We start from the raw sequence: 57671 nt of genomic DNA on the forward strand, positions 1-57671 counted from the left end.
TGAAATTGCAGCGGGTATGGCTTTAGCATAATTTCTCTCCTCCATAATGAGTAATGAGTGCGACCTAACAGAATAGGGAAATCAATAACGTGCCGCTGGGGCAATAAACTGGGATGAATAGCGCCCAAACGAGCTAAAAAAATGATATATGTAAGGCGGCTTAAAAAGTCGCTCATAACCTGAGTTTAAAATCCAACATTATTTCTTCTCAACCGCCACTACGTAAGGCGAAGCGGCTCGTTGTAATTGACGATAAATAATGCTTTGACCGCTGGAGACCGGGAGAGCAGAAGCCCATTGAAGAACGGCATCTGCTTCTTCACTGCCTCCGGCGTGTCCTGGATATAACACGGCAGTCAGAATGCCGCGTGGTCGCAGCAATTGTAAGGCAGCATCAAGTGCGACGAGCGTGCTGTCTGTATGGGTGATGACCGTAGGATCGGCGCCTTCGGAAGGCAAGTAGCCGAGGTTAAACATGACCGCAGCGACTTTGCCATGCAGCATGTCCGGAACGGCCTCCCGCATTTGCTCATGACCTTGTAGCAGTAGCGATACTTCTGCTAATGAAGGAGAAGCGTTTTCTTCCAGTCGACGACGGGCGCAATGCAGTGCTTCTTGTTGGATGTCGAAGCCATAGACACGGCCCCGTTTACCAGCAGCTTTTGCCAGAAACAACGTATCTGCTCCTGTGCCGACGGTGGCGTCTATAGCAGTATCGCCTGGCTGCACCCGCGCAGCCACCAATTGATGAGCGTAGCTCAGGACGGATAGGAAGCCCATTTAAGGTTGCCTCCAGTATTTTCCCTGCCACGTTTCACGTGACTTCAGTTCATGATCAATGGCATTAAGCACTTCCCATTTTTTAAGCGACCACATGGGTCCCATTAGCAAATCGCGTGGGGCATCTCCGGTTAACCGATGAACGATCATTTCGGGAGGTAAAAACTCCAGCGTATCAACTATCAGCTTAACGTATTCGTCCTTTTCCAGAAAGCGTAGCAATCCCGCTTCATACTGCTTGACCATGGGCGTTTTGCGCATGAGATGCAGCAGGTGGATTTTGATGCCCTGCACATCCATAGCGGCTACTGCCCGTCCCGTATCGAGCATCATTTCATGCGTCTCTTGGGGCAGACCATAAATGATGTGGGCGCACACGCGGATATTCCGCTTGCGCAGCTTTTCCACCGCATCCAGATAGCATTGAGTATCATGAGCGCGGTTAATCAGCTCTGAGGTCGATTCATGGACAGTTTGCAGACCCATTTCGACCCATAGGTACGTGCGTTCGTTTAGCTCGGCAAGGTAATCCACTACATCGTCAGGCAGGCAATCAGGACGTGTAGCGATGGACAGACCGACAACACCGGGCTGCTCCAGAATAACTTCGAAGTATTCTCGCAGTTCCTCAACCGGGGCATACGTATTCGTGTAGGCTTGGAAATAGCCAATATATTTGGCGTTTGGCCATTTTAGATGCTGCCGATCCCGAATCGTATTGAACTGGGTGACCAGATCATCACGACGACGCCCGGCAAAATCACCCGATCCGCGTGCGCTACAAAAGGTGCAACCCCCTTTAGCGATGGAGCCATCGCGATTCGGACAGGTAAAACCCGCATCCAGCATGACTTTGAACACTTTATTTTGAAATTGCTCACGCATTTCGTAATTCCAAGTATGGAACCGTTTATCTCCCCACAGGAGAGGAGCAGGCAATAAATCTGTTTTCATGGGTGTACTCCTTTTTTTACGATCACCCTATTGTAACAAAAATCAGTCTTCATTGGGAATCATTTGACCGAACAAGTCAATAAAATGTGCGGATTTTATGGCGTTGCGGATTGAAAAAGGTTACACAATGTGTTATATTGTAAGCGATACCAGACATACAATAAAAGGACTGTTTTCGATCCTGAAGATAAAAGTTATCCGTTGCTAATGATTATTCTTCAGGGAGGCAGCTATGCTGTTTCTATCGCCTGTTTTAGGGTAAGTGCACGTCGGTTCCATCACAAATAACCCGTGAGGTGATCTTTTATGAATGCGCAGGATAAGACGCGTATGGATAAAGTTACTGTTGAGTTAACCTTTGATGAGGCGTTGGCATTGACTGGTGTCCGTTTTGGGCAGGATCGTCAGATTGGAACGACCGCACGTCAAAAAATCAGAGCGGCTTGCCAAAAGACAATTGATTTTTCACCTGCTGATGGGGTAGACTATGAACAATTAAATTAGTTGGACCCCAATCCAAATATATTGAAAAAGGAATTTCATTTCCGTATCTTCAAGCGGGGGTGGAATTCCTTTTTCCTTGATAACAGAGTATATGGAGGAGTAACATGCGTTTACGCGGAAGAAAAGGAATTCGGGAAAGTCTGGAAGAACAGCAGGACCTAGTCATCTTGGAGCCAGCACAGTATAAGGGGAAATGGCAGCAGCTTTTTGGTAATGATCGTCCCATTCATGTAGAGTTCGGTATGGGTAAAGGGCAATTTATAAGCCAAATGAGCTTCCGGAATCCGGAGGTTAATTATATTGGCTTTGATATGTATGATGAGCTGGTTCGCCGTGCAACAGAAAAGTCTCGTCTGGCCTGGAGTAATTCAGAGGTTGATACGCCGCCTAATATCAAATTGGCACTGGCAAACATCGAACAGATCGAAAATGTTTTTGAACCAGGAGAGATTGAACGCATTTATCTGAATTTTAGTGATCCCTGGCCTAAAGCCAAACATGCACGTCGTCGTTTGACGCATCCGCGTTTTTTGGACAAGTACCGTCAGCTTTTGAACAGCAAAGGACAAATTCATTTTAAGACCGATTCGGAGACACTGTTTGAGTTTTCTCTGAATTCGTTTGCCGATAGCGGTTTGCAGATGACGAATATTTCGTTAAACCTTCATCGTGAGGGGATTAACGAGGAGCATGTCATGACGGAATATGAACAAAAGTTTATGGGCAAAGGTATGAATATTCATCGAGTCGAGGTGCTGATCGGCAAAGATGCTTTGGAAGAGTACGAAAAAACACGCCTTGAAAAGTACGGGAAATAAAAACAGATCAAATGGATAAAATAAGACAGGGTGCTTCCTTATTAGGAAAGCACCCTGTTCGGTTCCAGTATATCCAAAATACTCTGTGCGCTCTGAAGAGGATAATATCGCGCTACATTATGGACGTGCTCCTGTCGCTTGCGGACGATTTCTGGAAAATCGTGTAGCAGTCGGTTCATCCATTTAACGACAACATCCAGCGAAGTAATCGGTTCTCCGAAGCCTTGAGCCGTAAAGTATTGACAATTTTCCTCCTCCTGTCCAGGGAGAGGTTTGTGAAACAGCATCGGAATCCCTTTGGCCAATCCCTCGGTACATGTCATTCCGCCGGGTTTGGTGATGAGCAGATTCGATACCTCCATTAATTTGTCGATTTCCCGTGTAAATCCGAAGATATGAATATTTGGATGATTAAACCTGGGATCCAACTGCATTTTACGACGAATTTTATCATTATGCCCCAAACAAAAAATAAATTGAATGTTATCTCTCCACTGAGTAAGCGAACGATGTATGACTTCGTCATTCATAAGTCCCCAGCCGCCACCCATAACGAGTACGGTCGGGATGGGTTTAAGTCCAAATTGTTCTCTAATTTCATCGTGCCCAGGATGTTCCCAAAAATTTGGATGAACGGGAATACCGGTCACCTGGATTTTCGAGACGGATACTCCGCGTGCGCGCAGCTTACGCATGACTTCAGGCGTAGATACAAAGTACCGGTCAACCTCGGGACTAATCCATGTTCCATGTGCATCGTAGTCTGTAATGACAGTACAAAGCGGAACATGTAAGCCTAAGCGCTTCAAACGTGAAATTACCGCGCTTGGGATGGGATGAGTACATACCACCAAATCGGGACGAAGCTGCCGGAGAATGTTTCGGGTCTGCGTGTAGAACAGACGGTGCAAAGCGAGCGTTGTAAGACGGTTTAATGATTTTTTGTACTGATGACGGTAAACCAATCCGACTAGACGAGGCTGCGATACAACAGTCTTCTTGTATGCTGTAATAATAAGCGGGGCCATTCTTGGATTCAAAAAACTCCCCAGCTCCAGCACTCTGGTCTGCACATTCGGAGAAAGCTTCCGCAAACTGCTTGAGAGCGCGTAGGCAGCTTGAGTATGTCCGGCACCGAAACCTTCCGATAATAATAACACTCGTTTTTTAGCCACTCTCATTTCACCTGTTCCTGCTGGGATGTTCTCAATCATACCATATCGGCTTTAAGGCCAGAATGCAACCGTTCCTATTGCTGCAGACGTTCCGATGACCGCTCCTGCGAGTACATCCGTTGGGTAGTGAAGACCCAGATAAATTCGAGAAAAACCAACAATTGTCGCTACAGGCAACAGCAGCAATGTTAGCATCGGTGACTGTAGCATGAAAGGCACGGTAGCTGAAAAAATAGCGGTCGTGTGCCCTGAGGGAAAAGAATGGTCCGACAAGGGGTTGCGGAATGTATTTGTACCTGGTAACGCCAAATACGGGCGAATCCGCGGGTACAGCTTTTTAACGATAGCTACGGGGATGTGACTGACCCCGAGAGCGATGGCTCCCTTCATACCGGTATCTTTCCACGGATTCGGAGCGAGCCACCAAATAAGGAGTGTGGAGGCTATAGTAAAGGTAGCCCCGCCTAAATGTGTGAGATAATAAAGCCAGAAGTTCAAAAAACGGTTGTGTAAGCGTCCGTTGATCCATTTGAACAACTGCTGCTCCAGATTTATAAGTTTTACGACTAAACGTTGCATTTGGTTTCCTCCGGTTGCCGGTTCAGGTCAGTCGGCAATATTTTGAGTCATTTTGACATAATCAGACCATAAGTAATTATTCTCTTGCTCTCATCATATTTTTAAACGCTGTTCATTTCAAGAATCACTAAAGATTCATAACTTACTTGGTTCAATTCTACACAAAAATGTTAATGGAATATAAGCCAAATTGTATAACTTTCTTTGCGTTCATCCGTCTAATAAGATAGAGTGTTTAGAAGTGGTTGCTAATTGGCCCACAAAAAGGAGGGACCAAAGAAATAAAAAGTTAGCAAATGGATGAAAATAAGACCTAAGCGTCATCAATGAGAAGACCAGCGCCGCATTCCCGGTTCAAACGGGAGTTTGTTGTGTTTTTTTGCTGCTGAGACCGGTTTAAGGGCTTTGACAAAAGATTGAAAACCAACGAAAATCGTAATGGCATTCCTGTGTCAGCCAAAAGGGGGCTGCGCACAGCCAATGAAGAAAGCAAGGGTCGGGTCAAAAACTACAGAAAAGGCGCGCAAAGCGCCGCAACTTGCGCTACACAGATAGAAAACAAACAAACGCAAGATTTTAAGGGGTATAAAAAAGGGGGTAACAAGAGATCATGTTAGACGCTATTTTTGTGACGCTCCAGGTCATACTGGCGGTGATCGCAGTCTATCAGTTTGCATTCTCCTTGTTCGGATTGGTTCGCAAGAAAAGGAAAGAGCACGCGGCTCCAGAAAAATCATTTGCCATTTTAGTCGCTGCCCACAATGAAGAACAGGTTGTCGGAGCATTGATGGAAAATTTGAAGCAACTTGATTATCCGAAGGAACTTTACGATGTGTTCGTAATCTGTGATAACTGCACAGATAAGACTGCGGATATTGTTCGCGCTCACGGCATGAATGCTTGTGAACGTACGAATCCAAATCTGCGTGGTAAAGGCTACGCTATTGAGTGGATGCTCAAGGAATTATGGGCTATGCCGCGCCAATATGATGCCATTGTCATGTTTGATGCTGACAATTTGGCGCATACCAATTTCTTGAGTGAAATGAACAATGATCTGTGCACAGGTGCCCGTGTTATTCAGGGGTACATTGATACTAAGAATCCTGAGGATTCTTGGATTACAGCGGCATACGGGGTATCTTATTGGTACATCAACCGTTTGTGGCAGCTGTCACGTCACAATCTGAACATGGCTAATTTCCTCGGTGGTACAGGCATGTGCTTTGAAACAAATCTGCTTAAGGAAATGGGCTGGGGTGCAACAAGTCTCGTAGAGGATTTGGAATTCACCATGCGCTGCACACAACGCAACGTATATCCAAGATTTAATTACGATGCCAAGGTATATGATGAAAAGCCGTTGACATTCAAAGCTTCGTCCAGACAGCGTCTGCGCTGGATGCAAGGTCATTTCACGGTTGCTCGACGTTATTTCTTCCCGTTGCTGTGGCAAAGTATCAAGCATAGAAGCCTGATTAAATTCGATATGGCTCTTTATGGTCTAAACGTGTATATCGTACTGCTCACCTTCTTGATGACAGTAGCTATGTGGATAGATATAGCGTTATTTGGTGGACCTAATATCGAAAATATTTATGTACAATTCCCGGCTTGGACTGGTGTTATAGCTGTGGGTCTGAATATTACTACCTTTGTGATCGCGATGATTTTGGAAAAGGTCACGTTCAAAAAAGTATATCTGTACCTGCTGCTATTCCCGGTATATCTGGTCTCGTGGTATCCGATTACGTTCTATGCGTTCTTTACACAGAACAACAAGCAATGGAGCCATACCCAGCACACGCGTGTCGTTCGCCTGGAAGAGGTTCAGAGCAAGCAAGGTTAATTGGACGATGAAATAGGACTGAAGATCGGTGTCATTCATTTTCTATTAAAGTGTTGACACCTCGATTGCACCGTGATAAGATATTCGAGTATGTTAATTGAAAAGTATGGATTAACAAGTAGAAGGTCCGACTTCTCACCTGCCCGGTATTGCCGGCTGGTCATGATCCAATGATTTGTGAATTGAACTTTCATGATGAATTGAGTATCAGACAGGGATGTCGGCTGTATAGTCGTCATCCCTTTTTTGTGCTTAAACACAATACAACAATAACAGGTTCTGGAGGTGGAGGGTTATTAGTAAGGAACATATGATCAATGATGAGATTCGGGTGAGAGAAGTACGTCTAGTTGGTGCGAATGGGGAACAAATCGGGATTACACCGACGCGTGAAGCTTTGCAAATGGCGATTGACGCAAACTTGGATCTCGTAAACGTGGCGCCTCAAGCGAAGCCGCCCGTGTGTCGGATTATGGATTACGGTAAATTCCGCTATGAGCAACAGAAGAAAGAAAAGGAAGCCCGTAAAAACCAGAAGATCGTTGACATCAAAGAGGTATGGTTCCGTTCCAACATCGAGGAACATGACTACCAAACCAAGTTTCGCAATGTGGTAAAGTTCCTGAATGAAGGGGACAAGGTGAAATGCTCCGTTCGTTTCCGCGGTCGTGAAATTACCCATGCTAATGTGGGTCAAAAAATTCTCGAACGTGTGAAATTGGAAGTTGCTGATCTTTGTACCGTGGAGCGCCAACCCAAGCTCGAAGGACGCAGCATGATTATGATATTGGCTCCAAAGAGTCAATGACAAATTAAGGAGGAAGTTCAATGCCTAAAATGAAAACACATAGCAGCCTTAAAGGCCGCTTCAAAATTACCGGTACTGGTAAAGTAATGCGTTACAAAGCTTACAAAAACCATTTGCTTTCCCACAAATCCAAACGTGCAAAACGCGTTCTGGGTACTAACCCTGAGATGGCACCTGGGGACGTTAAACGTCTGAAACAAGGTCTTGCTAACCTGAAATAGCACTAGCACTGCAATGAATGAAGTATAAACATTATTTGGGAGGTCTATTGATATGGCAAGAGTAAAGGGCGGATTCGTCGTTCGTCGTCGTCATAAAAAAGTATTGAAGCTTGCTAAAGGTTATTTTGGTTCCAAACACCGCATTTTTAAAACAGCTAACGAGCAGGTAATGAAATCGCTTGTTTACGCATACCGTGACCGTCGTCAGACGAAACGTAACTTCCGCAGACTGTGGATCGTGCGTATCAACGCAGCAGCTCGTTTGAACGGTTTGTCTTACAGCAAATTGATGCACGGTCTGAAATTGGCTGGTGTGGACATTAACCGCAAAATCTTGGCTGATCTTGCAGTCAATGATATTAATGCATTCAACTCTTTGGCAACTGTTGCTAAAGGCAAAATCAACGCTTAATTATTAATAATGAAGGCGTGGAAACCGCGAAAGCGGTAAAAAGGTATCCCAAGCAGTACGCTGTGTAGGGATGCCTTTTTTTGTACATACTCAATGTTACGGAAAAGACTTCGTTTTCTCCAAAATACGAATAAATATGACGTGAGATGGAAGAATGTATGTTTTTTTTAACTTTGTAACGCTTACATTGATGAGATTTTAAAAAAAATTGACCCAAGGTTATTAATTGTCTAGATTTTAGCCGATCATAATTGTATAATCTCTAAAGTAAGTCTTCTGTACGATCTGTCTCGTCAGTAAATGACATGCAATGAGCATGTACATGTTCAAAGAAAAGAGACAGTCCAGGGATCTAACACTAAGGGGGAACAGTATCAGCATGAAGAAAATGTTCAGTATGTCTTTGGTTATGCTGCTGGCGATCTCGGTCATTCTCGCAGGCTGCGGTAACAAAAATCAAGGTGCGTCCAACGCAAATGGTGGAGACACAGGTGGTTCTGCCAAAACATCGAATGTCCAAATCGGCATGGTTACAGATGTGGGTGGAGTAAACGACAAATCGTTTAACCAATCTGCTTGGGAGGCACTACAAGCCACTGAGAAAGAATCGGGCGTTAAAGTTAAATACCTGCAAAGTAAATCCGATCAAGATTATATTCCTAACCTGAACCAATTTGTTAAGGGTGATTTTAACCTGACTTGGGGAATCGGTTTTAATCTGGCGAATGCGATTGGACAAGTAGCGAAAGACAACCCAAGCAAGAATTTGGCGATCATTGACAGTGTCGTGGATGCGCCTAACGTAAAATCGGTTGTTTTTGCTGAAAATGAAGGTTCCTTCTTGGTGGGGGTTGTAGCTGGTAAGCTTACCAAAACAAACAAAATTGGTTTTGTGGGTGGACAAGACAGCCCATTGATCAAACGTTTTGAAAAAGGATTCGAAGCAGGAATTAAAGCTGTAAATCCAAATGCAAAATTGGAAGTTAACTACACAGGTGCATTTGATAAGCCGGACCTGGGTAAAGCAGCAGCTGCGACGATCTATAACAGCGGTGCGGATATTATTTTCCATGCAGCTGGCGGATCTGGTACAGGTGTATTTAATGAAGCACTCGCACGTAAGCAACAAGGTCAGCAAGTATGGGTTATTGGCGTAGATAAAGACCAATCACTTGAGTTTGGTGACGACGTAACATTGACTTCGATGGTAAAACGTGTAGATGAAGCTGTAAAACGCGTATCTAAAGAAGTAATTGATGGTAAATTTAAGGGTGGTGTCGAGACACTGGCTCTGAAGGATAATGGTATTGGTTTGGCAGACACATCAACGAAAAACGTACCTAAAGACGTGCTTGATCTTGTAGAACAATACAAGCAAAAAATTATTAAGGGCGAAATTACAGTTCCTTCGAAATAAGTTTTGGCTTGAAGAACATAGAAGTAGCGACAAGGCTGGTTCATAAGACTAGCCTTGTTCTTACGTCTGGAGTTATATGGATTATAACGGGCAAAATCAGCTCATTGGAGCACATACTATAAAGTGTATAAGGGTGATCTCATGGATGCAGCGACCCCCGTCGTTGAGTTAAAGCAAATTACAAAACGATTCCCCGGCATCGTTGCCAACGACTCCATCAGCATCAAGCTGCATAAGGGAGAAATTCATGCCCTTTTGGGTGAGAATGGCGCGGGTAAATCTACGCTTATGAATATTCTTTTCGGACTGTATCAGCCGGATGAAGGGACAATTGAAATCGGAGGTAAACCCGTACAGATTGATAGTCCAAATAAGGCGATTGATCTGGGGATTGGCATGGTGCATCAGCATTTTAAACTCGTACAGCCGTTTACCGTTACCGAAAATATTGTCCTGGGCTCGGAGCCACGTAAGGGTCTGAAAATCAATTATAAAAAGGCTGCCGCAGAAGTACAGCGGCTGTCTGAGCAGTACGGTCTTCAGGTAAATCCGAATGCCAAAATTGAGGATATATCTGTTGGTATGCAGCAACGTGTAGAAATTATCAAAACGCTCTATCGCGGTGCAGATATTCTGATTTTCGATGAGCCTACAGCTGTGCTGACACCGCAGGAGATCACTGAGTTGCTGGATATTATGAAGCGCTTGGTCGCTGAAGGCAAATCAATTATTCTTATTACTCATAAACTTAAAGAAATCATGCAAATTGCAGATACGGTTACGATCATTCGCCGAGGTCAGGTTATTGATACGGTCAAGACGTCTGAAACAACACCAAATGAGCTGGCTGAGAAAATGGTGGGCCGTCGTGTGTCCTTTAAAGTGGACAAGCAGCTTGCGCAACCAGGACAAACGGTACTGGAAATGAACAATGTAATTTCTAAAAACAAGGATGGCATTAATGTTCTAAATGAGTTGAACCTTCAGGTCAAGGCGGGCGAGATTTTGGGGATTGCCGGAGTAGATGGAAATGGACAGAGTGAGCTGATTGAAGCTTTGACAGGCTTACGCAAGGTGGATGACGGAAGCATCCGTTTGCTCGGACAAGAGGTGGCCAATCAGCCACCACGCAAAATTTCAGAGGCAGGCGTTTCACATATACCGGAGGACCGTCATAAGCATGGGTTGGTGCTCGATTTTTCTATGAGTGAAAATATGGTGCTGGAGACGTATTACCAGGCGCCTTACAGTAAAAATGGCTTCTTGAACAAAGATGCTATAGAGAAACAGGCCAAAAGTCTTATCGAAAAGTTTGATGTAAGGACACCGGATATTCACACGAAGGCAAGAGCATTATCTGGTGGGAACCAGCAGAAGGCTATCATTGCGCGTGAAATTGATAAAAATCCAGACCTTCTCATTGCAGCACAGCCTACACGCGGTCTGGATGTCGGAGCTATTGAATTTGTCCAGAAACAACTGATTGCCCAGCGGGACCAAGGTAAAGCTGTGTTGCTCATATCTTTTGAACTGGATGAGATTATGAATGTATCCGACCGAATTGCTGTCATCTATGAGGGCAAGATTGTCGGGGAAGTGCTGCCAGAAGAAACGAATGACCAGGAACTGGGACTGATGATGGCAGGAAGTGCAGTGAAGAAAGGAGTAGAGAATGGCTAATCTATTGAAAATATTCACAAAAGACTCCTTTGTACTGGCGCTGGTCTCTATTATTTTGGGTCTCCTTCTGGGTGCTATTGTGATGCTGATTGGCGGGTATGACCCTATTGTGGCCTATTCTGCTTTGTTTAGCCGTGTATACGGAGATTCTTATAACTTTGGAGAGGCTATCCGTGAGATGACTCCGCTGGTTTTAACGGGGCTGGCATTTGCTTTTGCGGCCCGCGCCGGATTGTTTAATATTGGCGGCGAAGGTCAGTTTCTGGTAGGTATGACAGCTGCTTCGATTGTGGGCATTAAACTCCATGGGTTGCCAGCTATCATACATGCACCGCTAGCTGTGATTGCAGGTGCAGTTTTCGGAGGCTTGTGGGCTGCGATTGCTGGCTATTTGAAGGCCAAACGAGGCGTGAATGAAGTTATTACATGTATTATGATGAACTGGATTGGTCTGTATTTGGCTAATTTGGTGATCAATCAGTTCGCACTTATGGATGGTGAAAATCGTTCTGTGGATATTCAGCCTTCTGCTTCAATTTCCATCGAATGGCTGTCCCAGATGATGGGGAATGCTCGGGTACATTGGGGTACAGTTATTGCAGTGCTGGCGGCAGTCTTTTTCTACATTTTCATGTGGAAAACAAAGCAAGGCTATGAGCTTCGGGCTGTCGGATTTAATCAGGATGCATCCCGCTATGCAGGTATGAATGTAAATCGTAATATCATAAAAGCGATGTTCATTAGTGGAGTTTTTGCCGGATTGGCAGGTGCCTTTGAAGTGCTAGGAGTATTCCATTATCAATCTGTCATGGCAGGATCACCGGGAACCGGCTTTGACGGTATCGCTGTAGCTCTGATTGGGATGAATAACCCATTCGGTGTGCTGCTCGGTTCTGTTTTGTTCGGAACGCTTACGTATGGTTCTGCGGGGATGAGCTTTAGCGCAGATGTACCGCCCGAAATTATCCGGGTTGTTATTGGCTCGATTATTTTCTTCATTGCGGCCCAAGGTATTGTACGTTGGGTTGTGAAGCCGCTCTACTCCAAGCGGAAGAAAGAGAAGGTGTTGTAGAATGAGTTGGTTAACACTTGGTGAATTAATCCATACAACGCTCGTTTTTGCGACGGCGATTATTTTTGCGTCTCTCGGCGGAGTTTTTTCAGAAAAATCCGGTGTAACGAACCTCGGGTTGGAAGGACTTATGGTATTTGGAGCGTTTGCAGCGGGTGTTGGCGGATTTTATGCCGAGCAAGCTGGACTAGGAGGCACCTCTGCGGCTTGGGTAGGTGTGCTGTCAGCTGCGGTGTTCGGTATTCTGGTTTCGCTAATTCATGCTGTGGCCTCTATTACGTTTAAAGCCGATCAGGTAATAAGTGGTATAGTTATCAACTTTTTGGCAGCGGGTAGTACACTGTACATGGTCAAGCTTTTATTTGAGGGTGATGGTGACACGGGTCGGATTCAGGGTTTCAACGAAATATCCATCCCTTACCTTGTGGATATCCCGATTGCAGGAAAAGCCTTTTTCCAAGCCTATCCAACGACATATCTAGCCATTCTATTGGTTATTATTGGATATTTCACCTTGTATAAAACACCGTTTGGCTTGCGTTTGCGTTCCGTTGGGGAGCATCCAGGAGCGGCCGATACAGTGGGTATTAAAGTAAATCGTCTTCGGTATATTGGTGTTATGATCAGTGGGGCGTTGGCTGGGATTGGTGGGGCTACAATCACTCTGACTACAACCAATATGTTCTCGCACAATACAGTTTCGGGTCAGGGATATATTGCTATTGCCGCTATGATTTTCGGTAAGTGGAATCCGCTCGGCGCTTTTGGCGCAGCAGTGTTTTTTGGTTTTTCACAAGCCATTCGCAACTATGTGCAGCTGTTCGCATGGTCCCAAAGTATTCCCCAGGAAATTATTTTTATGTTGCCATATCTCTTGACGATTATTGTACTGGTAGCGGCTGTCGGACGTTCGCGTGCTCCGGCCGCTTTGGGTCAACTTTATGATCCAAGCAAGCGTTAAAACTTATAAATAGCTGATGTGTATGTTTTGAAAATGTACATTGGTGTATAAAAAATCTGGTATCTGCATGTGCAGGTACCAGATTTTTTTATATTGTGCAGGCATTTAAACATACGCCACTGGCATGAATGGAATAGACTGTGCTATGCAGATTGGACGGGACGCTCGGCCCCTGTCAGCTCCGGTCTATTTTGTGGTGGTGATGAGCTATCAAGGAGCCGTTCAATCTGTCCATCCGTTGAGAAAGAAGGAGGAAATACGATGAAACAGGCAGTAACCAGAAAGCAGGTGGAGAAGCTTGTTGGCAAAGTCATCTTTGCTACTCGCAAGGATGGTTCCCAGGTCAGCGGCAAGCTGATTCGCATTTCGGGTAACCGACTGGTTCTTCAACCAAACCGCAAGAAAAAAGTAAACACGAAGGCGATTATTCCTCTGGTGCTGTTTGACTTGCTTGCCATCGGCACAGCTCCATACATTGGTGCCTATGGTGGGGGATATGGTGGCTACGGTCCAGGTTATGGAGGACCAGGATATGGTCCGCAGCCAGGCCCGTATACAGACGGGGGGTACCCCGGAGTAGGATATCCGTATTACCCTAATTTATTTTAGTCATACAAAATCTTGAGCTCGAAAAAGATACTTTTTACAGTGACTTTTCGAGTTCGTGGCATCGGCTCAGAGCTACGTAGCGCAGCATTTGATATTGATGACGTAGATAAAAATGGATCCCCCTGATATTGTCTTCGTCCACCATAACTTTAGCCCGCTTGCAGCGACGCAGTCGTCCGTAGTGTTCGGCATGCTCCAGCAGTTTTTTTCCGTATCGCATACCTTGATGAGCCGAAGAGATTGCGATCAAATCAATGTATAATAGTTCGCCATGCAGCATAACATGAATGAAGCCAACAACCTGTGCATTATCCGGTCTGCAAGCTACAAAAGTGATGCCCCGGTTTAAGCGCCGGGGTAATTCTTTGCGTATTTGTTCCATTTCTGGGGCACTTAAATGCGATAGGGGGACAAGCTCTTGCTCGATGAGACGAAAGATGATGCTGTCATCTTGATAGCTTCGTTTTCGAATCATAAACGGGCCTCCTTTTCTACCCTTTTAACAAGATAAGACGTGGCTTTGGAGGAGTGCACTGTCTCACCGTGTGGTCTTTTTTATAATATGCGGGTACCTCTTACAAGCGTGCGACTCTGAGGTGCTTCAGAAAAGAAACATAAATTTTTATGAATTATGGGTATTGACTATCCCAGATGAGAGACATATAATGTGTCTAAACATTTGAAAGAATGACATGAACTCAACGGCAATGAAGAGGACGAAGTGATTAGGGCTCTTTTGTTCAGAGAGTGAGGCATTAGCTGCAAGCTTCACCAAAATCCCTTTTTAACGAGCTCACCTTGGAGCTGTTTTCCTGAAAAGTATTTGGGCCCGATGATATTAACGGTGCGCTGAATCACCTATTAGGGAAAATCGTACGGTCTACGTTACAGACGCCAGATATGGAGATCCTTTGTGATTTCTGTACCTGCCAAGGTTCGATATTGCGAAATATCGGGCAAACACGGGTGGTACCACGGAAGCTACAGCCTTTCGTCCCTCAGTAACAGCAAGTCTGTTCTAGGGATGAAAGGTTTTTTTGTTTTTACAAATGTCAGATGTATGTAAATTTTGTAAAGGAGGATGACCAATGAGTGCACAAATTCCTGAAGTTAGGTCAACCAATGAATTACGTGAAAAGTGGATGAAGCCTGAAGTGATTACAGGTTCGGAAATTTTACTCCGTAGCCTGTTGCTGGAGGGAGTAGATTGTGTCTTCGGATATCCTGGTGGTGCAGTGCTTTATATCTATGATGCCATGTATGGCTTTAAGGATTTCAAGCATGTCCTCACTCGTCACGAGCAAGGAGCTATTCATGCGGCAGATGGTTATGCACGGGCGAGCGGTAAAGTGGGTGTCTGTATCGCCACTTCCGGACCTGGAGCGACAAATCTGGTAACTGGTATTGCGACGGCTTTTATGGATTCGGTGCCGTTAGTGGTCATCACGGGTAACGTTATATCTTCCCTGATCGGTACGGATGCTTTCCAGGAAGCCGATATCACGGGAATTACAATGCCGATTACGAAGCACAGCTATCTGGTAAGAGATGTGGAGGATCTGCCGCGAATCATCCATGAGGCATTTCATATTGCCAACACAGGGCGCAAGGGACCGGTGCTGATTGATATTCCGAAGGATATTTCTGCAGCCCAGACGTTGTTTGTTCCACAAACGGAACCTGTGACCATGCGGGGTTATAACCCGAAAGTGATACCCAACAAAATTCAACTAGACAAGCTAACTCAAGCTATTTCCGAAGCAGAACGTCCATTCATTCTGGCAGGTGGAGGAGTTGTATACTCCGGTGGACATGAAGCACTTTACGAGTTTGTTCGTAAAACGGAAATTCCTATTACGACAACATTGCTCGGATTGGGTGGTTTCCCAAGTGGACATGAACTGTGGACGGGGATGCCGGGGATGCATGGAACATACACCTCCAATCAAGCGATTCAACAGTCAGATCTGTTGATCTGTATCGGAGCCCGCTTCGATGATCGGGTAACAGGCAAGTTGGATGGGTTTGCTCCTCAAGCTAAAATCGTCCACATTGATATCGACCCTGCTGAAATTGGAAAAAATGTTGCAGCGGATATTCCTATCGTGGGTGACGTGAAGGCAGTGCTGGAATTGCTGAATCAGGATGTGAAACGTGCGGATCGAGCTGATGCATGGAGAGCGCAAATTCAGCATTGGAAGAAAGAGAAACCTTATTCATATAAGGATTCTGAAACGGTGCTTAAACCACAATGGGTTGTTGAGCTGTTGGATGAAACGACCAAGGGCGGCGCAATCGTAACGACGGACGTGGGACAGCATCAAATGTGGGCAGCGCAGTATTACAAATTCAATCAGCCACGTTCATGGGTCACCTCTGGTGGACTCGGTACGATGGGATTTGGTTTCCCTTCTGCAATCGGTGCTCAGATGGCCAATCCCGACAGATTGGTAATATCGATTAACGGGGACGGCGGTATGCAGATGTGTTCGCAGGAATTAGCCATCTGTGCAATCAATAACATTCCGGTTAAAATCGTAATTATCAACAACCAGGTTCTTGGAATGGTTCGTCAATGGCAGGAATTGATCTATAACAATCGGTATAGTCACATTGACCTGGCTGGAAGTCCGGATTTTGTGAAACTTGCCGAAGCATACGGAGTCAAAGGACTGCGTGCTACGAATAAGGAAGAGGCACGTCGGGCTTGGCAGGAGGCGCTTGATACACCCGGACCGGTCGTTGTCGAGTTTGTAGTCAGCAAGGAAGAGAATGTATATCCGATGGTGACGCAAGGTTCGACAATTGATCAAATGCTGATGGGGGACGAGTAAAATGACAACAAAAAATACCATTGCTGTACTGGTAAATGATCAACCCGGCGTTTTGCAACGTGTGTCCGGCCTGTTCGGTCGCCGAGGCTTTAACATTGAGAGCATAACGGTGGGACAATCGGAAGAAGTTGGATTATCCCGTATGGTCATTGTGACTGTAGGGGATGAGAACAACTTGGAGCAGATTGAAAAGCAGCTTTACAAGCTGGTTGATGTGATCAAGGTCATCGATCTCAGTTCCAAGCCGATGGTAGCTCGGGAATTGGCGATGATAAAGGTAAAGGCAGAACCGCCTCAGCGGCCAGAGATCATGGGTGTGGTAGAAACATTCAGAGCAGCTGTAATTGATGTTGGAACGACGAGCTTGATCGTACAGGTCATTGGCGATACAGAAAAAATTGATGCCATGATCGAGTTGTTGAAGCCTTACGGTATTCGGGAGTTGACTCGAACCGGGGTTACAGCTATGATACGTGGCAATGCTTAATATGGAGCTTTAACGAATTACCGCTTATAGCGCATTACATCAATAAAGAACCGCCCGCATAAGAGCGGGGGCTCGAAGAGATTTTTAGATACTGAGCACGAGGGAAAGTCTCTTGGGGTACCCGCTCATTATGAAGGGTCCAATTAAAAGGAGGAAATTAACCATGGCAGTTACAACGTACTACGAAAAAGATGCAGAACTCAGCGTATTGAAAGGAAAGACAGTGGCCGTTATTGGTTACGGTAGCCAAGGACATGCTCAAGCACAAAACTTGCGTGACAGTGGTGTGAATGTTGTTATTGGTTTGCGTGAAGGCAAATCAGCTGATGTCGCAAGAAACGACGGTTTTGAAGTTCTGAACGTAGCTGATGCAACAAGCCGTGCAGATGTGGTTCAAATTTTGTTACCTGATGAAACTCAAGCTTCTGTGTACAAAAATGAAATTGAACCTAACCTGAAAAAAGGCGCAGCTCTTTTGTTCTCCCATGGTTTCAACGTTCATTTTGGACAAATCGTAGCTCCTAAAGATAGCGATGTATTGCTGGTTGCTCCAAAATCCCCAGGACATATGGTACGTCGTACCTATGTAGAAGGGTTTGGAGTACCGGGGTTGATCGCAATTGAGCAGGATGCAACGGGTCAAGCCAAAGAAATCGGTCTTGCATACGCAAAAGGCATTGGCTGTACACGTGCGGGCGTAATTGAAACCTCCTTCCGTGAAGAAACGGAGACGGATCTGTTCGGTGAGCAGGCGGTATTGTGTGGCGGCGTGAGCGCACTCGTAAAAGCGGGCTTTGAAACATTGACTGAAGCAGGTTATGCTCCTGAGATGGCATACTTTGAATGCTTGCATGAGCTTAAGCTGATCGTTGACTTGATGTATGAAGGTGGATTGGCAACGATGCGTGATTCCATCAGTAATACAGCGGAATATGGCGATTATGTAACTGGACCACGCGTGGTAACGGAAGATACGAAGAAAGCCATGAAGGATGTATTGACTGACATTCAACAAGGTAAATTTGCTCGTGACTTCATCCTTGAAAATCAATCTGGACGTGCATTCCTGACGGCTACTCGTCGTAATGAAGCTAACCATCCGATTGAAGTGGTGGGCGGACAATTGCGTGAAATGATGCATTGGATTAAAAAGTAATAATCTTTTGTACTATGAACTCGACAACATGAATTATTTATAAATATTAATTACAATGCGGCCCTGCTTATTGCGTGAGCCGCATTGTAATTTAAGGGTCCTAATCCTGAGGAGGTGCGTTAGGTTGCGCAAAATATATATATTTGACACAACGTTGAGAGACGGAGAACAGTCACCTGGCGTGAACTTGAATACTCGTGAGAAAGTGGAGATCGCTCATCAGTTGGAGAAGCTGGGAATCGATCGTATGGAGGCTGGGTTCCCGGCTGCTTCTCCGGGTGATCTGGCGGCTGTTAATGCAGTAGCAAAAGCTGTGAAAAATTCGACGGTTATTGGTCTTTCGCGTGCAAGGGAACAGGATATTGATGCGGTTCGCGAGGCACTCAAGGGAGCTCAGGACCCGTGTATCCATATCTTCTTGGCAACTTCTCCTATTCACCGTCAGCATAAGCTGCGGATGGAGAAGGCACAGGTATTGGAAACTGCTCGTGCTGCCATACGCTATGGGTTGAAATATTTGCCTAAAGTGGAGTTTTCTTTGGAGGATGCAGGTCGTACAGAGCTTGATTTTGTGGTTGAAATGGTTACCATGGCTGTACAAGAAGGGGCTTCTGTCGTCAACATTCCAGATACGGTAGGTTACTTGACACCCTACGAGTATGGAAATATATTCAAACACATTAAGGAAAATGTGGTCGATGTGGAGAAGATTCAATTGAGTGCACATTGCCACAATGACCTGGGAATGGCTACTGCTAATACACTCGCTGCCATCCTGAACGGTGCGGATCAGATCGAGGGAACCATTAACGGTATTGGTGAACGCGCTGGAAACACGGCCATTGAGGAAATCGCCATGGCACTGGAGACGAGACAGGAATTTTTCCAGGCCAAAACATCTCTGCAATTGTCTGAAATTGCGCGCACGAGCCGTTTGGTTAGCCGTTTGACGGGGATGGTAGTGCCGGGCAACAAGGCGATTGTTGGAGCCAATGCTTTTGCGCACGAATCAGGTATTCATCAGGACGGCATGCTGAAAGAGAAAACGACCTATGAAATCATGACACCAGAAAGTATCGGTCTAAAAGAAAGCAAGCTGGTACTCGGTAAGCACTCAGGTCGTCATGCTTTCCGTGAGCGTTTGATCGAGTTGGGCTACGAATTGAGTGAAGAAGATCTGAATCGCGCTTTTGGGCAGTTCAAGGACTTGGCTGATAAGAAAAAGGAAGTTTCGGACGATGATATTTTGGCATTGCTGGAAGAAAAATTGGCCGATGCACCTGAAGTCTTCAAGCTGGAAACCATTTTTGTTACCTACGGGAACAAGGCTACGCCTTCCGCACAAGTACGTCTGGTTAACGATGAAGGTCAGGTTATCGAGACAGAAGCTGAAGGAAATGGTTCAGTCGATGCGATCTACAATGCGATTGACCAAGCCAGCAGCGAAAGCGTTGTACTTTCAGATTACTCCATCAAGTCAGTTACCCATGGTAAGGACGCCCTGGGTGAAGTCCATGTAGTGCTGACGCAAAACGGACTGTCTGTGCAGGGACGCGGGGTAAGTACCGATATTCTGGAAGCAAGTGCTCGGGCTTACGTAGATGCGCTAAATGGTTTGATCGACAAGCGTAAAAATTACAGTAATCGCGTAGATTATAAATCTTAATTTTATGCAGACTTAAGAGTTGGATATATACAGGATCGGATGTTTCCGGTCCTGTTTTCTTTTTCTCTGATGAAAAAATCAGCTTATAGGCTGTGCCTATTGAATTGATAGATTCTATATCTTGGTCAAAGTCCTGCCATGTATGTTACAAAGAAGGTATGAAAAATACGGTTGTATAGCTGTATAACAAGAGGAGTGTACGTGATGGCAGACGTTAAAAAGATTGCGGTAATAGCGGGAGATGGAATTGGACCTGAAGTGGTCGCAGAGGCAGAGAAAATTTTGAAACGTACGGAAGAAGTGTTCGGCCTTTCATTTGAAACGGAGCATGCGCTGTTCGGTGGGATTGCGATTGATAAGAAGGGCACACCATTGCCGGAAGAAACACTGGCAGTATGTCAATCTGCAGATGCCGTCCTGCTGGGAGCGGTAGGAGGACCACAATGGGACAACAATCCAAAGGAACTTCGTCCTGAAACTGGACTGCTGGGCATTCGTAAAGAGCTCGGTCTGTTTTCGAATCTTCGTCCTGCTGTCGTCTTTGACTGTCTCAAGGACGCATCTACATTGAAACCGGAAGTGTTGGAAGGAACAGACCTAATCGTGGTGCGCGAACTGACGGGCGGCATTTATTTCGGCGAGAAGTTCAGACGAGAAAGTCCTCAGGGTGAGGAAGCAGTCGATACTTGTGCATATAATGTAACAGAAGTAGAGCGTATAGTGCGCCAATCTTTCGAAATTGCACAAAAACGTCGCAAGAAACTAGCATCGGTGGATAAGGCTAATGTACTGGAAACCTCCCGTTTATGGCGTGAAGTAGTTAACCGGGTTGCTGTAGACTACCCGGATGTCGAGCTGGAGCATGTATTGGTTGATAACTGCGCCATGCAATTGCTGCGTCGTCCATCTAGCTTTGACGTCATCGTGACGGAAAATATGTTTGGTGACATTCTCAGTGATGAAGCGGCTATGCTGACCGGATCCATCGGCATGCTCTCCTCCGCATCACTTGGAGAAGGCAGCTTCGGCCTATACGAGCCGGTACATGGCTCGGCGCCTGACATTGCAGGTCAAGGGCTGGCGAATCCCATCGCAACGATTTTGTCCGTTGCTTTGATGTTCCGTCTCACCTTCGGGTACGAGAAGGCAGCTGATGCCATTGAGAAAGCGGTAGCTGAGGTATTGGATGCAGGGCACCGTACGGCGGATATTGCGGTGGATAAATCTCAAGCGATCTCGACAACTCAAATGGGAGATCTGATCGCAGCAGCTATTCGTTAAAAGCTCCGTAAATCACCTGTTCTGAAAAAAAGCTTCCTATTATATAGTAAGGTTATACAGTACAGCCTTTTCGACAAATGTTTAGCACAGTAGCTCCTGAGCAGTCAGGAGCTACTTGTATATTCAAAAGTTCAAAATGTGAATAAAACGTGAATTTTTAAGCTAGTTTAAAATAATTATAAAAAAGTAATGGTTATAATATTGACTTTGATTTCAGCGAATGATAACATTTATCAAGTAAGTTGTTCATTACAATACAGATGATTGAGGAAAACACATTCGGTGTTTTTCTTACATATTTTAAAGGAGGATTTCATTATTATGGCAGAAAGATTGGTAGGAAGACCCGCCCCTGATTTTGCATTGGAAACAGTGACTGGAGACGGTCAAGAATTTGGTTCGGTGAAGCTTTCCGATTACCGTGGCAAGTGGCTCGTATTTTTCTTCTATCCACTGGATTTCACTTTTGTGTGCCCTACGGAAATTACAGCGTTGAGCGATGCTGCTGACCAATTCAAAGAGCTGGATACTGAAATTCTGGGTATCAGTGTAGACTCCGTGCACAGTCACAAAGCATGGATCAACACAGCTAAAGAAAACAATGGTCTGGGCAAACTGAACTTCCCATTGGCTTCTGACATCACGAAGAAAACAGCGAGCGATTATGGCGTTCTGATCGAAGAAGAAGGCGTTGCATTGCGCGGCTTGTTCATCATTGATCCAGAAGGCGAATTGAAATATCAAGTGGTTAACCACAACGACGTAGGCCGCAGTGTGGAAGAAACTTTGCGTGTACTGCAAGCTTTGCAATCCGGTGGCTTGTGCCCAATGAACTGGAAACCAGGCGATCAAAATCTGTAATATAAGCTTCACAAGTTGAAATTAAACAAGCAAGCCCCCAACTAGCGGTTACTCTGCCGTTATTGGGGGCTTGCTTGCCTGCTCTGCGCCAGCGCAAGATGTGAGGATATCCTGTTTAAATGAGACAATATAGAGTGAAGTAACAAATAATTATGGAAATGTTGTTGTGTTCTGGAGGAATTTTGCCTGATGAAAGCGAATAAGGTATTGTAGAAGATAAACAAGGCAGAACAGGTTTTGTTCAGAGGAGGCTGAGCCCGGATGAGTTATTGCTGTGGAGCAAGCATGGTAGGAACCAAGGGAACGCTGAAGCATTACCGCACCCAAGTTCATAATGTTCCTTTGCTGTTTTGCCCGGTATGTCGTCGCATTGAAGTTCATTATAAAGTCGAAAATGAGTATGAAATTCTGGCTGAATATGCACATGGAGATGGGGCAACCGAGATTGATTTTCAGGATTATGTCATGGAAGACGATGATACGATATTTGAAAATTGTGTGAATCGTGAAAGTGAAGATGCCTTTGAAATTGTGAAGCGTCAAATTGACATATCCCTGGATTTATTGATGGTAGCCAAACAGATGAATGATGAAAAATGGCAGGGAGAGCTTAAGAGAAGACTGGCCGTTATGAGCCAAAGACGATCCCGGCTTCAACATAATAAGAGCGGCAGTTGACATCCTACACACCAAAGAAGCTCTCAATTCTGGAGAGCTTCTTTGGTGTGTAGGGCGCTTGTTCCTAACTTAATCTCTCATTTTGGTAATATTGCGCAGATATTATGACGAAAGAAAACAGGATAAAAATTTGGATTCGACACTTTTTCCGATTGACTGCGATCCTTAATCTTGTCTATCATAAAATAAGACTCGAATTGGAAAGAGATGGTCGGATTTCTGTGAAACTGTTTTCTACACCATTGAAGGGTAGTCGATAGATGCCTTTCTCTTCTTCAAGATTATTACGCGTCCGAAACGGCCAGTTTGTCATTCCGAAACAAGGGGGAAGCCTGGCATGATCAGTGAATTCCAAGAAGCCTTGCTTGATACCGTGGGAGCTTGTCCTTCCACACAGATCGCCAATAACAAGTATGAAAATGTGCTGGAGAACCTGGATAGTGGTATCATGCTGTTTGACAGTGACGGGGTACTGACCTTTATTAACGTGCAGATGGCGAAATTGCTGGAGCTACCACGGAGTTCGCTAGCAGGTCGCAATTTGATGCAAATTTTGCATCATCCTGAGTTAAGTCGGTTTAAGAAGAAGAAAATCATGCGGATTTATAAAGAAACTATCTTTCATAGAAAGCGCTATCACGAGTTGATTGATGAGTATGGTCGGCATTGGTTGATAACAGTGACTTATGGTGATCAGATGGATGGGGATTTTTTATTTAGCGTCAAGGATGTGTCGGATTATAAGCAGATTGAGCAGACGGCGTATCAAAACGATAAGCTGGCGATGCTGGGACGCATCTCGGCTTCTATCGCCCATGAAATCCGTAACCCGCTTACCGCAATCCGGGGCTTTATTCAATTGCTTCGGCCACATTTGGTGGAGTTGGGCAGGGATGAGTATGCCCGCATTATATTAACAGAAATTGATCGTGCGAACGACATTATTTATGAGTTCTTAAATTCGTCCAAGCCTTCGGCTCCGCAAAAAACAGCTGTATCTGTGATGGGCTTGCTGAAAGAGGTAGTGATGCTGACAGAAAGCGAAGCATTAATGAAGGGGTGCCAGATTGCATTGGACGAAAATGATGAGCTCATGAAGGTTTCCATTGATGTGAAGCAGATTAAGCAGGTTATCCTCAATATGATTAAAAATGCGATGGATGCCATTGAAAGCATCAGTGGGGAACGAGAGGGCTGCATCGATATCCATACAGTGCTTGAGGGTAATTATGTCCACATTTGTATTGAAGATAACGGATTAGGTATGGATCACAATACCTTGGCGCGTTTATTTGATCCTTTTTTTACAACAAAAGAAAGTGGAACCGGATTGGGATTGGCTGTGAGCTATCGAATTATCAAAAATCACGGAGGCTTCATACATGTAGACAGTAAACATGGAAGTGGCACACAATTCAAAATCACGCTTCCTGTAGTTTAATATGGGGAGGTTTTCGCAGAGGGGTCCTGTACATACTATTTCTTTTATGTTGTGCAGCGTTGGGGTATAGGTATCACCTTTTTGGATAAGGTTGTCTGAAGCGCATAATCTGACAAGATGATGCGCTTTTTTGGTGCTGTAAGCTCGGTTATTTGCGTAAATGCGAAAATGAATTCATGAATTTAAGACAAAAAAATGATTCACCTTTCACAGATTAAATGCTATTATATACCAGAATACAACATTATTTTTGATACTATAGACTTAAACAACGGCTTCCAAAGCTGTCAAACGTCTTAGATGATCGGAATCTCCGATATGCAGGGGGCTGAAGAGGCTGAATGAGTATACGGCTGGAAGTAAAAAAAACGATAGGTATCGGCATTGCTGCGATAGTTTTGTTTGTCTTGGTTCAGTTATTTCACGTAACTTTGAATAAGATATACTCCAATAATGTTTTTTTCTTGTTATATCCGATCATAGGGTTTGCCTGTGCTGCGATTTGTTTTTCTATTTTTTATCAATCCTGGTCCGTTTTACTGGAACAGTTATCCTTGCAGAGACTTCTTATTGCCCCGACGTTTTTGGTGGCTGGCCTACTTTACCTTGTTCATATTGTTTCGTTTAGTTTCGTAAGCCTGACAGACTTTGCTTTGTCTCCGGGCATTTCGTTATGGCTGCTATTTGTAAATCGTGCCTTTACTTCTGTCTTGCTCTTATGTGTTTGTTTCCTCCCATCTAGCAAGACGAAGTCTGAATACAAGACAGTGGCTTTGTGGGCAGGGATAGGCTGCACTTTGCTGATTCTAGGAGTTAATAAGACATTTGGTGCAGACTTACCGGATCTACGTATACGATACGAAATAGGCAACCTGGGCTGGACATTAAATCTGGCTGTCATGTTACTGCTTGTGCTCACTTTTATTTTCGGGGTGCGAAAATATCGGAAAGCCCGCCCGGCAGAGTTGGGCATGTTGCTTATTGTTCGTGGGATTGGACTGTGTGTTGTGAGTCAGTTGTTCTATTTATTTTCTGAGCAAATGAGCGATATTAATCACCTATTGGGACTTTTGACCAACGCGATAGCATTCTATAATATGTTGAGCGGGCTGGTCCGGTTGATGGTTCTGGTTCCTTATCGTGAAAAGCAGGCAGCCGAATCTGAGTTTAATCACATTGCCTATAATGATGATATAACAGGACTCCCCAATCGTCGCCGCCTTTCCCAACGCTTAGATAAAATATTGCGCAAATCATTGAAATCGGATGAGACAGTAGCACTTTTAGTTCTAAATATTGATCGTTTCAAGGCGATTAATGATTCGCTTGGACATATGGCAGGAAACTATTTGCTGTATGCAGTAGGCGAACGCTTGGGGCATTTTAGCCATGAAGGGGAAGCTGTCTTTAGCATGGGCGGAGATGAATTTGCCTTTCTTCTAACGGGATACGAAGATACAGATGCTATGAGAAGTCGTATTGATGATATGGTGAAGCTGTTCGATCTGCCTTTCGATATTGATGGTGAGTCTTATCATGTGACGGTGAGCGTTGGTATAGCTTTGTACCCGTTGGATGCGAATCAGAGTGAACAGCTTATTCAGCAGGCGGATACGGCTGTACATAGTGCTAAAGAGCAGGGAGTGAATTTTCAGCGGTATGCTAGTTCGATGCAGATGCGAGCGCATGAAAGACTCCAGCTGGAAAATGATCTGCGGCGAGCGCTTGAAAATGAGGAATTTTCATTGGTGTATCAACCTCGTGTCCACCTGCAAAGTGGCGAGCTAACGAGTTTGGAGGCGCTGGTGCGTTGGAATCATCCTCATCGTGGGATGGTGATGCCAGGCGATTTTATTCCGGTGGCTGAAGAAAGTGGTTTAATTGTGCCCTTGGGGGAATGGGTGTTACGGGAGGCCTGTCTGCAAAATAAGCATTGGCAGGAGCTTGGGTACCCACCAATCCCGATTTCGGTCAATTTATCCATGCGCCAATTTCAGCAAAAAAAGCTGGTGGATGTAATTCGGGGCATTTTGACCTATACGGAACTTGAAGCACGCTATCTAGAGCTGGAGATTACCGAGAGTATGACCTTTGATAAGGATCGAGCCTTTGAACAGTTAAAAAAAATAAAGGCTATTGGTGTCGCAATCAGTATTGATGATTTTGGAACTGGCTATAGCTCATTGCATTATTTGAAGAATCTCCCGATTGATCGTCTAAAAATTGATCGTTCCTTTGTAAATGAGGTACTGGTCGACAGCAAAAATGCAGCAATTGTATCTACTATTGCCTCCATGGCTCACCATTTGAAGCTGAAGGTTACGGCTGAAGGGGTAGAGAATGAGGAGCAGCTTCATTTTTTGCAGGCACAAGATTGTCATGAGGGTCAGGGGTATTACTTTAGTCGCCCCATTCCGGCAGAAATCTTTGAAAAATTGTTTTTACGTGAACCTATGAATTGGCTGGCTCAGGATAGTATGTAGTATGCTTGCATTTTGCTGAAAGGTAAGTTATACTAAATAACATCCTGATTCAGCTGGTTGACGATAGGTTAAGCGTGCCATACATAAGAATCGAGATATTATAAAATGCGGGTGTAGTTCAATGGTAGAACTTCAGCCTTCCAAGCTGATAGCGTGGGTTCGATTCCCATCACCCGCTTACTGTTTTAAGAAGTTCAGAACCCTTGTGACGCAAGGGTTTTTGTTTTGTTTGGAGCTAGATAAATGCATTATAGCCGGGGTGCCGACGGGGTATCACGGCTTTTTGCGTTCTTACGAACTATTTTTACATTGCTACACAAAATAAAATATAAAATATTTAGCTTAGATGCTATAAATAAACAGATAAAAAGAACTATTTACCAATTACTAAAAAATAAGTATAGTCGCATTGTCGGGATTTAACTTAAAAAAGGATGGTGTAGCTGCAATGAGGAAAATTTCTTTTCTGTTTTTAGCATTAACTTTGATGCTGTTTACTTTTTCAGCAAGTTCTACGTTCGCCGCTGCTGATTTTCCAAATACGTCGACGAATGGAATGACTGGTTTTGCCGGACAGGCTAAAAGTGAAAATGGAGCTACAAAGCCTGCCACAACGGGGGGAAAAGGCGGTCAGATCATCTATATCAATAATCTAAACGATTTGAAAAACCAGTTAGGGGATTCAACTCCTAAAATTCTGGTAATCGAAAAAAATATTTCTGCCTCCTCTAAAACCGTGGTCAACATTGGTTCCAACAAATCACTCATTGGTTCTTATGCTCAAAACAAGCTGGTTAACATTCATTTGAAAACAACGAATAATTCGGGAAATGTGATCTTTCAAAATTTAACTTTTGAGCACAGTGCCAACATTAATGGTAACGATGACATCCAACTTTATCTCACTGCAGGTACAAATTATTGGATTGATCATGTTACATTTGCAGGTCACAGTTATAATGCGAATGGTTCGGATCTGGACAAACTTTTGTACATAGGCCAATCGGCTGATTATGTAACCATTAGTAACTCCAAATTTGCTAATCATAAATATGGTCTCATTTTGGGATATCCTGATGATGGCAATAAAAATTATGATGGCATGCCCCATATCACGATCGCCAATAATTACTTTGAAAACTTACTTGTACGTGGCCCAGGGCTTATGAGATATGGATATTTCCATGTTAAAAATAATTATATTAATAATTTCCAGCTTGCTTACACCATTGCTACGAATGCAAGAATCTATTCTGAGTACAACTACTTTGGAAAAGGTAGTGAAAAGGGCGGTATTCTTGATGATAAAGCCAATGGCGAGTTTAAAGATGTGGGGAGTTTTCCCGCCATCAACAACCAAAAATCGCGTGTAACCAGCTGGAATCCAAGCAAAAACTATAGCTATCAGGTTCAGACTCCTGAATATACTAAAGAGTTTGTAACGAAATATGCAGGTTCGTCCAATACAACTTTGGTATTTGGAAAATAACGCGGGTTATTTGCAAATGTGCTGTGATCTGCTATACTGACTGCAAGTAAGTATCCCATGAAAAGGAAGGTAACCATACGTCCGATGAAGTAAGCACACTGATTTTCCCACTTAACTGCACAGTTACTGGCAGGCGGCTGTAAGCTGCAACGGGAGAAGTGTGTCTGAAAATGAATGTAGGGACGTATGCGTTTATTCCGGAACGGGATTTGGCTTATTCGTTTACGGTATTATTTTTCATAAGCGTATGTTCTGAGACGATTCATAACAGTCATTCTATATTCCTTGTATGCAAGCCGCAGCCTTCTGCGGCTTTTTTTATTGCTTCCGGGGTCAAAAAACCGGACTGGGAAAGGATGATCGGTATGAGAACGATTTTGCGTATTCGCAATGTAGTAAAGGATTGGAACGGGACATCTTTATTTGAGAATGTGTCGTTGGATGTGATGGAAGGAGAACGGCTCGCACTGTTTGGAAGAAATGGAGCAGGTAAAACGACGCTATTGCGAATATTGCTGGGAGATGAAGCGCCAACCTCTGGCCAAGTAGAGCATGATTTGCCACTGGAAGAGCGGGGCTGGCTGAAGCAGCAGGATACGGTGGATTGGTCTCGAACCGCACTGGAGGCCGCACAGCAGGCCAGCCCTCGGCATTGGCTTCTCAAGCAAGCGTTGGGACAGCTGGAAGCTGACCTAGCCGATGCTGGGAAGGATATGGAGAATCATCTGGAGCGTTACGGCGAGCTGATGGATGAATACGAACGCCTGCAAGGCTTTGCCTGGGAGTCTGAGGTGGAAAAGGCGCTCACTCGAATGGGAATGCCTGTTCAGACGTGGTCCATTGCTTATGGTGACCTGAGTGGCGGACAGAAGACGAGAGTGCGATTAGCCGGACTCATGGTCAGGCAGCCGAAGCTACTGGTGCTGGATGAGCCGACCAACCATTTGGATGCCGAAAGCTTGCTTTGGCTGGAGCAGTGGTTGTCCACGTATCCAGGAACACTGCTGTTTGTATCGCATGACAGAGCCTTTTTGGATCGGGTGGCTACGAGTATAGTTGAGCTCACATCGACAGGTATTGGGCGCTATAAAGGCGGCTATAAGGAATATAAAGCGCAAAAGGAGCGAGAACTGCGAGAGCAGGAAGCCAACTATCGGAAGCAGGAGCTGGCGAAACAGGCGCTGGAGGAAACGATTCGAAATTACAGGGAATGGTTTCATCAGGCGCATCGTGGCGCATCCAAGGTTGAGATGGCCGTTACGCAGAGCTTTTATAAGGCCAAAGCTAAAAAAAATATTTCCCGTTACCATGCGAAAGAGAAGGAACTGGAGCGACTGGAAGCCAATAGAGTAGAGCAACCGCGTGAGGCTGCGTCTTTGCACATGAAATTAAGTGACAGCGGGTTTCAGGCAAAATATTTGCTGCGTGCTGAGCAGGTTGACTTTAGCTACGACGACCGTATCATTGTGAAAAATCTAAATCTGATCGTTGCACGTGGAGACCGTCTGGCTGTTCGGGGGCCCAATGGAATTGGTAAAACCACGCTGCTTCGGTTATTAACAGGTCAACTGGAGCCGCAGACAGGAAAAATCACAGCCAACCCACAGTTGAACATCGGATATTTTTCACAGGAGCTGGAGCAGCTTCCGGAGGATCAAACGTTGCTGGACAGTCTGCTTACACTCCCGACGATGACTCAAACAGAAGCGAGAACGGTATTGGGCTGCTTTCTTTTTGCGAAAGAGGACGTATTTAAAAGGATCGGGACACTCAGTATGGGAGAAAAATGCAGGGTAGCTTTTCTGCGTCTGTACTTTAGTGGAGCCAATCTGCTGGTGCTGGATGAACCCACGAATTATTTTGACATTGAAACCCGTGAAATTGTAGAGGATTCTTTGCGTAACTATGATGGAGCCCTGGTGCTCGTCTCACATGATCGGGAGCTGGTGAGGTGCACGGCAACTCGGTTACTGGATATGAAGCCGGGAGGCGGATATGAAATCTATGAGGGGACAGCTGACGAAAAGCAAGAAGATGAGCGGAGCCGTCAACGGGAGCCAGAAGACCAGGAGCGGCGTGAGGAACGTCTTCGATTACAATTGCGTCTTACAGAGTTGATGGGAATGACGGGCACGAATGACGAACATGAGAAGTTGTTGAGCGAAATTAGGCGCATTCGTGCAAATCTGGAGCGGTTGGATGATCTCGATATCTAAAGGAATGAAACGTATGCCCTGCTTGCCAAAGCGCGGTAGTTTGCATATAATAATGAACAATAGTTCGAATTTTTGAAAATGTCTTGATGGAGAAGAGTAGACAGTGTCCGATTGAACAGGGAGGAAGCGCCGTAGGATTGAGAGCGTTTCTGCAAATACTGGGCTGTTGAAGTTCGCTCCGGAGCAGTTCCTTGAACCTCAGGCGCCATGTGAATGGCGAATGTGCAAGTAGGGGATACCGGTTCACGACCGTTACAACGTGCAGAGCGAGACGATGATGCATAGCATGAAAATCACCTGTAACTAGTTGCCGTAAGGCAGAATGCTGGGTGAGCTGAGCTTATTGTCTAACGAGGGTGGTACCACGGTCTTTTCGTCCCTTACCGGGAGAAAAGACCTTTTTTTGTTGTCTGAAAAGCTGGAAATGAAGAAAGGGGACTGAACAGGCGATGAGCGAAACCATCCAAATGAAGGAACATTTGCTGGCCTTGAAGGAAGAAGCACTGGAAGTATTGGAGAAGGTGGCAACACCCAAGGAGCTGGCTGATTTACGGGTCAAATATTCGGGGAAAAAGGGCGCATTGACTGAAATCTTGCGCGGTATGGGCAAGCTGAGCGCGGAAGAACGTCCAGTTGTTGGACAGGTAGCCAATGAGGTGCGCGAGGCGATTGAAGAAGTCGTTAACCGTAAGCAGGACGAGTTCACGAAAGCAGAAACAAATGAGCGTTTGCAAGCGGAAAAGATCGACGTTACGCTGCCTGGACGCGCGTTGCCGCAAGGTGGACTGCACCCGCTCAACAAAGTGATTGAGCAAATCGAGGATATTTTTACAGGTATGGGCTATCGAGTGGCTGAAGGTCCACAGGCAGAGACGGATTATTATAACTTCGAAGCATTGAACCTGCCTAAAAATCACCCAGCACGGGATATGCAGGATTCATTTTACCTGACCGAGGATCTGTTGATGCGTACCCATACGTCACCGGTTCAGATTCGTGCAATGGAAGCGATGAAGGGCGAAACGCCTATTAAGGTTATCTGTCCGGGTACGGTTTTCCGACGTGATGATGACGATGCAACGCATTCTTTTCAATTCCACCAAATTGAAGGGCTTGTCATTGGAAAAGACATTCGTATGAGTGATTTGAAAGGAACCTTACTTCAATTTGCACGCGAAATGTTCGGAGAATCGACCGAAATCCGTTTGCGCCCAAGCTTCTTTCCGTTCACAGAGCCGAGCGCTGAAGTAGACGTGACTTTTGTGAAGAAAAATGGCGAGCGTGTATGGATTGAAATTTTAGGCTGTGGCATGGTCCATCCGAAAGTGTTGGAGATGGGCGGTTTTGATCCCGAGGTGTACAGCGGCTTTGCATTCGGTATGGGTGTAGAGCGGATTGCTATATTGAAATACGGTATCGACGATATTCGCCATTTTTATAACAGTGACCTGTCGTTCCTGAAACAGTTTGCGCGTCAATAAACAACTATATCAAGGGAAGTGAACCCATATGAAAGTATCATTCGAGTGGCTGTCCGATTATGTATCGCTGGATCAGGTATGCGCGGAGGATCTAGCAGAGAAAATCACCCGTTCGGGCATAGAAATTGATGAGGTCGAGCAGCGCAATCAAGGAATTACTGGTGTCGTTGTCGGCTATGTTAAAAGCAAGGAAAAGCATCCAGATGCTGATAAGCTGAATGTATGTATTGTCGATGCAGGTCAAGAGGAAGATCTGCAAATCGTGTGTGGTGCTAAAAACGTGGATGCAGGTCAAAAGGTTCCTGTTGCAGTTGTAGGTGCAAAGTTGCCGGGAGATTTCCACATTAAAAAGGCCAAGCTACGTGGTGTTGTATCCATGGGCATGATCTGCTCGGCCAAAGAACTGGGCATGAATGACAAGCTGCTTCCAAAGGAATTGCAAGAAGGTATTTTGGTGCTGCCTGAGGATGCTGAAATTGGTATGCCAATTACGAAGCTGCTGGCGCTGGATGATCAGGTGCTGGATTTTGATCTGACACCTAACCGTTCGGATTGCCTGAGCATGCACGGAGCAGCATATGAAGTGAGTGCGATTCTGGGACGTGACATTTCGCTGGCTGACCCGGCTAAGGATCTGGTTGAAATTAGCGATGCAGCGGCAGATCATCTGTCTGTGAAGGTAGATACTCCTGAACTGTGTACGCACTATGCGGCCCGTTATATCACAGGTGTAAAAGTGGGGGCTTCCCCGTTATGGATTCAAAACCGTCTGATGGCAGCAGGTGTTCGTCCGATCAACAACATCGTAGATATTACGAACTACGTCATGCTGGAATACGGTCAGCCGTTGCATGCTTTTGATGCGGATAAGCTGGAAAATGGAAATATTGAAGTTCGACTCGCTCGTGCAGGCGAAACATTGATTACACTTGACGATCAGGAGCGTAAGTTGGAGCCGCATATGCTGCTGATTACAGACGGTGTGAAACCCATTGCATTGGCAGGCGTGATGGGTGGAGCCAATTCCGAGGTTACGGATGCGACGGTCAGCATTGCGCTGGAATCTGCCAAGTTTGACGGCGGTACAGTTCGCAAAACATCCCGTCAACTTGGACTGCGTTCAGAAGCAAGTCTGCGTTTTGAAAAAGAGGTTGATCCAGGCGCTGTTGTGCCTGCTGTGAATCGTGCAGCTGCGCTGATTCAGCGTTATGCGGGAGGCACTGTACACCAGGGCATCGTAGAATCAGCGTCTGCAAAAGCTGAAAACCGCATTATCAAGCTGTCGCTAGATAAAATAAACCGATATTTGGGAACCGAACTGTCGCTGCTTGAGGTGAAAACGATTTTCGGTAGACTTCATTTCGGATGTGGCGATGCAGAGCAAGGTGTACTGGAAGTTCAAGTTCCTACACGCCGTGGAGATATTACCATTGACGTGGACTTAATCGAAGAGGTAGCTCGTCTGTATGGTTACGACAATATCCCGACCACGCCGATTGAAGGTCCTACAACTCCGGGAGCTTTGACAGCATCGCAATCATTGCGCCGCTCCCTGCGCAGATTGCTGGCTCATGGTGGTTGGCAGGAGACGATCAGCTACTCTTTTGTACATCCGCAAAGTACAGGGTTATTTAATGCCCTGACAGAAGGTAACCATTCGGTACGTTTGGCTATGCCTATGAGCGAAGACCGTAGTGTTTTGCGTACGAGTATCATCCCACAGATGCTAGATACAGCGGTGTACAACATGAATCGCAAGCAAGACAATCTGGCGATTTTTGAGATGGGAACAGTATTTTATACAGAGGAACAAACATTAACCCGTCAGCCGCAGGAAATTCAAGTGCTTAGTCTACTGCTGACTGGGGTACGTCGTGAAAAACAATGGAATATTGGTGCTGAAAAGGTTGATTTCTTTGATATTAAAGGCGCGCTTGAAACGGTGTTTGACTATTTCGGATTGAGTGCCAGCATTCGTTATGTGGCTGACCAACCGCAAAGCTATCACCCGGGCCGTTCTGCTTCGGTATGGCTGGATGTGAATGGAAACTCTCAACGGATCGGTACCATTGGGCAGATTCATCCGGAGCTTCAACAATCTTATGGGCTGAATGATACGTATGTAGCGGAAATTGCGTTGCAACAGGTCGTTGAACACGCCAACTCTCATATTCAGTTCAGAGAGCTGGCTCGCTTCCCATCCGTGGAACGTGACATTGCCCTCGTGGTAAATAAAGACGTTGAGGCAGGTGAACTGCTTCGTGTTATTCACGCTGCAGGCGGAGAGCTGTTGCAGGATGCACGAGTGTTTGATGTATTTACAGGCAGTAAGCTTGGTGAAGATAAGAAGAGCGTAGCTATCTCTCTGACCTATCGTCATTGGGAACATACGTTGACGGATGAAGAGATCAATGCGGCGCATACTCCTGTCGTTACGTCTCTGGAACAAACTTTTGGAGCGGAATTGAGAAAGTAGCAGGAAATGCGGGAAGCCGTATCGAATCTTAGTGACAGAGGTTCGATACGGCTTTTTGGCCTATCTTCATAGAAGCTCTCTTACTCTGATATTTACCCGCTGCGGGGAAGCCGGACTAATAAGGTTGAACGCTTCACGGAAGGCGGGTTACCATAGTACCGGACACACCTTAGAATCAACATACAGTAGTATTGAAGGAGGGCATAATTGTGACTACACCAGATCGTACTCGCGTCACTGTAGAGATCTACGGTACTTCTTATAAACTCGTCGGCAGCAATACCGATTATATGAAGCAGGTTGCCAATTACGTGGATGAGCGTATGCACAGCATTTCTCAAGCTCATTCGCGTCTGGATATGCCCCGAATTGCCGTGCTGGCTGCGGTTCATATGGCAGAAGAAGCTGTACAAATCCAGGAAATTCAGAGTCATATGAACCGCTTAGCAGCGGAACGAGCAGAACTCCGGGGAGATCTGGCGCAACTCCAGACGGCTCTAGGGGAACAGCAGCAAAAAAATACAGATCTGCATCAATCTCTTGTTCAACTAAAGGAAGAAAAGGAAGCAACGCAGAAGAAGCTGATGGAAACCGAATCTGTATCAGCCAAAGAGATTGCCCAATTGAAGGCAAAGCTAGAACAGCAGGAGAAAAAAGCGACTGAACTTGAAAATGGACAAAAACAAGCTAAACGTGAATTGGAGGAGTCTCGTCAAGAAGCTTCTCGCAAGCTGAAAGAGCAGCAGGAGGCGGCTAATGCCCGTATCCGGCAAATAGAAGAGCAGATGAAGAAGGAAGTAGCTGAAGCGACTAAACAGGCCGAAGCCAAGCTGTCAGCTGCAGAGAAGACTCATCAGGAGCAAAAGCGTACAGAACTGGACAAGCTGCGATCTGCTTTGCAGCAAGAGCATAGTAAGAAGGTAAGCGAATGGCAGACCAAGTGCTCAGGGCTGAATGAGCAGCTGGAGCAGGAACGTAAACAGGCTGAATTGGCGTTGAATGAAGAAAAGCTCCAGCATCAGGAAGCTCAGAAGCGAGCTGATGAAGCTGCACTGGAGCAGGAGATTCGGGTTGAGGAGCTTCAGGAACAATTAGAACAAGTACAAGCAGGCAGTACAGAGCTTGCTTCTCGTCTGGGAGAGGCTCAAGAACAAGCAAGAGTACTGAAGCAACAACAGTCCGAGCTGGAGTCTGTGCTGGAAACACAGCGACAGGCTGCGATAGAGCGAGAGCAGGCAGATACGCTTGCGCATGAAGAACTGCAAAGCCGATATGATCAATTAGAAGCTGAAGCCAAGGCTTCGCAGCAGCAGACGGCTAAACTGGAGGAAGAACAGCGGCGGATGCAGAAGCTGCTAGAGCAAGCTCACGTATCTTCTCGCAAACTGCAAAGTGAGCTGGCCACGCTAGCTGAAAGCGAGAAGTCATGGAAGAAACTCGCAGAAGAACGCCAGTTGGCAGTTGATGAGCTGGAGCTCTCCCTGCTGGAAGCACGTGAACAGAAGGAAGCGATACAGGAGCAATTACAGCACGCAGAGGCTGAGCTCGAAGCTATTAATGATAAATTTGCTTCACAACAGCAACGGCTAGTTCAACTTGAAGCGAGAATCAAGGAGCTTTCACCTGAGCTGATTCGCGTTCAGGATGAGCTTGAGAAAGCCAAAGTCCGAGAGCAAGAGGGAGCGAAGGCGTATCAATCGCTTCAGGAGCAATATGGAAGCATGAAGAGCCGAGCTGGACAGCTGGAGCAGAATATTAAGCAGCTTCAACAGGAAGTTCACGAACGGCGGAGTAAACTGGAACGTGCTGAGGAAGAATCTTTAGAGTGGCAACTTAAATACGATCAGTTGAAGGCAGAAGCGGAACGTCTGGAAGCTGAAGATGCTGCCCGTAAGGAAGAATTTGCATCTTGGGAACGGGAAATAGCGGTAACCGTTGAACAAAAGGAACAGCTTCAGGAGGAGACTCGTTTGGCGGTTGAAGCTGCCAAAACAGCGAAAGCTGAACAGCAGTCCATAGAGCAGGAACGAATGGCCTTGCAGTCTGAATTGGACGAAGTGGGTCAAAAATATGAAATGGCGGCGCATCAGCTTCGTCTGTTACAAGTACAACAGGACGTAGATCGGGAAAATACGGAGAAGATTTCTACAGAATTACGTCAATTACAGGAAGAATACACTAAACTTCAAACGGAGTACAATGAATGGATCGAACTTATTGAACAGGATCAGTAGATACGGATTAAAAATGTAAGGCAATCCCCGGCTGCTCATCGCCGGGGATTGTTTGCTTATTGTATCCACTCAGAAGTTATATGACACAAAGCTGTCCTTTGGCAGACGAAATCTGCTTCGGGACAGCTTTGTCGGGGTGTCTATTGAAGTTATTTTCCGTCTTTGCGACCGGCTTCAAACGGTGTCGATACCGGAATAAACAGGTCGATAATCCCGATAACCAATGCAGCTAGCAATGCGCCCAGAACGGAAACACTGACATTGGTCACCACATATTGAGCGATCCAGATCACCAGAGCGCTCACAAGAAAACCTACGATACCGCGTCCAAATGGAGAAACGCGTCGGCCGAACACTGCCTCGATAATGTAACCAACCAAGGCAATGACAATGGCAAGAATCAGCGCGCTCCAAAAGCCGCCTACACTAAATCCGGGAACGATCCAGCTTACGACCATCAGCACCAGAGCGGCAACGATGAAACGTACAATGTGCCCGAGAATGCTCACGGAATAACCTCCTTTGTTTTTTGAATTTACAGGGTTAGACAAAGGTTAGTGTGTGGCATGAAGAGCTTTCTTATGTGTAAAACAGAGTTGGCAAATAGCGTAAGTTTGCTGCTTTCGGTATAATATAGATATATGTGAAAGGAGTAGTGAAGTTGGACTCTAAAATTTTTAAAACCCTTGAATATCAAAAAATTCTAAATAAACTAAGTCACTATGCTCAAACGGCAACGGGACAACAGACAGCCCTTCGACTACAGCCCAGCGATGATTTGGAGCATATCAAGAAAATGCTGAAAGGCACGGATGAGGCCTATGCTGCTGATCGACTCAAAGGGGTACCTTCATTTAATGGAGTAGTGGATATCACTCCGGCAGTGAAGCGTGCCCGTATTGGCGGAACGTTAAGCCCGCAGGAGTTGCTTGGCATTCGGACAACAGTTCAGGCCGCACGCCGTATACAGGTATACGTGGCAAGTTTGCATGAGGAAAATCCTGTCGAAACATTGCTGTATTGGAGCGAGCAACTTTCGGAGCAGAGAGGTTTAGAAAACTCCATTAAAGGCTGTATTGACGAAAATGCAGAGGTGCTGGATACTGCCAGCACAGAGCTTTCTCAAATCCGTCGGGAGCTGCGCTCGGGAGAAGTGCGTATTCGTGAAAAGCTGGATTCCATGATTCGTTCCTCAACTGTATCCAAAATGCTTCAAGATCAGTTGATAACGATTCGTGGAGATCGGTTTGTGATCCCAGTTAAGGCCGAATACCGTTCTTATTTTGGCGGAATTGTTCATGATCAATCCGGGTCTGGCGCAACATTGTTTATCGAGCCTGAATCCATTGTAGCCATGAACAATAAGCTGAGGGAAACAAGGCTGAGAGAAGAGCGTGAAATTGAAGTCATTTTACAGAAGCTGACCGCACTTGTCGCAGAACAAGCAGATATGTTGTTGTATGATGTGGACATATTGGGCAATCTTGATTTTATTTTTGCAAAAGCGCGTCTCGCCCGTGAAATGAAGGCAACCTTGCCTTTAATGAATGACCGCGGATATTTGAAGCTGAAAAAGGGCAGACATCCCCTAATTCCGTTGGAGCAGGTTGTTCCCATTGATGTGGAGTTGGGCAATTCATACACCTCCATTATCGTTACCGGACCGAACACAGGGGGGAAAACCGTTACTCTGAAAACCATCGGTCTGCTTAGTTTGATGGCGATGTCTGGACTGTTTGTACCTGTAGAGGATGAAAGCCAGCTGTGTGTATTTGATGCAATCTATGCCGATATTGGTGACGAACAGAGCATTGAGCAAAACTTGAGTACATTTTCCAGTCACATGACCAATATCATTAGCATCCTGAAAAATATGACGCCCAAAAGTCTTGTATTGCTTGACGAAGTGGGGGCAGGAACGGACCCCGCGGAAGGTTCGGCTCTAGCTGTATCCATTTTGGAGCATATACATGCCATGGGTTGCCGTATGGTTGCCACGACTCACTATAGTGAATTGAAGGCGTATGCCTATGAGCGTAAAGGAATTATTAATGCAAGCATGGAGTTTGATGTCGCTACATTAAGCCCGACTTACCGCCTTCTGGTCGGTGTTCCCGGACGAAGTAATGCATTTGCTATTGCCGAGCGATTGGGATTGCCAGGGCGTATTTTAGACTATGCCCGTGGTGAGGTAACGGAAGAAGACCAGCGTGTCGAGCACATGATCGCGTCACTGGAGCAGAACCGTTTAACAGCTGAGCAAGAACGGGAAAAAGCGGAGCAGCTGCGTAAGGAAATGGAAGCATTGCGTAGCCGTCATCAGACGGAGTTGGATAAGCTGGAGTCCCAACGGGACCGTATGCTGGAAAAAGCTGAGGACGAAGCAAGAGTTCTCGTGGATAAGGCTCGTAGTGAAGCAGAGAAAATCATTACTGATTTGCGTAAATTGGCTCAGGAAGAAGGGGCCTCGGTTAAGGAGCATAAGCTGATTGCAGCTCGTAGAGAACTGGATGAGGCTGAACCGAAGCAACGCAAGAAAAGTACCGTCAAACGCCCGGCCGCTACACGTACTCGTTCTATCATGGCTGGCGATGAAGTATCCGTTCACAGTCTGAATAAAAAAGGCCACGTGGTTGAACTGTCCGGTACCAAGGAAGCTGTGGTTCAACTGGGGATCATGAAGATGAAAGTCAGTCTGGATGATCTGGAACTACTGCAACCTGCCCAAGCAACGACTCCAAGAGTTCAAAAACCAGTGACTGGCGTTAAGCGGACACGGGATGATAACGTACGAAGTGAACTTGATCTTCGGGGGGCGAACGTGGAGGAAGCCTTGATGGAAGTGGACCGCTTCATGGATGAAGCGTTTCTGGCCAATCTGGGTCAGGTACACATTATACATGGCAAAGGTACAGGTGTCCTGAGAACCGGTATTCAGGAGTACCTCCGCAAGCATAAACATGTGAAAAGCTACCGTATCGGTAATTACAATGAAGGCGGCACAGGCGTAACAGTTGCTGAATTGGAATAGCTATGGGTTGCCGGCTTTGCCCGGGAACGCTTGGTAGAACGGGAGGGACGAAGTGAAGATGGCGATTGATGAATTGCTGTCACATCCGTTGGGGATGATGCTGGGTTATTTCTCGGTGGCGGTGCTGGAGCTAATTGTATTTTTGTCGTGTTTTGAGCTGGTAACCCGCTATAAATGCTGGGAAGAGATCAAGCACGGCAATGTTTCGGTAGCCATGGCTACGGGAGGGAAAATGTTCGGTATTTGCAACGTGCTCCGCTTTGCGATGGAAGCCAAATCTAGTGTGTATGATACGATGATTTGGTCGTTCGTTGGCTTTTTACTGCTACTTGCGGCGTACTTTCTTTTTGAGTTTCTAACACCGGTATTTTCTATCGATCAACAGATTAAAGAGGATAATCGTGCTGTCGGCTTGTTCTCCATGATTATTTCCATATCTTTATCTTATGTGATCGGTGCCAGTGTAACTTGACACATCTTGTATACTAGAGCTTGGTATACGCTTGGAACGGAAGGATGATAAAGCTTGGAAATGACTATTTGTCCATGGTGTAACATGGAAATTATTTGGGATGAAGAATTAGGACCTGAGGAAGAGTGTCCTTATTGCCATAATGATCTGAAAGGGTACTCTGACATCACCGATGATGAAGATGAGACTGTTTCTCCACCTGTGCATAGACATGCCGGTGAGCATGGACATGAAGAGACGAAACTGGCTTCTGTAACCCCGGTGCCCCACTCTCATGGAAAAGAAGACCTGAAGGGTTATCGTACATTGAGTATTCAGCTCGGTGATGATGAGGAGCAGGATATTTTATATGAGGCAGAGGATGAAATCGTAGTTGAAAAACCGGTTGATGCACCGTTGTTGCAGGATAATGAGCTTCATAAGCTGCCTGTGCTGCATACTTTGCAAAAATTTGAAGAAAGCGGTGCGGATCTGATGGCTTATGAACAAGGTGCTGAACAAATACTCGACAGACAAGATGAGGTTCTTGAATGTTCCCAATGTGGAGAGTACATGCTGCATGCGGGTTCGCAAACCGTAACCAGAGAAGGCTTTGAACCGTCGATGTCTCCAGCACTTGGCAAGCCTGTTCTGGATTTGCCGTTCGTCTTGAATGTTTATGTGTGTCCTAGCTGCTTCCATGTCCAGCAGACACTATCAGAGAATGACCGACTGCGGATGCTGGAGAAGCTCAGCGGTATTTCCAACAATTAAATAGCAATCCCCCGGATAGGCCCAAGCTCAATACGGGCATCTTAAATCGAAGAAATCTTTAAACAAGCTGGCTTGAAATAAGCTGATTGGTGATTTTTCGGTTAGGGGGAACTGCATTGAAATCAAACCTGAACGGACAATCCATTCTGCTATTAAGCTTGAATGGATTGTTTGTGTTTGCAGCAGCATTGTCAGGCACATTTCTTAACGTGTATTTGTGGAAAAGCAGGCAGGATTACGCGATGATCGGCTGGTTTAATGTCAGTCAACAAATTGCACTGGGAATTATGGTCTGGGTGGCTGGAAAGTGGGTCAAGGAACATAATAAAATGAATGCCCTGCGCGTGGGGACCGCATTATCCGGCCTATTTTATCTGATCGTGTTATATACGGGAACGCAGGCTGTGAACTACATATGGCCGCTCGGGATGCTGCTGGGTGCAGCATTAGGTTTATTCTGGCTGGCGTTTAATGTGATTTTTTTCGAAGTCACGGATCAGGCAAGTCGTGATCATTTTAACGGATGGGTGGGTCTGCTAGGCTCGTTTTCCGGTATAGTGGGACCTTGGCTGTCCGGTTGGATTATTGCCCGTATGGAGGATGACGCAGGTTACCGCGTGATATTCAGTATTTCCTTGGCCTTTTATGTCGTAGGAGTGGTGCTTAGTTTCTTTCTTCGTAAGCGTAAGCCGACAGGAAATTACAATTGGAAGGAGCCCAAGCAGCGATTGTCACAAAAAGGGAGTATGTGGCGTCCATTGTCGTTATCGCTTGTTGCCCAGGGCATCCGTGAAGGGGTATTTGCCTTCCTGATTACGCTGCTCGTGTATGTAGCTACTCAACAGGAATGGAAGCTGGCGCAGTTTTCACTTATTACATCGGCGGTTTCATTTTTCAGCTTTTGGGCTGTCGGAAAATGGCTCAAGCCACACTATCGTTCGGCGGGTATGCTGTTGGGTGCCGTATTGTTGGTGATCGCGCTTTTACCGTTATTGTGGCGTATGGAGTATAGTACACTACTGATTATGGGGATCGGCACCGCTTTATTTATGCCCTTGTATTTAATTCCCATGATTTCTGCCAGCTTTGATTTAATGGGTACGAGTAAAGGAGATGCCAATCAGAGAGTGGAACTCGTTGTACTACGCGAACTATGCTTAATGGTAGGCCGATTGACCGGAACACTCATTTTCTTGGGTGTCCTAAGTATCAGCAAGGCTCCCACGGCGATGATCTGGTTGTTGATTGGACTGGCATTGATGCCAGTGCTCGGATGGTTTTTTATGCGAAGTGTGCTGAAAATGGAACAAAAGACAAAGCAGAGCAAGTCTCATTCCCACGCACAACGCTGGGACAAGCAAACCGAATAGTTTAAAATACATTTAAAAAAAGACCTTCAGACCCGCTTATAGGGAAAGAAGGTTCTTTTTTTATTCCATATGTTAAACCATCGGTTCCGTTGTTTCGGGCGAGGGCTTGGTAGTACGGGTCAGAGAATAAAGCTCCATTTCAGGTCGGTGTGTGCCCGTCAGTTCATCAGCCAAAAGTTGTGCGGCCATCATACTCGTGACTGCTCCATTTCCCCCGTAACCCTCTAAAAAGTAGCAGTTGGGAAAACGCGGATGTGGACCAATATACGGCAAGCCGTCATGAGAGGAGCCGAATACAGCAGCCCATGCAAAGTCGATCTGAAATGGTATACCCGGAAAAAATTCCTGTAATGTTTGTAGCAGCTTTTGCTGTTGGTGCAGGAGCCTGATTTCACGTTGATTGGCGTCCAGTACAGGTTCGTCTAAACCACCAATAATAATGCGTCCTTCCGGTGTGGAGCGCATGTATAGATAAGGACGAGCAGTTTCCCAGATGAGACACTGTTCATGCCACAAGGGATTATCTCCGATTGGATTGGTGGCGATAGCATATGAGCTTTCCAGAACGGCTCCACGGTCTGTTTTAATCTCTTGTGTTTCATAGCCCGTTGCAAAAATGATTTTTTTCGCTCGGATAATTCCACCGCTGGTATGACAAACAACTTCATTTTCGTTAAATTCAAAATGCTTGGCTTCCGTATGCTCATATAAGCGTACACCGAGACGGCTGGCAGATCGCAGCAGTCCTTGGGCGAACAAAAATGGATTAACCTCGGCATCTTCGTGCGTGTATAAGGCCGCTGGTTTTCGGAAAGGAAATCGGGCAGCAATCTGTTGATCATCCCAGTATTCGAGGGGAAATCCAAACCGGGTTAGCTGTTTGTACTCTTTTTGAAGTGTCTGCACATCCTCCGATGTACTTGCATAGTACAGGCTACTTCGGCGTATAAAAGACGGATCAATTTCCAGCGTGGTAGACAGTTTTTCCAACTGATCCAGAGCATCTTTGCACATACGGTAAAAAAGTACACCGTTCGTTTCACCAAACGTATTGATCAAGGAAGTTAAGGTCTTATCATTGCTATATTGCAGCAGTCCGGTATTGGCCGAAGAACTTCCATGTACTAGCTTGCGTTTGTCAATAACCACGGTGTCTACCTGTCGTTCTCCCAACAGTCGGGAGCAGATGGATCCACCCATCCCGCCACCGATGACCAAGACATCACAATTTAAATCCTCTGCCAAAGGCGGGAAATCCAACGTTTTCTCCAAGGTACTCGGCCAATATGTATTCCCGCTTATCAATTCCATATAAATAGCACTCCTCATAAGGTAATATGTAGTATTTCTTATGTGTACATAGTATTTCGCCAAACGGACAAGATAACCAGCGTGCAACAAAACATTCAAGGAGGCACAGAGATTATGCAATCTACGAACATGCAACCCTTGTCAGGCAAAGAGCTGGAGTACATCGTGGACTCCATTTCCAATGAAGAACTACTACTCAAACAAAGTGCGGCGACAGCGGCTTCTATTCAGCACCCAGCCGTCCAACAAGCCTGTTTGCAACTGGCAAGAACTCATGAGCACCACTTGAATCTGCTTTCTAATGCTCTTCAACAGCATCAGCAGCTTGCCCCAATGCAACCGCAGCAGTAATTTGGATTTACAATAAAGGAGGTTTGACAGAATGTATTCACAAAATAATATGTCATTTATGCCCGAAGAAGATTTGCTCTATACCATTCTTGCTGATATGAAACGTACAGTGCGCGAGTACACAACGGCGACGACAGAATCCAACTGTCCGTCTGTGCGTCAGATGTTCACCGACCTTACGAATGATACATTGCGTCTGCAAGGTGATTTGTATCATCTGATGAGCCAAAACAATATGTATGCGACTCCGACTAAAGCACTGCGCATCGATTTGGACAAACAGATTCAAGAAGCTCGCAAGACCCAACAAGAATGCCAACAGTTCATTCAGCAAAAGTCGGCATCCGCGGGAGTATATGGCCAATCTATGCATCAGCAAGGCCAGTCTACTCATCAAAACAACCCTTATTATATGTAAACGGGATTTTCCGTTTTTGAAGCAGATTCCCATAACAGCCGTCCATCTGCCGGGTTTACCGGAGTGGACGGTTTTTCTTTGCAGGTTTAAAGTGCGTATTGTATGATGTATAGTAATCTCTTTCGATGGAGGCCTTATGTAGAATGACAGAGCTGAATGAATTGAAATTAAAAGTGCTGGAATTGTTAAAAGAAGATGCAAGAAGAACACCGACTCTAATGGCTACTATGCTGGGGGTTGACGAGCAGGATGTTCGCACCTCAATTAAAGAGCTCGAAGACCAACATGTGATCGTCAAATACGCCGCTGTAGTCAATTGGGACAAAGTCGACGACGAAAAGGTTACCGCTTTGATCGAAGTACAGATTACACCCGAGCGTGGAAGAGGCTTTGAAGGGATTGCAGAACGGATTTATTTGTATCCGCAAGTTAAATCGGTCTATCTTATGTCCGGAGCATACGATTTGCTGGTAGAGGTTGAAGGCCGCAATCTCCGTGAGGTCGCTAACTTTGTGTCGGAAAAACTGTCGCCTATTGATTCGGTCTTATCTACCAAGACTAATTTTACGCTTAAAAAATACAAGCAGGACGGAATTATCTTTGAGGACCATCAGGAAGATAATCGTCTGATGATTTCGCCGTAAAGGAAGATCATGATGAATCTCAAAACAGAAGCATTTACCGACAGCAACAAAGCCATGAGTTCCTATTTGTCCCCGTTGGTGCGCGAGATCCCATCTTCGGGTATTCGTAAGTTTTTTGACTTGGTGGGTGGCAACAAGGATATTATTACCCTTGGTGTAGGCGAACCGGATTTTACAACCCCTTGGCATATGCGGGAAGCCTGTGTCTATTCATTGGAGCGAGGTTTTACCAGCTACACGTCTAATGCGGGAACGCCAGAACTGCGTGAAGCGATTAGTGATTATCTGAATGAGCAATTTGAAGTCCGTTATGATCCCAAAAATGAGATTATCGTAACCGTTGGGGGAAGCGAGGCGATTGATCTTGCTTTGCGTGCGTTAATTGTACCTGGCGACGAAATTCTTGTGCCCGAGCCGTGCTACATTTCATATTCTCCAATCACTTCGATTGGAGGCGGGATTCCAGTAGGTATTGAAACATTTGCTAAGGATGAATTCAAGCTGACAGCTGAGGCGTTGGAGGCAAAAATTACACCTAAATCCAAGGTGCTGATTTTATGCTATCCGAGCAATCCAACTGGAGCTACGATGACTTATGAAGATTGGCTTCCGATTGCCGAAGTCGTGGAAAAACATGATTTGATCGTCATTTCTGATGAAATTTATGCTGAATTGAATTATGGAGAGAAGCATGTCAGTTTTGCCGCTATGCCTGGTATGATGGATCGTACGATTCTCGTCAGTGGTTTTTCCAAAGCCTTCGCCATGACAGGCTGGCGTATTGGATATACATGCGGGCATCCAGATCTGATTGCCGCTATGCTCAAAATCCATCAGTACACCGTAATGTGTGCGCCTTCTATGGGTCAAGTTGCGGCACTGGAAGGCTTGCGGAATGGTTTGGGTGAGAAAGATCGTATGGTAGAAGCCTATAATCAGCGTCGCCGTCTGATGGTTGAAGGGTTCCGGGAAATCGGCCTGGAGTGCCATGAGCCAAGAGGGGCTTTTTACGTTTTCCCTAGTATTCAAAGCACGGGACTCAGCTCAGATGAATTTGCACAGCGTCTTTTGGCAGAGGCTAAAGTTGCGGCTGTACCGGGTAATGTGTTCGGTTTGGGAGGCGAAGGCTATCTTCGTTGCTCATACGCGACTTCTGTTGCTCAGCTGACGGAGGCACTGGATCGGATTGGTCATTTTGTAGAAAAAGTAAGAAAAGAAGGTTAAAATTATTTTTTTATGGGTAATTCATAAAAAATAGTCTTTTATTTCTAAATTTCTATGCTATAATTTGAAATCGGAAGCAGGAAGTTCAATTTTTCAATTGTAGGAGGAATGCTCATGTCATATGTTGGATATAATTCATCTAGTTCAATAGGATACGACATTTCCCTGGAAGATGAAATTTTGTTCCTGCGCAATGAGATGATGCGGACGTTTCAGGAAGAGCAGTCCTTCACCTCTGATCTTGTTATCCAGATCAGTTGCAAGCTCGATTTGAAAATCAATGAATATATGAAGCTGTATGGTACGGAATGCAAGGTTTAACCGTATGAAGTCAGCCAAATGTAAGAAGAAGGCCGTCGGGCCTTCTTTTTTTGCGTTCACAACTTATGATATATTAATGGCATGGAAGAGGGGGCGTACATATGAGAGCAGGGCTAAAAAGGCTATCGCCATGGATCATCGGAATGCTTGCACTTGTATTATTGGCTGGATGTGGGGGACGGGACAAGGACAGCTTCTCCATTTTTATTATGGATAAAGGGGATGCCTCAGTCATCCGTGAGGAGTTGGCACAAAAGCTTAAGGATAAGCTGGGCGAACAGGCTCCGACCATTGAGATTTCGGTCAGTCCGCTGTATAACCAGCAGAAGCTGGTTGTAGAATATGCGGCCGGGGAGCATGATCTGTTTCTTTTGCCGGAAGAGGACATGAAGCTGTATGGACAGAATGGCTCGAATCTGCCGTTAGATGATGCTTTTGACAAGAAGACGTACGCTCGGGGCGTGTTCGAGGGCGGCGTATTTAAGAAGAAGGGGCAGGAGGAAGAAGGATCAGATGTAAGCAAGGAAACTCATTTGTTCGGAATTCCGGTGGAGCAGATGAAGATGTTTAAGGAGCTAAAATATAACTCCAAAACATTATTTGCTACCGTGCCGCCTCGTACAAGCAATAAGGAAGAAGCCATCAAGGTGCTGAAAGCACTTACGGAATGATAAAGGGGATGGAATGAAATGGGCATATATACTAGAACAGGTGATGAAGGACAAACTTCTGTGATCGGCGGTCGAGTGTCCAAAGATGATGATCGTGTGGAGGCATACGGTACAATTGACGAGCTGAACAGCTTTGTAGGACAAGCGATCAGCTTTGCCGAAGGGGAAGAGTTTACGGATATTCGGACTCAATTGGAAGAAATACAGCAGGAGCTGTTTGATTGTGGTTCGGATTTGGCGTTTGTTAAAATTAGTGAAAGCAAATATAAGGTGAAAGACGAGCTGGCAGAGCGTCTGGAAGGCTGGATTGATGCATGTCAGGAGGAAAATCCGAAGGTGGAGCGTTTTATTATACCGGGTGGTAGCACATTATCCTCAACGCTTCATGTTTGCCGTACAGTTTGCCGACGCGCGGAACGCCGTGCTGTTACACTAGGTAAACATACGGATATTAATCCGGCGGTACGTCGGTATTTGAACCGCCTTTCTGATTATTTCTTTGCCGTTGCTCGTACAGCGAATGTCCGTCAGGGTGTGCCCGATGTCGAATATGTGCGCAGCAAAAAAGTGTTCCGCAAATAAGGAGGCAACCGGGAATTTGTGATGAGCTTGTATTATGAACCTATCGTATATACGATCCCTCCTGAGGAGGAGGGCATGCTGTTGAAGACTATTTTACAAAAACGTATGAACATTTCTCGAAAGTTAATATCCAAACTCAAGCTGACCGAGCAAGGTATTATGCTGAACGGGACACGTGTGTACATCAGCGTAAAGGTAAAGTCCGGGGATCGAGTAGAAATTCGCATGGAGCGCGAGCGTTCTGATGATATTTTACCTGAACCCATTCCTTTTGAGATATTGTTTGAGGATGAACATCTGTTAGTGGTGAACAAGGCGGCGGGCATGATTGTCCATCCGACTCACGGTCATTACACAGGAACGCTGGCTAATGGGGTTGTGCATTATTGGCAGGCCAAGGGAGAACTGTTCCGGTTTCGTCCTGTTCATCGTCTTGATCAAGAGACGACGGGTGTGCTGGTAGTAGCCAAAAATCCGTATGTACACCAGCATATTTCTGAGCAGATGATTGCGGGAACGGTGGATAAGCGCTATACGGCTCTGGTGCATGGGCACCCTGAGCTGCAGATAGGAAAGGTAGACGGACCGATTGACCGCAACCCGGATGATCCGCATTTACGTATGGTGACCCCGGATGGTTATCCTGCCCTTACGCTGTATAAGCTGGAGGAAGTGTGGAACGGGGGAAGTCGCATTGGGCTAAAGTTGGAATCTGGGCGTACGCACCAAATTCGAGTGCATATGACTTATATCGGTTGTCCGTTGATCGGAGATAAAATGTATCGGATTACACCTGATGATGCTGCGCAACGTGAGCGATATGATCAGCTTGATGCCAGGATGCCTCGACAGGCTCTGCATGCCTCAGAGCTATCCTTGGAGCATCCTGTTACCGGGGAGCGGCTGACGTTCTATGCTCCTCTACCTGACGATATGGCTGAAATGCAGGAGCTATTAAGAGCGCAATATCTTTCAGAATAAAATATAAATAAGCGATGAAAACCAAATGGAGGTTAATCTAGCGATGAGCCAACTGAAAGTATATCAGTATTCTAAATGCAGTACCTGTCGTAATGCAGTGAAATGGCTGCAAAACAAGGGACATGAGACGGAACTTATTCCTATTTTTGAACAACCGCCCGGCCCGGAGGAATTGGAAGACTTGATTCGCAAAAGCGGGCTGGAGCTGAAAAAGTTTTTCAATACAAGCGGTGAGGTGTACAAAGAGTTAAAGCTGAAAGATAAGCTTGGAGACATGAGCCGTGAAGAGCAAATTTCGCTTTTATCCTCGAATGGAAGATTAATCAAACGCCCGATTGTAACCGACGGTAACAAAGTAACGGTAGGATTCAAAGAGGAAACATTTGAGGGCACATGGGGAGCTCAATAACGCCCAATTAACCCCCACGATATGTTATACTGTGGGGGTTAAATATTATGATGAATGGGAGCAATACAATCTGTGACACAACGCAATGAACAATCCGTAATGCTGGTTGACGGCATGGCCCTGCTATTTCGCGCTTATTATGCAACCGCCGCAAACGGTTATATCCGTCGTACAAAAGCTGGAGTGCCAACGAACGCCATATATGGTTTTATTCGATATTTTTGGGATGCAGTCCAAACGTTTAATCCTACACACGTCATTTGCTGCTGGGATATGGGCGGAACGACATTTCGTGGGGAACATTTTGCTGCGTATAAGGGAAACCGTGCCGACGCACCAGATGATTTGATTCCCCAATTTACATTGATTCGGGAAGTGACGGACAGCCTCGGCATTCCCAACATTGGAGCGGAAGGTTTTGAAGCCGATGATTGTATCGGTACGCTTGCACGCCATTATTCGCAAAATGAGGACATGGATGTAATGATTCTCTCGGGAGATCATGATTTACTTCAATTAGTGGATGATCGGACACGGGTCATTATTATGAAAAAAGGGCACGGCAATTATATGGTATACACCCCGGAGACCCTGCTGACTGAAAAAGGGCTTAAACCACGCCAAGTGGTGGACCTTAAAGGCCTGATGGGGGATGCAAGCGATAATTATCCAGGAGTACGAGGTATTGGTGAGAAAACGGCACTCAAGCTGGTGCAGGAATACGACTCTATTGAAGGCATCCTGGAGAATTTGGATCAATTAACACCCTCGGTCCGTAAAAAAATTGAGAGTGATTTGGATATGCTGCATCTTTCACGCAAGCTTGCTGAAATTCACTGCGGTGTACCTGTAGCATGTGCTTTGGATAGCTGTCTGCTGACGCTGGATCACGTGCAAATTGTAGACAAGTTTGAGCAGCTTGAAATGAAAAGCTTGTGTACATTGATGGGTGTCGCAACCGGATCATAATGAAGCTGTTAGGCTTGATACGGACAATTTAAGTGAAGTAAGTTTATAGGGATGCTGACGCTAGGTGCGTTAGTGTCCTTATTTTTATACCGTTATGTCAAGGGAGTTGTATAGTCATGTGAAGGATTATATACAATTGCGATAAGGGGATTGACCTCGGGCACATTTCAGGTGAATATAGTGGAGAGAGAACCGGATTATTGAAAGGGGACAACAGCAACTATGACAGTATTGGGAGCAATTGAGGCAGGCGGTACCAAATTTGTATGTGGAATTGGCAACGAACATGGGGAGGTACTGGAAAGAGCAAGCTTTCCAACGACCACCCCAGCAGAAACAATGGAGAATGTCATCGCATTTTTTGAAGGCAAGGGCATTGAAGCATTGGGTGTAGGCTCGTTCGGGCCGATTGATCCAATCGAAGGCAGTGATACATATGGCTATATTACAACAACGCCAAAGCCACATTGGGGAAATTACAATTTAATTGGCAAACTGAAACAGCATTTTGACGTGCCTATGGGGTTTGACACGGATGTGAATGGAGCAGCACTTGGTGAGTCTATTTGGGGTGCCGCCAAGGGATTGGACAACTGTCTGTATATTACGATAGGTACAGGCATCGGGGCGGGTGCTTTGGTTGGTGGAAAGCTGATACATGGATTATCCCATCCGGAAATGGGGCATATTCTGGTACGTCGTCACCCAGAAGATACTTACGAGGGGACATGTCCTTATCACGGAGATTGTTTGGAGGGACTGGCAGCAGGTCCTGCGCTCGAAAAAAGATGGAAGGTTAAAGGACATGAACTTTCTGTCGATCACGCAGCCTGGGAAATGGAAGCGTACTATCTGGCACAGGCTTTAATGAGCTATGTATTAATCCTGTCACCGCAAAAAATTATTATGGGCGGGGGAGTGATGAAGCAGGACCAACTGTTCCCGCTCATTCGTACCAAGCTTCAAGAACTTTTGAACGGATACGTACAGCATTCGAGTCTGACAACAGATATTGAGCAATATATCGTATCTCCGGGATTGGGTGACAATGCTGGATTGTGCGGTGCTCTGGCATTGGCAAAGGAAAAGCTGAATCATTAGAATTTATGGTTGACGGCACTCCAAGGTACGGTTATTATATAGGCAACAGCATAGTACGGCTCAAAAAGGGAAGCACCTTTCTTGCGAATACGCAGGATAGGTGCTTTTTTTTGCGTTTTTGTGTTGTGCGGGACTGTCTTTCAACGATATGAGGGAGGAAGAAATCATGGAGATTGTATTTTTAAATCGCTTGTCCAAACGGAATGAACAGGGCTATGAGGACTTTGCTCAGGTATGGATTGGGCAACATGAAGGGGGATGGAGTGCAGGCTGGAGCACACAACATGTCCCGGATGAAAGTATAGACGACCTTTGGTATGAGGGCAGCTTGTGGCAGGAATTACTGCATGTATACCGTCATGAGCTGGCGCTCAAAATGGCTGAGGGCTACAGGCCCTTAATCCATGGCGTATTTCATGAGCAAGAAGGATCATCAGGACGAGGACAAACGCTGCAAAAGCTGTATTGCTACAGTGATTTGTTTCCACGTGATGAAGTGTATGAGCAGTTGACGATGTGGAGACGGCAAAAAGCAGCAACGGAACGAAAAGCGCCTTATTTTATCGCTACGAATCGGCTGCTTCGGCTCATTAGCGTCTATCTTCCCCATACCGAAGAAGAATTGTTGGAGCTGCCTGGTATGGGTCAGGGTAAGGTGTCGCAATATGGGACGGAGCTATTGGCTATTACGACTCAAAATGACCGGACCACGCCATTTCCGTTGAACTGGGTAACAGAGACGCTGGAAGAAGAAGTTTTTTTGTCATGGCTATACAAGCAAAAAGAGAACCAGTACAGGCAGGAGCTGAACAAATTCAGCCTAACTAGAACGATTATCGAAGGCATTTCGGACGGTCTTTCACTGGAGCATATCGGGATGAAGACAGGTTTGCATCGTAGAGAAATGATTGAAGCTGTGGAGCATTTGGACAGGGATGGCATTAATATGGAGAAGCTGATCCGCAAGGAATTGGTGAATGTATCTGAGGAGGAGCAGGCAGCCATCTGGTCTGCTTATGAAGAGTTGGGGGATACGCTGCTCAAGCCCGTCATGCTGAAAGTGTATGGGGAAGAAAAGGCGACAGAAACAGGACTGGATCAAATTTATGAGCGTCTGCGTCTGATCCGTATACGGTTTCGCCATCAGCAGGTACCCGACCGACATGTTGGATAATATAGAACTGATTGGATAAAGCTAAAGTTATTAAAGTACATTCAGGGTCCAACAGACTAAAAAGCAGCAGCCAGTTCCTCATAGGACACGGCTGCTGCTTTTTATGATCAAGCTTGAAAATCGAAATAGGTATCCAACTCCGTACTTTTTCCCCTTTTCTTTTTAAACCCAGTCTTTCTTGCGGAAAATACAGAACATACTAACACCTAGTGCCACCATAATACCAATGACGACAAAATAGCCATAACGTGTATGAAGTTCAGGCATATTATCGAAGTTCATCCCATATATTCCGGTAATGACCGTCAATGGCATAAATACGGTCGTAATTGCCGTAAACACACGCATAATTTCATTGGCACGATTGGCGATACTGGATTGATAAGCTTCTCGAAGGTTACCCATCAAATCACGGTAAGTTTCAAAAGTCTCCGAAATTTTCACAGCATTTTCATAAATGTCGCTGAAATATTTTTGCAATTGATCGTCGATGAGCCGCAAATCCCGTTTGTTTAGGGTATTGATGACTTCCTTTTGCGGACCCAGCACCTTTTTCAGCCACAGAATCTCACTGCGTAAGCCGATGATTTCGTTCAAATGCGACTTTTTCGTATGCATTAGAATATCTTCTTCCAGCTTTTCAATGCGGACCTCAATCCGGTCACCAACCAGAAAATAGTTGTCAACAATCAAGTCGACCAGCAGATACATAAAACGGTCAGGCTGGCTGACTTCTTGCTCCCACAGCATAGGCTTGAGGGTACGAAGCTCATTGATTTTCTGCTTGGTCACCGTAATGATAAAATGGCGGCCGAGAAAAATGTTCAAAGCTCGCAAAAATATTTCTTCATCATCAAAACGAATGCTATTTACAACGATAAAATAATGGCTTTCATAAATTTCGATCTTCGGACGTTGTTCTTCTTCACTCAAACAGTCTTCAACAGCAAGATCATGCATGGAAAATAAAGGTTGTAGCACTGCCAAATCATCGACATCGGCGTCAATCCAATAAAAACCTTCTGCCGGTGCAGTAAGCGCCATTTCAATTTCTTCGACAGGGGTAAAAACCCCGTTGTTGACCAAACGGATTTTCATATATGTCACTCCTTATGCTCCGTCGTAACGGAAATACGTTTACCTTAAGCATAAGGAATGAACTCAGTTAGCCAGTTAGCCGGTGCGGGTAAGCGTGCACTCCCATCAAAAGCCGGAGGCTTTTGGAGCATGCAGAGCCTGGCGTCCCGTCTTTCGGCAAGCTGAAGTCATTCCTATGCTGTTGTTCAGGGATCGCCGCCTACTCGGACTCGGGTCGCCTTCCATTCCGGATTCACCTCTCAAATGTTCTTTTTAGGTTGCCACAGTATCGCAGGAAACACTCAAATCTGCACTACTGCTCCATATTTTTTGCCTAATAGCACTTGTATAGTATAACGCTCGGCCTACGGCCTTTCAAGCGCAAAATCATGGGCTAAATCAACAGTAGTGGCAAGAGCTTCAGCGATAGGAGGGATATGATTTAACCTATGGAAAAGGTAGACAAAATGTGATTGCAGGGCACAAATTTGAAAGTCCCATCTTGACGAAGCCCAGCCGATGCATTAAAGTGAACAACAAGAACTTTGTGAACCCAAAATGAATATAGCGAAATCTTATCAAGAGCAGGTGGAGGGACTAGCCCGATGATACCCGGCAACCGGCGATTTTAATCGCACGGTGCTAATTCTTGCAGGACGCGCGCTTTGTACAAAGAGCGTTGCCCTGACAGATGAGAGAGGCGCATATGGATACAAATATGACCTTTCTCTAACCAGAGAAAGGTCTTTTTATTATATGCCCGGCATCTCAGCAGGACGATTTTCGCAAAACTTACCGAACAAGGAGTGAGTTTACATGCCGATTAAAATTCCAGATACACTACCTGCCAAGGAAGTGCTGGAGGGCGAAAATATTTTCGTAATGGATGAAAGCTTGGCTTATCATCAGGATATTCGTCCGTTGCGCATCGCCATTTTGAATTTGATGCCTACGAAGGAAACAACGGAAACCCAACTGTTGCGCCTGGTCGGCAATACGCCGCTGCAAGTGGACGTCACGCTGGTGCACATGAAGTCTCATGTATCCAAAAATACATCGCAAGAATATTTGAATATGTTCTATAAAACGTTTGACGAGATCAAGAACAGTCGTTTTGACGGCATGGTCATTACAGGAGCTCCGGTTGAACAGCTTGAGTTTGAGGATGTGAACTACTGGGAGGAGATCCGGCAAATCTTTGAGTGGACGAAAACGAATGTAACTTCGACCATGCACATTTGTTGGGCCTCACAGGCAGGTTTATACCATCATTTCAATGTCCCGAAATACGGGCTCGACTACAAATGCTTTGGCGTATTTCCACACACCGTGATTAAACCTAAAGTAAAATTGCTACGCGGCTTTGATGAACTGTTTTATGCCCCTCACTCCAGACATACGGAGGTTCGGCGGGAAGATATTGATCATATCGCCGAATTAGAAGTTTTATCCGAATCCGAGGAAGCTGGAGTGTACCTCGTAGCCACGCTTGACGGTAAACAAATTTTTGTAACTGGGCATTCTGAATATGACCCGCTTTCATTGAAATGGGAATACGACCGCGATGTGGCCAAAGGAATGGATATTGAAGTTCCCAAAAATTATTTTCCTAATGATGATCCTGAGCGCACACCGCCCTCAATCTGGCGGGCGCATGCCAATTTATTATTCTCGAATTGGCTGAACTATTATGTATACCAAGAGACACCTTACGATATCGGGCCCCAGATTTAAAAAAGGGGCTTGTAGTTTACCCTTGTACAGTACCACCTTGCAGTAGCGCAGCAGTATAGTCTTTGACATCCATTTTTGCAGGATTGGTTATAGCACCCACTATGGAAGTTAACAGGAGGATTCATATGAGTGAGAAACAGTGGAAAATCGAAAGTAGATTGGCACAAATCGGTTCAGTAGAGGAGCCAGTAACCGGGGCTGTTAATTACCCGATTTACCAATCTACGGCGTTCCGCCATCCCCGTCTGGGTCAAAGCACAGGATTTGATTACATTCGGACGATCAATCCCACGCGAAAGGTACTGGAAGAGGCTTCTGCTGCACTTGAATCTGGTGATGCAGGCTTTGCTTGCAGCTCAGGTATGGCGGCGCTGCAAACGGTATTTGCATTGTTTGGACAGGGAGATCATCTCATTGTATCGCTGGATCTGTATGGCGGGACATATCGTTTGCTGGAGCGTATTTTATCTAAATTTGGTGTAACAGCGAGTTATGTGGATACGAACGATCTTGAAGCACTCGAACAGTCATGTCGACCGAATACCAAAGCCGTATTCATAGAAACGCCTACAAATCCGTTAATGATGATTACTGATATTCGAGCGGTTGCCGAATGGGCATCACAACATCAGTTGCTTACCATTGTAGATAATACGCTGCTAACACCATATTTCCAGCGGCCATTGGAACTGGGCGCGGATATTGTGGTACATAGCGCAACCAAATATTTGGGCGGACATAACGATGTGCTGGCAGGATTGATCGTAACCAAAGGCAAAGAGCTATCAGCTGAAATTTCCTTCCTGCACAATTCCATAGGAGCGGTGCTTTCCCCGAGTGACTGCTACCAGTTGATGAAGGGGATGAAGACGTTAGCGCTGCGTATGGACCGACATGAGCATAATGCAACAGTGCTGTCTAACTATTTACTGACGCATCCGGCGGTGGCGGAAGTATTTTATCCAGCTCTCGAAGGCCACCCAGGCCGTGAGATTCAAAATAAACAATCCAGCGGAAATACAGGTATCTTCTCCTTTAAAGTAAAGGATGCTCGTTATGTGGAACCTTTGCTTCGTCACATTAAGCTCATTGCGTTTGCAGAAAGTCTCGGCGGTGTGGAATCGTTAATGACCTATCCCGCTGTGCAGACACATGCGGATATACCAGCAGAAATTCGGGATGCTGTCGGGGTAGATGACAGGCTGTTGCGTTTCTCCGTAGGCATTGAGCATGCAGACGACCTCATTGAAGATTTGCGTTCGGCGTTGGAAGCGGCACGTCAAGAAGTAGAAGGAGGGGAGCTGCAATGATAGAGGATGCGAGGAGGATCGGGCAGGATTTGAACAAAGAGCGGAAGTTCGCTACCAAGCTACTGCATTTTGGTTCTGAAATTGACAGCGTTACGGGGGCCTCGAGCGTCCCGATCTATCAAGCTTCTACCTTTCACCATCATGATATTTTTAATCCTCCACAGCATGACTATAGCCGTTCAGGTAATCCGACACGACAAGCTTTGGAGGATTATATCGCTTTATTAGAAGGCGGGGCGTGCGGCTTTGCCTTTGCGTCAGGTATGGCGGCCATCTCCACTACCTTTATGCTCTTATCCGCTGGAGATCATGTCATTGTTTCCGAGGACGTATACGGGGGAACATATCGACTGTTGACCTCCATTTTGAAACGGATGAATATCGAAACGACCTTCGTCGACATGACGGACCTCAACCTTGTGAAAGAGGCGTTGCAGGAGAATACAAGGGCTGTATATATGGAGACCCCGTCCAATCCGACACTCAAAATTACCGATGTAGCAGGAATAACCTCTTGGGCACAGGATCACGGACTTTTAACTTTATTGGATAATACTTTTATGACACCTTATTATCAACGTCCGATTGAGCAGGGAGTCGATATTGTATTGCACAGTGCGACCAAGTTTCTGGGCGGACACAGCGATGTGCTGGCAGGACTTGCGGTAGCGCGTACCGAATCGCTCGGGAGACAAATCAAGCAGCTCCAAAATGGACTGGGTACCGTGCTGGCTCCGCAGGAGTCATGGTTGCTCATGCGCGGTATGAAGACACTGGAGGCTCGTATGGCTCACAGCGAAAAGAGTGCAGCCAAGCTCGCTAACTGGCTGAACGAGCGCAACGACATTGAGGCAGTATACTACCCGGGTCTGGAAAATCATCCAGGGCGTGAAGTTCATGAGCGTCAATCCAGCGGTTATGGTGCAGTGATATCGTTTGATGTGGGTTCTGGTGAGCGTGCAAAAGAAGTCCTCAGTCGCGTACGTATTCCAATTGTAGCGGTGAGCCTGGGAGCTGTGGAAAGCATCTTGTCGTATCCGGCGATGATGTCACATGCGGCTATGCCCTATAGTGTACGATTGGAGCGCGGGATTACGGACGGACTACTTCGTTTCTCCGTAGGTTTGGAGGATATTGACGACCTGA

The 57671-nt window shown here is 45.7% G+C and carries 53 protein-coding genes, 1 tRNA gene and 1 riboswitch (2 of these 55 running past the window's edge); of the genes, 45 read left to right on the plus strand and 9 right to left on the minus strand.

Annotation, left to right across the window (positions count from 1 at the left end; all coding sequences use genetic code 11):
* The 3 genes from MHI21_RS07400 to MHI21_RS07410 all read right to left on the minus strand — a co-directional run.
* On the minus strand, positions 1–29 hold the start of the coding sequence (locus MHI21_RS07400; RefSeq protein WP_342419736.1) for a type I phosphomannose isomerase catalytic subunit. The gene continues 946 nt to the left of window position 1, outside the view; only the first 29 of its 975 coding nucleotides appear in the window; the start codon lies at positions 27–29; its stop codon lies beyond the left edge, outside the window.
* A 169-nt stretch (positions 30–198) separates the two neighbouring features.
* Complete coding sequence (locus MHI21_RS07405) at positions 199–780, minus strand: class I SAM-dependent methyltransferase (RefSeq protein ID WP_250243996.1); 582 nt, start codon at positions 778–780, stop codon at positions 199–201.
* Positions 781–1734, minus strand: coding sequence for a TIGR01212 family radical SAM protein (locus MHI21_RS07410; RefSeq protein WP_061829120.1), 954 nt, complete (start codon positions 1732–1734; stop codon positions 781–783).
* Between the two features lie 306 nt (positions 1735–2040).
* Between MHI21_RS07410 and MHI21_RS07415 the strand changes: the two genes are divergently transcribed.
* Together MHI21_RS07415 and trmB are read left to right on the plus strand one after the other, a co-directional pair.
* Positions 2041–2238, plus strand: coding sequence for a hypothetical protein (locus tag MHI21_RS07415; RefSeq protein WP_013309373.1), 198 nt, complete (start codon positions 2041–2043; stop codon positions 2236–2238).
* Between the two features lie 104 nt (positions 2239–2342).
* Complete coding sequence (trmB, locus tag MHI21_RS07420) at positions 2343–3056, plus strand: tRNA (guanosine(46)-N7)-methyltransferase TrmB (protein WP_322173845.1); 714 nt, start codon at positions 2343–2345, stop codon at positions 3054–3056.
* 41 nt (positions 3057–3097) lie between these two features.
* Here trmB and MHI21_RS07425 read toward each other — a convergent pair whose 3' ends face one another.
* Both MHI21_RS07425 and MHI21_RS07430 read right to left on the minus strand, forming a co-directional pair.
* Entirely contained in the window at positions 3098–4237 is a 1140-nt protein-coding gene (locus MHI21_RS07425; RefSeq protein WP_196765434.1) for a glycosyltransferase, read from the minus strand.
* A gap of 45 nt (positions 4238–4282) precedes the next feature.
* Positions 4283–4810, minus strand: coding sequence for a phosphatase PAP2 family protein (locus MHI21_RS07430; protein WP_341161936.1), 528 nt, complete (start codon positions 4808–4810; stop codon positions 4283–4285).
* Positions 4811–5420: 610 nt separating this feature from the next.
* Here MHI21_RS07430 and MHI21_RS07435 point away from each other — a divergent pair.
* The 9 genes from MHI21_RS07435 to MHI21_RS07475 all read left to right on the plus strand — a co-directional run bounded on the left by MHI21_RS07435 (position 5421) and on the right by MHI21_RS07475 (position 13839).
* The gene (locus tag MHI21_RS07435; protein WP_069291469.1) at positions 5421–6659 is read left to right on the plus strand and encodes a glycosyltransferase family 2 protein; all 1239 of its coding nucleotides are present in this window, start codon (positions 5421–5423) and stop codon (positions 6657–6659) included.
* A gap of 310 nt (positions 6660–6969) precedes the next feature.
* Positions 6970–7467: a translation initiation factor IF-3 gene (infC, locus tag MHI21_RS07440; RefSeq protein ID WP_013309378.1), complete on the plus strand. Its 498-nt coding sequence runs from the start codon at positions 6970–6972 to the stop codon at positions 7465–7467.
* Between the two features lie 20 nt (positions 7468–7487).
* Positions 7488–7688: a 50S ribosomal protein L35 gene (rpmI, locus tag MHI21_RS07445; RefSeq protein ID WP_013309379.1), complete on the plus strand. Its 201-nt coding sequence runs from the start codon at positions 7488–7490 to the stop codon at positions 7686–7688.
* A 52-nt stretch (positions 7689–7740) separates the two neighbouring features.
* Complete coding sequence (gene rplT, locus MHI21_RS07450) at positions 7741–8100, plus strand: 50S ribosomal protein L20 (RefSeq protein ID WP_007429517.1); 360 nt, start codon at positions 7741–7743, stop codon at positions 8098–8100.
* Between the two features lie 379 nt (positions 8101–8479).
* A complete protein-coding gene (locus MHI21_RS07455; protein ID WP_061829124.1) occupies positions 8480–9517 on the plus strand; it encodes a BMP family protein in 1038 nt (345 codons plus the stop codon).
* A gap of 141 nt (positions 9518–9658) precedes the next feature.
* Positions 9659–11197: an ABC transporter ATP-binding protein gene (locus MHI21_RS07460; protein WP_341161934.1), complete on the plus strand. Its 1539-nt coding sequence runs from the start codon at positions 9659–9661 to the stop codon at positions 11195–11197.
* A complete protein-coding gene (locus MHI21_RS07465) occupies positions 11190–12269 on the plus strand; it encodes an ABC transporter permease (protein WP_039269736.1) in 1080 nt (359 codons plus the stop codon). The genes MHI21_RS07460 and MHI21_RS07465 overlap by 8 nt, the downstream gene beginning before the upstream one ends.
* 1 nt (position 12270) lies before the next feature.
* Positions 12271–13230, plus strand: coding sequence for an ABC transporter permease (locus MHI21_RS07470; protein WP_010349245.1), 960 nt, complete (start codon positions 12271–12273; stop codon positions 13228–13230).
* Between the two features lie 261 nt (positions 13231–13491).
* Positions 13492–13839, plus strand: a complete 348-nt coding sequence (locus tag MHI21_RS07475) for a hypothetical protein (protein WP_023987757.1) — start codon at positions 13492–13494, stop codon at positions 13837–13839.
* A gap of 34 nt (positions 13840–13873) precedes the next feature.
* Here MHI21_RS07475 and MHI21_RS07480 read toward each other — a convergent pair whose 3' ends face one another.
* Positions 13874–14314 carry a GNAT family N-acetyltransferase gene (locus MHI21_RS07480; RefSeq protein ID WP_165176171.1) on the minus strand — a complete coding sequence of 147 codons (441 nt, stop codon included), beginning with the start codon at positions 14312–14314 and terminating at the stop codon, positions 13874–13876.
* A 613-nt stretch (positions 14315–14927) separates the two neighbouring features.
* Here MHI21_RS07480 and ilvB point away from each other — a divergent pair.
* The 15 genes from ilvB to zapA all read left to right on the plus strand — a co-directional run bounded on the left by ilvB (position 14928) and on the right by zapA (position 36622).
* Positions 14928–16673, plus strand: coding sequence for a biosynthetic-type acetolactate synthase large subunit (ilvB, locus tag MHI21_RS07485; protein ID WP_061829126.1), 1746 nt, complete (start codon positions 14928–14930; stop codon positions 16671–16673).
* A 1-nt stretch (position 16674) separates the two neighbouring features.
* Complete coding sequence (ilvN, locus tag MHI21_RS07490) at positions 16675–17160, plus strand: acetolactate synthase small subunit (RefSeq protein WP_023987760.1); 486 nt, start codon at positions 16675–16677, stop codon at positions 17158–17160.
* Positions 17161–17323: 163 nt separating this feature from the next.
* Complete coding sequence (gene ilvC, locus MHI21_RS07495; protein WP_013309387.1) at positions 17324–18316, plus strand: ketol-acid reductoisomerase; 993 nt, start codon at positions 17324–17326, stop codon at positions 18314–18316.
* A 124-nt stretch (positions 18317–18440) separates the two neighbouring features.
* The gene (locus MHI21_RS07500; RefSeq protein WP_165176169.1) at positions 18441–19982 is read left to right on the plus strand and encodes a 2-isopropylmalate synthase; all 1542 of its coding nucleotides are present in this window, start codon (positions 18441–18443) and stop codon (positions 19980–19982) included.
* Between the two features lie 204 nt (positions 19983–20186).
* Positions 20187–21263, plus strand: coding sequence for a 3-isopropylmalate dehydrogenase (gene leuB / locus MHI21_RS07505; protein WP_076158045.1), 1077 nt, complete (start codon positions 20187–20189; stop codon positions 21261–21263).
* A gap of 321 nt (positions 21264–21584) precedes the next feature.
* The gene (locus tag MHI21_RS07510) at positions 21585–22124 is read left to right on the plus strand and encodes a peroxiredoxin (RefSeq protein WP_023987763.1); all 540 of its coding nucleotides are present in this window, start codon (positions 21585–21587) and stop codon (positions 22122–22124) included.
* 261 nt (positions 22125–22385) lie between these two features.
* Positions 22386–22802: a hypothetical protein gene (locus MHI21_RS07515; RefSeq protein WP_013309391.1), complete on the plus strand. Its 417-nt coding sequence runs from the start codon at positions 22386–22388 to the stop codon at positions 22800–22802.
* 337 nt (positions 22803–23139) lie between these two features.
* Entirely contained in the window at positions 23140–24243 is a 1104-nt protein-coding gene (locus tag MHI21_RS07520; protein ID WP_165176165.1) for an ATP-binding protein, read from the plus strand.
* Positions 24244–24584: 341 nt separating this feature from the next.
* Positions 24585–26726, plus strand: a complete 2142-nt coding sequence (locus tag MHI21_RS07525) for an EAL domain-containing protein (protein ID WP_342419737.1) — start codon at positions 24585–24587, stop codon at positions 26724–26726.
* 107 nt (positions 26727–26833) lie between these two features.
* A tRNA-Gly gene (locus tag MHI21_RS07530) sits at positions 26834–26904 on the plus strand.
* A 309-nt stretch (positions 26905–27213) separates the two neighbouring features.
* Positions 27214–28215, plus strand: coding sequence for a pectate lyase (locus MHI21_RS07535; RefSeq protein ID WP_342420189.1), 1002 nt, complete (start codon positions 27214–27216; stop codon positions 28213–28215).
* Between the two features lie 365 nt (positions 28216–28580).
* Complete coding sequence (gene abc-f / locus MHI21_RS07540) at positions 28581–30431, plus strand: ABC-F type ribosomal protection protein (protein ID WP_342420190.1); 1851 nt, start codon at positions 28581–28583, stop codon at positions 30429–30431.
* A gap of 449 nt (positions 30432–30880) precedes the next feature.
* Complete coding sequence (gene pheS, locus MHI21_RS07545; RefSeq protein ID WP_269321413.1) at positions 30881–31912, plus strand: phenylalanine--tRNA ligase subunit alpha; 1032 nt, start codon at positions 30881–30883, stop codon at positions 31910–31912.
* Between the two features lie 28 nt (positions 31913–31940).
* Positions 31941–34388, plus strand: a complete 2448-nt coding sequence (pheT, locus tag MHI21_RS07550; RefSeq protein WP_342419738.1) for a phenylalanine--tRNA ligase subunit beta — start codon at positions 31941–31943, stop codon at positions 34386–34388.
* A 209-nt stretch (positions 34389–34597) separates the two neighbouring features.
* Entirely contained in the window at positions 34598–36622 is a 2025-nt protein-coding gene (zapA, locus tag MHI21_RS07555; RefSeq protein WP_342419739.1) for a cell division protein ZapA, read from the plus strand.
* A 149-nt stretch (positions 36623–36771) separates the two neighbouring features.
* Here zapA and MHI21_RS07560 read toward each other — a convergent pair whose 3' ends face one another.
* Positions 36772–37131, minus strand: a complete 360-nt coding sequence (locus MHI21_RS07560; protein WP_023987773.1) for a phage holin family protein — start codon at positions 37129–37131, stop codon at positions 36772–36774.
* A gap of 152 nt (positions 37132–37283) precedes the next feature.
* On the opposite strand from MHI21_RS07560, the gene MHI21_RS07565 reads away from it, so the two are divergent.
* The 4 genes from MHI21_RS07565 (at position 37284) to MHI21_RS07580 (ending at position 42248) form a co-directional block, all read left to right on the plus strand.
* A complete protein-coding gene (locus tag MHI21_RS07565; RefSeq protein ID WP_342419740.1) occupies positions 37284–39653 on the plus strand; it encodes an endonuclease MutS2 in 2370 nt (789 codons plus the stop codon).
* Between the two features lie 58 nt (positions 39654–39711).
* Positions 39712–40125, plus strand: coding sequence for a DUF350 domain-containing protein (locus MHI21_RS07570; protein WP_340887074.1), 414 nt, complete (start codon positions 39712–39714; stop codon positions 40123–40125).
* A 54-nt stretch (positions 40126–40179) separates the two neighbouring features.
* Positions 40180–40878 (plus strand): hypothetical protein, encoded by a 699-nt coding sequence (locus MHI21_RS07575; RefSeq protein ID WP_342419741.1) that lies wholly within the window; start codon positions 40180–40182, stop codon positions 40876–40878.
* A gap of 116 nt (positions 40879–40994) precedes the next feature.
* The gene (locus MHI21_RS07580) at positions 40995–42248 is read left to right on the plus strand and encodes an MFS transporter (RefSeq protein ID WP_341161927.1); all 1254 of its coding nucleotides are present in this window, start codon (positions 40995–40997) and stop codon (positions 42246–42248) included.
* A 72-nt stretch (positions 42249–42320) separates the two neighbouring features.
* On the opposite strand, the gene MHI21_RS07585 is transcribed toward MHI21_RS07580, so the two are convergent.
* Positions 42321–43559 (minus strand): FAD-dependent oxidoreductase, encoded by a 1239-nt coding sequence (locus MHI21_RS07585; protein WP_342419742.1) that lies wholly within the window; start codon positions 43557–43559, stop codon positions 42321–42323.
* 114 nt (positions 43560–43673) lie between these two features.
* On the opposite strand from MHI21_RS07585, the gene MHI21_RS07590 reads away from it, so the two are divergent.
* The 12 genes from MHI21_RS07590 (at position 43674) to MHI21_RS07645 (ending at position 52404) form a co-directional block, all read left to right on the plus strand.
* Complete coding sequence (locus tag MHI21_RS07590; RefSeq protein WP_029516489.1) at positions 43674–43910, plus strand: hypothetical protein; 237 nt, start codon at positions 43674–43676, stop codon at positions 43908–43910.
* Between the two features lie 31 nt (positions 43911–43941).
* Positions 43942–44328 carry a spore coat protein gene (locus MHI21_RS07595; RefSeq protein WP_029516490.1) on the plus strand — a complete coding sequence of 129 codons (387 nt, stop codon included), beginning with the start codon at positions 43942–43944 and terminating at the stop codon, positions 44326–44328.
* Between the two features lie 143 nt (positions 44329–44471).
* A complete protein-coding gene (locus tag MHI21_RS07600) occupies positions 44472–44972 on the plus strand; it encodes an Lrp/AsnC family transcriptional regulator (RefSeq protein WP_165176151.1) in 501 nt (166 codons plus the stop codon).
* 12 nt (positions 44973–44984) lie between these two features.
* Positions 44985–46196 carry an aminotransferase class I/II-fold pyridoxal phosphate-dependent enzyme gene (locus tag MHI21_RS07605; protein WP_061829137.1) on the plus strand — a complete coding sequence of 404 codons (1212 nt, stop codon included), beginning with the start codon at positions 44985–44987 and terminating at the stop codon, positions 46194–46196.
* 114 nt (positions 46197–46310) lie between these two features.
* Complete coding sequence (locus MHI21_RS07610; protein WP_061829138.1) at positions 46311–46517, plus strand: aspartyl-phosphate phosphatase Spo0E family protein; 207 nt, start codon at positions 46311–46313, stop codon at positions 46515–46517.
* A gap of 101 nt (positions 46518–46618) precedes the next feature.
* Complete coding sequence (locus tag MHI21_RS07615; RefSeq protein WP_069291480.1) at positions 46619–47188, plus strand: hypothetical protein; 570 nt, start codon at positions 46619–46621, stop codon at positions 47186–47188.
* An 18-nt stretch (positions 47189–47206) separates the two neighbouring features.
* A complete protein-coding gene (locus tag MHI21_RS07620; protein WP_061829140.1) occupies positions 47207–47770 on the plus strand; it encodes a cob(I)yrinic acid a,c-diamide adenosyltransferase in 564 nt (187 codons plus the stop codon).
* A gap of 21 nt (positions 47771–47791) precedes the next feature.
* Positions 47792–48751: an RluA family pseudouridine synthase gene (locus MHI21_RS07625; RefSeq protein ID WP_342420191.1), complete on the plus strand. Its 960-nt coding sequence runs from the start codon at positions 47792–47794 to the stop codon at positions 48749–48751.
* A 43-nt stretch (positions 48752–48794) separates the two neighbouring features.
* Positions 48795–49160 (plus strand): arsenate reductase family protein, encoded by a 366-nt coding sequence (locus tag MHI21_RS07630; protein ID WP_069291482.1) that lies wholly within the window; start codon positions 48795–48797, stop codon positions 49158–49160.
* Between the two features lie 72 nt (positions 49161–49232).
* Positions 49233–50129 (plus strand): 5'-3' exonuclease H3TH domain-containing protein, encoded by an 897-nt coding sequence (locus tag MHI21_RS07635; RefSeq protein ID WP_080710677.1) that lies wholly within the window; start codon positions 49233–49235, stop codon positions 50127–50129.
* 222 nt (positions 50130–50351) lie between these two features.
* Positions 50352–51230 (plus strand): ROK family protein, encoded by an 879-nt coding sequence (locus tag MHI21_RS07640; RefSeq protein ID WP_254326428.1) that lies wholly within the window; start codon positions 50352–50354, stop codon positions 51228–51230.
* A gap of 166 nt (positions 51231–51396) precedes the next feature.
* Positions 51397–52404, plus strand: a complete 1008-nt coding sequence (locus MHI21_RS07645; protein WP_342419743.1) for an HRDC domain-containing protein — start codon at positions 51397–51399, stop codon at positions 52402–52404.
* A 162-nt stretch (positions 52405–52566) separates the two neighbouring features.
* On the opposite strand, the gene corA is transcribed toward MHI21_RS07645, so the two are convergent.
* Complete coding sequence (corA, locus tag MHI21_RS07650; RefSeq protein ID WP_023987788.1) at positions 52567–53502, minus strand: magnesium/cobalt transporter CorA; 936 nt, start codon at positions 53500–53502, stop codon at positions 52567–52569.
* A gap of 551 nt (positions 53503–54053) precedes the next feature.
* Positions 54054–54179, plus strand: a riboswitch (SAM riboswitch).
* A 118-nt stretch (positions 54180–54297) separates the two neighbouring features.
* Here corA and metA point away from each other — a divergent pair.
* The 3 genes from metA to MHI21_RS07665 form a co-directional block, all read left to right on the plus strand.
* Positions 54298–55215 carry a homoserine O-succinyltransferase gene (metA, locus tag MHI21_RS07655; RefSeq protein ID WP_061829145.1) on the plus strand — a complete coding sequence of 306 codons (918 nt, stop codon included), beginning with the start codon at positions 54298–54300 and terminating at the stop codon, positions 55213–55215.
* 125 nt (positions 55216–55340) lie between these two features.
* A complete protein-coding gene (locus MHI21_RS07660; protein WP_342419744.1) occupies positions 55341–56525 on the plus strand; it encodes a PLP-dependent transferase in 1185 nt (394 codons plus the stop codon).
* Positions 56522–57671, plus strand: the 5' portion of a protein-coding gene (locus MHI21_RS07665; protein WP_069291485.1) for an aminotransferase class I/II-fold pyridoxal phosphate-dependent enzyme. 29 nt of this gene lie beyond the right edge of the window; only the first 1150 of its 1179 coding nucleotides appear in the window; its start codon is at positions 56522–56524; the stop codon falls past the right edge of the window. The genes MHI21_RS07660 and MHI21_RS07665 overlap by 4 nt, the downstream gene beginning before the upstream one ends.

Source organism: Paenibacillus sp. FSL H8-0168, from assembly GCF_038592955.1.
Classification (GTDB): Bacteria; Bacillota; Bacilli; order Paenibacillales; family Paenibacillaceae; genus Paenibacillus; species Paenibacillus polymyxa_B.

Excerpts from the sequence above, each read along its gene's own strand:
- MHI21_RS07480 (WP_165176171.1), bottom strand. The coding sequence starts at position 14,314 with ATGATTCGAAAACGAAGCTATCAAGATGACAGCATCATCTTTCGTCTC.
- MHI21_RS07425 (WP_196765434.1), bottom strand. The coding sequence starts at position 4,237 with ATGAGAGTGGCTAAAAAACGAGTGTTATTATTATCGGAAGGTTTCGGT.
- MHI21_RS07660 (WP_342419744.1), top strand. The coding sequence starts at position 55,341 with ATGAGTGAGAAACAGTGGAAAATCGAAAGTAGATTGGCACAAATCGGT.
- MHI21_RS07620 (WP_061829140.1), top strand. The coding sequence starts at position 47,207 with ATGGGCATATATACTAGAACAGGTGATGAAGGACAAACTTCTGTGATC.
- MHI21_RS07595 (WP_029516490.1), top strand. The coding sequence starts at position 43,942 with ATGTATTCACAAAATAATATGTCATTTATGCCCGAAGAAGATTTGCTC.
- MHI21_RS07600 (WP_165176151.1), top strand. The coding sequence starts at position 44,472 with ATGACAGAGCTGAATGAATTGAAATTAAAAGTGCTGGAATTGTTAAAA.
- ilvN (WP_023987760.1), top strand. The coding sequence starts at position 16,675 with ATGACAACAAAAAATACCATTGCTGTACTGGTAAATGATCAACCCGGC.
- MHI21_RS07645 (WP_342419743.1), top strand. The coding sequence starts at position 51,397 with ATGGAGATTGTATTTTTAAATCGCTTGTCCAAACGGAATGAACAGGGC.
- MHI21_RS07590 (WP_029516489.1), top strand. The coding sequence starts at position 43,674 with ATGCAATCTACGAACATGCAACCCTTGTCAGGCAAAGAGCTGGAGTAC.
- rplT (WP_007429517.1), top strand. The coding sequence starts at position 7,741 with ATGGCAAGAGTAAAGGGCGGATTCGTCGTTCGTCGTCGTCATAAAAAA.
- MHI21_RS07470 (WP_010349245.1), top strand. The coding sequence starts at position 12,271 with ATGAGTTGGTTAACACTTGGTGAATTAATCCATACAACGCTCGTTTTT.
- infC (WP_013309378.1), top strand. The coding sequence starts at position 6,970 with ATGATCAATGATGAGATTCGGGTGAGAGAAGTACGTCTAGTTGGTGCG.
- pheS (WP_269321413.1), top strand. The coding sequence starts at position 30,881 with ATGAGCGAAACCATCCAAATGAAGGAACATTTGCTGGCCTTGAAGGAA.
- MHI21_RS07610 (WP_061829138.1), top strand. The coding sequence starts at position 46,311 with ATGTCATATGTTGGATATAATTCATCTAGTTCAATAGGATACGACATT.
- MHI21_RS07410 (WP_061829120.1), bottom strand. The coding sequence starts at position 1,734 with ATGAAAACAGATTTATTGCCTGCTCCTCTCCTGTGGGGAGATAAACGG.
- MHI21_RS07430 (WP_341161936.1), bottom strand. The coding sequence starts at position 4,810 with ATGCAACGTTTAGTCGTAAAACTTATAAATCTGGAGCAGCAGTTGTTC.
- MHI21_RS07535 (WP_342420189.1), top strand. The coding sequence starts at position 27,214 with ATGCTGTTTACTTTTTCAGCAAGTTCTACGTTCGCCGCTGCTGATTTT.
- leuB (WP_076158045.1), top strand. The coding sequence starts at position 20,187 with ATGGCAGACGTTAAAAAGATTGCGGTAATAGCGGGAGATGGAATTGGA.
- MHI21_RS07605 (WP_061829137.1), top strand. The coding sequence starts at position 44,985 with ATGAATCTCAAAACAGAAGCATTTACCGACAGCAACAAAGCCATGAGT.
- MHI21_RS07615 (WP_069291480.1), top strand. The coding sequence starts at position 46,619 with ATGAGAGCAGGGCTAAAAAGGCTATCGCCATGGATCATCGGAATGCTT.
- ilvB (WP_061829126.1), top strand. The coding sequence starts at position 14,928 with ATGAGTGCACAAATTCCTGAAGTTAGGTCAACCAATGAATTACGTGAA.
- MHI21_RS07475 (WP_023987757.1), top strand. The coding sequence starts at position 13,492 with ATGAAACAGGCAGTAACCAGAAAGCAGGTGGAGAAGCTTGTTGGCAAA.
- MHI21_RS07510 (WP_023987763.1), top strand. The coding sequence starts at position 21,585 with ATGGCAGAAAGATTGGTAGGAAGACCCGCCCCTGATTTTGCATTGGAA.
- MHI21_RS07630 (WP_069291482.1), top strand. The coding sequence starts at position 48,795 with ATGAGCCAACTGAAAGTATATCAGTATTCTAAATGCAGTACCTGTCGT.
- MHI21_RS07570 (WP_340887074.1), top strand. The coding sequence starts at position 39,712 with ATGGCGATTGATGAATTGCTGTCACATCCGTTGGGGATGATGCTGGGT.
- MHI21_RS07460 (WP_341161934.1), top strand. The coding sequence starts at position 9,659 with ATGGATGCAGCGACCCCCGTCGTTGAGTTAAAGCAAATTACAAAACGA.
- metA (WP_061829145.1), top strand. The coding sequence starts at position 54,298 with ATGCCGATTAAAATTCCAGATACACTACCTGCCAAGGAAGTGCTGGAG.
- MHI21_RS07525 (WP_342419737.1), top strand. The coding sequence starts at position 24,585 with ATGAGTATACGGCTGGAAGTAAAAAAAACGATAGGTATCGGCATTGCT.
- MHI21_RS07455 (WP_061829124.1), top strand. The coding sequence starts at position 8,480 with ATGAAGAAAATGTTCAGTATGTCTTTGGTTATGCTGCTGGCGATCTCG.
- MHI21_RS07465 (WP_039269736.1), top strand. The coding sequence starts at position 11,190 with ATGGCTAATCTATTGAAAATATTCACAAAAGACTCCTTTGTACTGGCG.
- MHI21_RS07405 (WP_250243996.1), bottom strand. The coding sequence starts at position 780 with ATGGGCTTCCTATCCGTCCTGAGCTACGCTCATCAATTGGTGGCTGCG.
- MHI21_RS07520 (WP_165176165.1), top strand. The coding sequence starts at position 23,140 with ATGATCAGTGAATTCCAAGAAGCCTTGCTTGATACCGTGGGAGCTTGT.
- MHI21_RS07435 (WP_069291469.1), top strand. The coding sequence starts at position 5,421 with ATGTTAGACGCTATTTTTGTGACGCTCCAGGTCATACTGGCGGTGATC.
- MHI21_RS07625 (WP_342420191.1), top strand. The coding sequence starts at position 47,792 with ATGAGCTTGTATTATGAACCTATCGTATATACGATCCCTCCTGAGGAG.
- MHI21_RS07515 (WP_013309391.1), top strand. The coding sequence starts at position 22,386 with ATGAGTTATTGCTGTGGAGCAAGCATGGTAGGAACCAAGGGAACGCTG.
- MHI21_RS07415 (WP_013309373.1), top strand. The coding sequence starts at position 2,041 with ATGAATGCGCAGGATAAGACGCGTATGGATAAAGTTACTGTTGAGTTA.
- rpmI (WP_013309379.1), top strand. The coding sequence starts at position 7,488 with ATGCCTAAAATGAAAACACATAGCAGCCTTAAAGGCCGCTTCAAAATT.
- corA (WP_023987788.1), bottom strand. The coding sequence starts at position 53,502 with ATGAAAATCCGTTTGGTCAACAACGGGGTTTTTACCCCTGTCGAAGAA.
- MHI21_RS07640 (WP_254326428.1), top strand. The coding sequence starts at position 50,352 with ATGACAGTATTGGGAGCAATTGAGGCAGGCGGTACCAAATTTGTATGT.
- pheT (WP_342419738.1), top strand. The coding sequence starts at position 31,941 with ATGAAAGTATCATTCGAGTGGCTGTCCGATTATGTATCGCTGGATCAG.
- abc-f (WP_342420190.1), top strand. The coding sequence starts at position 28,581 with ATGAGAACGATTTTGCGTATTCGCAATGTAGTAAAGGATTGGAACGGG.
- trmB (WP_322173845.1), top strand. The coding sequence starts at position 2,343 with ATGCGTTTACGCGGAAGAAAAGGAATTCGGGAAAGTCTGGAAGAACAG.
- ilvC (WP_013309387.1), top strand. The coding sequence starts at position 17,324 with ATGGCAGTTACAACGTACTACGAAAAAGATGCAGAACTCAGCGTATTG.
- MHI21_RS07585 (WP_342419742.1), bottom strand. The coding sequence starts at position 43,559 with ATGGAATTGATAAGCGGGAATACATATTGGCCGAGTACCTTGGAGAAA.